The sequence below is a fragment of the Bradyrhizobium sp. CFUWI genome (genome assembly GCF_056429085.1).
Genome location: NZ_JBWJZE010000023.1, coordinates 1 through 54,720, shown reverse-complemented (window position 1 = coordinate 54,720; position 54,720 = coordinate 1). Strand labels below are relative to the sequence as shown.

Below are 54,720 nucleotides of genomic sequence, written 5' to 3'. Positions count from 1 at the left end.
GAAATACATCTACACCATTCCGACGGTGCAGAACCCAACCGGCAGCATCATGCCCGAGAGCCGCCGCGCCGAGCTGGTGCGGCTTGCGACCGAATACGGCGTGCCCATCTTCGAGGACGATTGCTATGCCGACCTGGTCTGGTCGGGGCAGCGGCCACCGGCGATCTACGCGATGAGCCCGAACGGCGGCGTGATCCATATCGGCTCGTTCTCGAAATCGATCGCGCCGGCGCTGCGCGTCGGCTTCATCGTCGCGCCCTGGGAGGTGATGTCGCGGATGCTGGCGCTGAAGACGGACGCGGGCTCCGGTGCGCTGGAGCAGATGGTGCTCGCCACCTATTGCAAGCCGCATTTTTCGACCCACGTGCCGGCTTTGACGAAGGCGCTGCGCACCAAGCTCGACACGCTGATGGAGGCGCTGAACGAGCAGTTCGGCACAGCGGCCGAATTCGAGGAGCCCAAGGGCGGAATCTTCCTCTGGGTGAAGCTACCCGAGCAGGTCGATACGTTGAAGCTGTATCAGGCCGCGCTTGCCGCCGGGGTGTCGATCAATCCGGGACCGGAATGGTCGACCAACAAGGCCCATTCCAGCTCGCGGCTCAGGCTCTGCTTTGCGAGTCCGACGCATCAGCAGATCCGCGATGGCGTCGCCGTGCTGGCCGAGGTCTGCCGCAAGGAGTTCGGCGTGCCGGCCCGCAGCGCCAATGTGGAGAAACGGGGCTGAGGCCGCCGCCTTACGCCTCGACGTGAAACTCCACGTTGACCTGACCGGAGCCGGAGGACGGGAAATAGTCGCAAAGCTGCTCGGCGGCGCCGCGATAGTCGTACCAGCCGAGCGCGGCGAACAGCATGATGGTGTCGGCCATGCCGCCTTCACCGTTGCACTTGGTGGCGTAGTCCGGAAGCATGTCGAGGAATTCGCGGTAGCGGCGGCTCTGCCACAGCTCGAGCACGCGCAAATCGACCTGGCGGTTGAACTCGCTGGCGACCGAGGTCCACGCCTCCGGGCCGAGCTTCTTGTTCGGCCAGAGCCGGTGCGAGAGCGAGCCGCTGGCGAGGACGGCGACCCGCTCGCCGGATGCATCGATCGCCCGGCGGGTCGCTTCGCCGAGGACCCGGCTCTCCTCGAACGACGTGAAGAGCGGCGAGGCGACCGAGACGACCTTCGCAAAGCCGTCCGGGTTCATGTAGTGCATCGGCACGATCGTGCCGTATTCGAGCCCGAGGCTCGCCACCTGATGGGCGATCACGTTCAGGCCCGCCTCTCCGGCCCTATCAGCGATGGCCTCCGCCAGGGGCGTATCACCCGGCAGATCGTAGCGCAGATCCTGGATCATCTGCGGCGCCTCGTGGCTCGTGAACGAGCCGTGATGCCTCGCATTGGCATTGATGTGGTAGCCGAAATTGGAGAGCCAGTGGGTGTCGAACACCACGAAGCAGGTGACGCCGCGCTCTTTCGCCCGCCGGCCGAGTTCGCGCAGGGACCTGACCGCCGGCTCGCGCGCGGCACGCAGCGGGCTGCCGGGTTGCTCCGACAGCATCAACGATGGAACGTGGGTGACCTTGGCGGCGAGTACGAGCTGCCCCATGGCGGTCCCCTCGAAGCGTCAGGCCGCCTGGGGCTGACTGCCGTGGATTGCGGAGGCAAGCCGCAGCAAAAGCACGATCGAGACGTTGCCCTTGCCGGCCTCGATCTGGGCGATATAGCGCTCGGAAATCCCGGAACGGCGGGCCAGCTCGCGGCGCGACAGGTCGCAGCGCATGCGCGAGGACCGCAGGCGATCGCCCAGCTCGGTCAGAAACTCGGTCTCGGAATAAGGCGGCACGGCACAGCTCCCCGGCAGCACTTCGCCCGCAAAATCCATGACTTGATTCAGCATTGGTGTATCCAGGTTGGCCTTCGAGAAACGCCATCCTACCCCGGAAAAGACCGGGCTCATTGACGCGGATCAAATTCGCGAGTGATTGGCGGCCGCCATGGACGGAAGCGGGCGGGATGCTACACTTTGGAATTCTTCGAGGCGGGGTTCTTTAAGGACATGACGCGTTGTTTGAGCCGCTGGATCGCGGCTGCGCTGCTGTTGGCGGCGATCGCACCTGCGGCCAGTGCCGAGACGCTGGCCGTGACGATCGAGCAATGGGGCCTGCTCGGCTCATGGGCGGTCGACTGCGCAGCGAAGCCCGACCGCGACAAGGGCGCGCTGCTGACCTACGAGATCCGGAAGGACGGCCGGGTGATGTACCGGCGCAATTTCGGCGGCGCCAAGGACGAGAACGAGGTGGTGTCGGCCACGGTCAGCGCCGAGGGCCTGCTCAATGTGATGGTGTACTTCCCCTCGCTGCACCAGGCGCGTGAGTTCGGGCTGGTGCTCCTGAAGGACGGCAGCCTGCGCGCGATCTACAATCGTAGCGAGCGCGGCGAGTACACGATCCGGGACGGCAAATACGTCGCGACGGGCGCACCGACGCCGACGCAACAACGTTGCGATTAGCCACCTGAACAGCCGTTCAGAATTCTCCTGTGATTCTCCCGGAACGTTCGCGCGAATGCCCGGTTTAAATCGGCATTCGATTGGAGGAGGACATCATGAAGAAGCTTGGTTATGTGGTTGCGGCCGTGGGTGCGCTCGTGATCGCGGCGCCGACGCTGGCAAGCGCCGAGACGGTGGTGATCAAGCGCGGCTATCACCATCATCATCACGGCCCGTACGGCGCCCGTGCCGAATATCGCACGCACCATCACGATCGCGGCTGGCATCGCCACCATCGCGGAGACCGAGTGGTCGTGATCAAGCGCAGCCACCGCCACCATCACTGGGACTAATGCGCAACGCGAATGAAAATGGCCCCTCACGGGGCCATTTCTATTGCCCAGGCACGCGAGCTAATCCCACGCCGGCGCGAAGCCCGGATTGACGCAGCGGCGATCCTTCGGCAACGCGGCGATCTTCTTGCGGTCGGCATCGTCGAGCGTGATCTTCAGCGCATCGAGGTTGGCCTGCTGGCTCTCGCGGCGCGAGGCCTTCGGGATCGCGGCGACACCGTCCTGGTCGAGCAGCCATTTCAGCGCGACCTGCGCGGCGGTCGCGTTGTGCCTGGCGCCGATCTCGGCCAGCACCGGATCCGAGGCAACCCGCCCCTGCGCCAGCGGACAATACGCGACGAGCCGGATCGACTTCGCCGCGAGATAGGCCAGCACCTTCGATTGATCGAGCATGGCGTGATATTCGACCTGGTTGCAGGCGATCGGCGCCTTGACGTCCTCGACCGCGATCTTGAGCAGCGCCGTGGTGAAATTGGCGACGCCGATGGCGCGCGTGCGGCCCTCCTCCTTGAGTTTGATCAAGGTTTCGAACACCGCGCCCCAATCCGCAGCCTTCGACGGCCAGTGCACGAGATAAAGGTCGACATGGTCGAGCCTGAGCTTGTTCAGGCTGGTGTCGAAGGCGCGCCGGATCGCGTCCGGCGTGAGGTTTTCGTGCCAGACCTTGGTCGTGACGTGAAGCTCGCCACGCGGCAGGCGGGACGCGGCGATGGCCGATCCGATCGGCTCCTCATTGGCGTACATCTCGGCGGTGTCGATGTGGCGATAGCCGATCGACAGCGCGCTCTCGACCGCGGCGCGGCAGGCATCGCCCTGCATGCGAAAAGTGCCGAGGCCGAGCTTGGGCATGCTGATGCCCTGTGTCTTCAGATTGTCCATGGACAGGCTCCTGAGGTATTGCATCCCGCCGGACGCGCGGCGAGGCCGCGTGAGCAGATCTTTCGGTGATGGAAAAGAGACGGCGGGAGCAAGCAGCATAGCCCGACGAGGGCGGCGCGGCCAATCAAGATCGGGTTAGCGACCTACGAATGCTGCGCCACCATGGCCGGTCGCGGATGCGGCTGCGGCGCGATGTCGACCGACCAGAGGCTGCGGTTATCGACGTCCTTCAAAGTCACCGTCATGACGCCGCTGCGGCCGTCGATATCGACACGGCCAAAGAATTGCATGCCGAAACAAGGCGCCAGATTTTCACCCTGCGCCGCGCTGCAGCCGTTCTGGTACATCGCGATCGGCCCAAAGGTGTTATCGAGCTCGGCCGGGCCCCAGGTCCCGGCATGCAGCGGGCCGGAGACGAACTCCCAGAACGGCTCAAACTCCTGGAATTGCGCCCTGTTCGGATCATAATGATGCGCGGCGGTGTAGTGCATGTCGGCGGTGAGCCAGACGATGTTGCGCACACCGGCGCGCTTGACGGAGCTGAGAAGATCGGCGATCTCGTGCTCGCGTCGATCGGGCGGCCCGTCGCCGAGCGCGACGGCATCCAGGCTGATCAGACCGATCGGCAGGTCGGCCGCGATCACCTTCCAGGTCGCGCGCGAGGCGGCAAGCTCGCGCTTCAGCCAGGCGAGCTGTTCGGCACCAAAGATCCAGCCGCGCCGGTCGCTGCCCCTGTTCCAGCTATCGTCGCGATAGCTGCGCATGTCGATCATGAAGATGTCGAGCAGCGGGGCATAGGCGATCTTTCGATAAACCCGTCCCTGCTGCGCGCCGATATCGCGGATCGGCATGAAGTCGAAGAAGGCACGGCGGGCGCGGGCGACCAGGCGCGGGGTGCCGTCATCCTCAAAGCCTGCGTGATCGTAGCTGCCGGTCGGCGACCAGTCGTTGGTGACCTCGTGGTCGTCCCATTGCGCGAGCATCGGCACTTCCGCGTGGAAGGCGCGAAAGTTCTCGTCGAGATGGTTGTATTTGTAATTGCCGCGAAACTGCGCCAGCGTGTGCGCGACTTCGGACTTTTCCTCGATCACGAGGTTGCGCCAGGTCTCGCCGTTCGGCAGCTTCTGCTCTGACGGAATCGTGCAGTCGGCGTAGATGTGATCGCCGGAATGGATGAAGAAATCGGGGCGGTTGTCCAGCATGGTGCGATAGCCGCGATAGCCGCCGCGCGCGATGTCGATGCCCCAGCCCTGCCCCGCGACGTCGCCGGACCACACGAACGAGATCGACCGGCCGGCGGCCGGCGCGGTGCGGAAATGGCCGATGCGGCTCTCGCCGCGAAGGCCGGTTGCGATATCGTCGAAGCGGACGCGGTAAAAGACGTCCTGTCCCGGCGACAGATCGTTCAGCAGCAGCTTTGCGGTGAAATCGCCATCCGCCAGCGCATCGCGCGAAGCCGACGCAATGATGGTCTTGAAACTCTCGATGGTCGAGCACTCCACATGCATCCGTGCGGCCCGGTCCGCGCGCGCCCAGACCACGGCGGAGCCATCGCAGACGTCGCCGGACTGAATCCCGCCGGCGACCTGCGGACGGTCGGCGGCGCGGCTGAGATACGGGGTTGCGAGCGTGCCGAGTGAGGCAACCGCCAAGCTTGAAGTCGAACGGACCAGGAATTGCCGCCGGGTCCATGCGCGCGAAGCGCGGAGCGTTGCCATTCAGAAACCTTCGTCGAATCACGACGGAAGGTGCCTGCGCTCCTTAACCTCCAGCTTACGGTTTGTTGACTCCCCGCCGACGATTTTGCGACGCGAAGATGACGGGCGAGGTGAAGCGGCCGCAGCGTCACTGCCTAGCGCGGAATGGGTTTAGGTTAAATCGACTGCCGCAGGTCGTTCACCTCTCCCGCAAGCGGGAGAGGGAGCGCACCTGCCTTGGAGCAATCAAATCTGATCCCATCCCGCCTAGCGCTTCCAGTTGCAGATGCCGCCGGTGCGGCAGGGCCAGGTCTGGATGCGGGTGTCCATCGCCTGTGCGTCGAGCGGGTTGCCGTGACGATGCGCCAGCTTCGCGCGGGCTGCGCCGCGCGGCTGCGCGCTCTTCGCATGCGCGGCCTTCGGCTCGGCCACACGGACGCGCTCGGCGGCCACCTTCTTCGGCACGTCGACGGGCTCCGCGCGCGCCTGCGCCTCGTTGCCGCCGCGCGCCTCGAGGGCGACCGGTGCGAACCGCGTCTCGGGCCCGAGCCGCTTCGGCGACAGCACGGCCCTGGAGAGATCGAGACCGAGATATTCGTCTGGCTTGTAGTCGTCAGCGCGAGCGATGCCGCCCCATGCGATGACGAGGGCAACGGCAATTGCAAAAGAACCGCTTTTCAGGACCACGGTCGCCTCCTGAAATTCCAATATGAAAGGGGTAATTTACCCCTATTTAGGACGCATCGCGCGTAATTCCAGCGGCCAGGTGCCGCCGTGGTTAAGAAGTTTGGCGGTGTCAGGCGACCTTTCGCGTCGCCCCCGTCCCGTCCAGGAAACCCATCAAGCGGCTGCGAATGATCTGTTCCGCCTCTTCCATGATCCGATCGATGAGTTCCTTGCAGGAGGGGATGTCATGGATCAACCCTGCGACCATGCCGCAACTCCAGGCGCCGGCGTCCATCTGGCCTTCCAGCATGATCTTGGGGTAGACGCCCGCAACCTGGTCGTGGATGTCGTCGATCTTCAGCTTGTCGCCCTTCTCGCGCTCGATCTCGATGAGACGATCGACGTTGGCATTTCTGAGCACGCGCTCGGTATTGCGCAAGCTGCGCATGATCAGGCGGGTATCGAGCTCGGTTGCCGCGACCAGCGCGTTCTTCACGTTCTGATGCACCGGCGCCTCCTTGGTGGCGATGAAGCGCGTGCCCATGTTCATGCCGGCTGCGCCCAGCGACAATGCCGCGACCAGGCTGCGCCCGTCTGCCATGCCGCCGGAGGCGACGAACGGGATCTTCAATTCCTCCGCTGCGCGCGGCAGCAGGATCATGTTGGGAATGTCGTCCTCGCCGGGATGACCGCCGCACTCGAAGCCGTCGACGCTGACGGCGTCGCAGCCGATGCGCTCGGCCTTCAGCGAGTGGCGCACCGAGGTGCATTTGTGGATGACCTTGATGCCGGCGGCCTTCAGCGCCGGCATGTAGGCTTCCGGGCTGCGGCCAGCGGTCTCCACCGCCTTGATGCCGCCCTCGACGATGGCGGCGATGTATTCCGGATAAGGCGGCGCCGAGAAGGCCGGCAGGAAGGTAAGGTTCACGCCGAACGGCTTGTCGGTCATGTCGCGGCAGCGCGCGATCTCCTTGGCGAGCAGCTCCGGCGTCTTCTGGGTGAGACCGGTGATGATGCCGAGCCCGCCGGCATTGGAGACAGCGGCGGCCAGCTCGGCAAAGCCGACGAAATGCATGCCGCCCTGGATGATGGGATGTTCAATGCCGAACAGCTCGGTGATCGCTGTCTTCACTTGGTTTCTCCTCCCGGAATTCGCTTCTGTTGGGGTCAGTCTAGCCGGACTTTTGCGACGCGGTCACCATTTCTCTCCCAATGGGCGGATCTCCATTTCAAAGGTCCAGGCGCTCTTCGGCTGCTGGTAGAGCTGTCAATAGGCGTCCGCGACCGAGGACGGCGGCATCAAGAGATCGGGATTATCAAGCGCATCGGGCTCGAGGATCTCACCGCCGGCGGCCTCGATATCCTTCACCAGCGGCGCCAGCTTATCGCCGTTGCGGCGGCCGGTGCTGCTCTCATACCTCATTCCGAGGAGCCCTTGCGACGAAGCAATCCAGAATTCTTCTCCGCCGAGGGAATCTGGATTGCTTCGCTGCGCTGGCAATGACGCAAGCGGCGGCGGGCATGCCTCAATGCCCCCGCACTGGCGCACCCAGCTTGATCGGCCGCAGTACCGCCGCCGTGCTCGAGCAGGCGGAACATGGTTCCGGCCATGTCAACGCGCCGTCATTCGTAGTCGCCCTGCCAAAAAGGAAGCGCGGCATCACGCCGCGCTCGTCTCGATAGTCTGAGAGGAGCAGCTGTCTCAGTGCGTCTTCGTCCGATGCCATTTCTCGAGATCGGGCTTCACCTCGTCCGATCCCTGCTCCTTTTCCGGGTTGCCCTTCCAGGGCTTGTCCGTCTGTCTGTGCGAACCCCAATCATTCTGATCACGGGGATCGTCGGTAGGGCGTTCCTTGCTCATCGGTTGATCCTTCCGCTACACGAACGGGGCGCCGTAATAGGCATTGATACCGCGCACGGCCGCCTCATCGCGCCAGTTCCATTCGGTCTTCTCGCCGTATCTCGGAGCACCTTCCAGATCCTTGGCCGTGATCGCGGTAATGTAGCCGCCAAGTTCGGTGTCGTACTTGAGGGATTGCCAGGGCAACGGATAATGATCATTGCCGAGGCCGAGGAATCCACCGAAACCAAGCACCGCGTAGGAGACCTTGCCGCTGATCTTGTCGATCATCACCCGTTCGATCGAACCGATCTTGTTCCGATCGGCGCCGAAGACCGATGTTCCCTCGACCTTGTCGCTTCCGATCAGCCGGCCCATTTCGTCGCGGTCCAGTTCGCCCTGATTCAGCATCGTCATTCTCCACTCAGTCATATGTGAATCAATCGCGAGGGGGCCGCGATCGTTCCGGACGTGTTCCCGGAGCGCGCCAGGAACATCGCAGGAAAGGAGCCGTTCTCTGAGCTCACACACTCAGCCAGGGTTTCGCACGATGTCCCAGACCGTCTCCGACTTCATCGTCCAGCGTCTGCATCAATGGGGCGTGCGCCACGTCTTTGGCTATCCCGGCGACGGCATCAACGGCGTGTTCGGCGCGATGAACCGGGCCGAAGGCAAGATCGGCTTCATCCAGGCCCGGCACGAGGAGATGTCGGCCTTCATGGCCACCGCTTACGCGAAATTCTCTGGGGAACTCGGCGTCTGCATTGCGACCTCGGGCCCCGGCGCCTCGCATCTCATCACCGGGCTCTACGATGCGTTGCTCGATCACCAGCCGGTGCTGGCGATCGTCGGCCAGCAGGCCCGCAATGCCCTCGGCGGGCACTACCAGCAGGAGCTCGACCTGCTCTCGATGTTCAAGGACGTCGCCGGAGCCTACGTCATGCAGGCATCCTCGCCTGCACAAGTGCGGCACCTGATTGATCGCGCGGTTCGGATCGCGCTGGCGCGGCGGACCCCCACCGTGATCATCCTGCCCAACGACCTGCAGGAGGAGCCTTACGAAAGCCCGCCGCGCGCCCACGGCACGCTGCATTCCGGCATCGGCTACAGCGCACCCAGCATCACGCCGCGCGAGGCCGATCTCGATCGCGCCGCGGAGGTCCTCAATGCCGGCAAGAAGGTTGCGATGCTGGTCGGCGCCGGCGCGCTTGGCGCCACCGACGAGGTGATCGCCGTCGCCGACCGGCTGTCGGCCGGCTGCGCCAAGGCACTGCTCGGCAAGGCGGCGCTGCCCGACGATCTGCCGTGGGTCACCGGCGCGATCGGCCTGCTCGGCACCGAGCCCAGCTACAACATGATGATGGAATGCGACACGCTGCTGATGGTCGGCTCGGCCTTTCCCTATGCCGAATTCCTGCCGAAGGAAGGCGCCGCACGCGGCGTGCAGATCGACATCGACGCCAGCATGCTGTCGATCCGCTTTCCCATGGAGGTCGGCCTCGTCGGCGATGCCGCGGAGACACTGCGCGCATTGTTGCCGCGACTGAAAGCCAAGGCCGACGGCGCCTGGCGCCAGCGGATCGCAGATGACGTCGCCAAATGGTGGAAGACGCTGGATGGCCGCGCACATCAGCCGGCGGCGCCGGTCAATCCGCAGCTCGTCGCCTGGGAATTGTCCCCGCGCCTGCCCGAGCGCGCGATCGTCACCAGCGATTCCGGCTCCTGCGCAAACTGGTTCGCACGCGACCTGAAGATGCGGCGCGGCATGATTGCCTCGCTCTCCGGCGGCCTCGCCTCGATGGGTGCCGCCGTGCCCTATGCGCTCGCCGCGAAGTACGCCCATCCGGATCGGCCAGTGATCGCCCTCGTCGGCGACGGCGCGATGCAGATGAACAACATGGCCGAATTGATCACCGCGGCGAAGTACTGGCGCAACTGGAAGGATCCGCGCTTCATCGTCTGCGTCTTCAACAACGAGGACCTCAACCAGGTGACCTGGGAGCAGCGTGTCATCAATGGCGATCCCAAGTTCGAGGCCTCGCAGCGCATACCGGACGTCCGCTATTCCCGGTTCGCAGAGATGATCGGCCTGCACGGCATCTTCGTCGACAGCCCGGAGCAGCTCGGCTCGGCCTGGGAGCAGGCATTGGCGAGCGCGATGCCCGTGGTGCTGGAGGTGAAGACCGATCCCGAAGTGCCGCCGCTGCCGCCGCATATCACGCTGCAGCAGGCCAAGAACTTCTCCCTCGCCCTGCTGAAGGGCGATCCGAACGAAGCTGGGATGATCAAGGGAGCGGCGCGGCAGGTGCTCGAAACGATCCTGCCCGGAAAGGAATGAGGTGAACCATGAGCGACTTCCGCGATATCCAGCACGGCGTCAACGATCCCGTCGATGGCGTCGACGTAAAACGCCACTTCAACGACAACACGACGCCGCACCAACGCGCGCAGCGCCATGCCGACGTGCGTGCCGACGCCACGGCCGACGCCGCCGAGCCCTTTCTGCCCGAGCGGCTTCGGCGCAAACCGACCGACCCCATCAATCCGCGCACCGGGCGGCATCCCGCAGATTAGCCGTTAGGAACCACGGCCCCTGCGACGTGTTGATCGGCGCCAACATCGCGCGGCATGAGGCCGCGCATCCGAAAGGAGGGACCGAACATGAAACGTGCCGTCATCGTCCTCGCCTGCGTACTCTTCGCTGGTCCTGCGCTCGCCCAATCGCTGGGCGAGAAGACCGGCGTCAATTCGGCGCTCGGCGTCGCACCTTCCACCCCCGACTTCGTCAAGCAGGTCGCGATCAGCGACATGTTCGAGATCGAGTCGAGCAAGCTTGCCCAGCAGAAGGGCAACGCGCAGGAGAAGAGCTTTGCGCAGCAGATGATCACCGATCACACAAAGACCAGCACCGAGCTCAAGGGCCTGGTCGGCGACAAGAAGATCCAGGCCACGCTTCCGACGGAGCTCGACAGCTCACACCAGAGCAAGCTCGACAAGCTCAAGAGCGCGACCGGCAGGGACTTCAGCTCGGACTACAATTCCTATCAGGTCAGCGCTCATGAAGACGCCGTGTCGCTGTTCGAGCGTTACGCCAAGGGCGGCGACAATGCCGAGCTCAAGAATTGGGCCGGCAAGACGCTCCCCGCCCTGAAGCACCATCTCGACATGGCCAAGGAGCTCGGCAAGGCGCCGAGCGTCGGCCAGTCCAAGTAACGGGGTTCACCGGGGAGGCCGCCGCGCGGCGTCCTCCTCGTCCCGCAACGATGTCCGCCAACGGGTGATACGCGACACGGCACGTCACAGGAACATTCATTGTCATACAGAATTTACACGACGGTCACGAAAAATATCTCGCCAGACCGATGGCACTTGTAAAAGTAAAACCCACTCGGATCGATCAGGCGATCGCAAGCGAAATTGCGCGCGACACCAATTCAGGCATAGAGCAAGCCGCCCAGACTCTGACCTGGGCTGCGGACGAGCACGTGCTGCTCGCGCTCGCTGCGGCTGGATGGCTCTACGCCCAGATCCGGCGGCCCGAAGCGCGCCCTGCGGCAAATCATGTGTTGGCAGTCTCGTTGGCAACTGCGGTGCTGCCGCACCTGCTCAAGTCCCTGTTTGACCAGATCAGGCCCGACCGACTGACGCTGCTGGGTCATGCACACGGCGTTCCCATCTCGGGGCGGTCCCGCGATGCGTTCCCTTCCGGCCATGCCTTGCACATGGGCGCGCTGGCCTCGGCGGCCGGGCTGCTGAACTCCGTCCCACGCCGGCTGGTGCGCTCAACTGCCGTGGCCCTGTCATTGACGCGCGTCGTCGTGCTCGCGCACTGGACCAGCGACGTGGTGGCAGGCTTCGCGCTTGGCGTGATCGTCGAGCGGCTGTTGAGGCCGTTCACGCTGGCGAAGCGGCCGCCTCAAGCCTCGTGGATACGGCCATGACCGAATATCTCGTGCGCTTCATCGCCGGCGGTCTGATCGTCTCCGCTTTCGCGATCTTGGGCGACATGCTGCGGCCGAAGAGTTTTGCCGGGCTGCTTGGCGCGGCGCCGTCGGTTGCGCTGGCCACGCTCAGCATTGCCATCGTCCAGCACGGCCCGCAATATGCCGCCGCCGAGAGCTGGACGATGATCTACGGCGCCATCGCGCTCGCCTGTTACAGCCTCGCCGTCTGCCATCTCCTGATAAGGTTTCATCTCGCCGCATTGCCGGCCACCGTCGTCGCTTTTGCGGTATGGCTCGTCGTCGCCTTCGGTCTGCTCGCTGGCTTCGGAGGTGCGGCGTAATGCTAGTCAAGCTGTCTTCATCGGCGCTCAAACAGACGCGATGGTACGAGTATGGTGTTCGCTTTCTGCTCGGCGGGCTGGCAACGGTCGTTACGGGGGTCGTGAGCTCACGTTTCGGCGTCTCCGTCGGCGGGCTCTTCCTCGCGCTTCCCGCCATCTTCTGCGCCAGCGCCACGCTGATCGAAAGCCATGAACGCCGCGCCAAGGAGAAGGCCGGCCTCAGTGGAGGCAGGCGCGGGCAGCAGGCCGCCGCGCTCGATGCTGCGGGTGCCGGCCTCGGAAGCATCGGTCTCGCAGCATTCGCCGCGGTCTTCTACGTCGTGGTGTCGACGACCGCGATCGGGGCATTCGTCGCCGCCATTCTGGTATGGGCGGCGGTTGCGGTCTCGGCGTGGTGGTTGAGGCGAAAGCTTCGCATCACCTCCCGGGCCGCGCAGACCGAGCGCACCGCGCATTCAGCGAGGCGCCGCGGCACCGTCCCGTAGCATCAACGTCTCGGCTCAGACCGTCTTCGCATCCTCCGTCCGCGGGGGTTGCAGCCCCGGGCTGTTGGCCCAGTGCTCGACTTGCTCGATGACCTTCTGGTGGCTTGGACGAACCGGTTTGGAGGCTTCCGGCTCTTCGGAAAGCTTGCGGGGCAAGCATCTGGAGACCTTTTCGCCCTCTCATGGAACCCGCGCCGGGTTAGTTCGTTGAGTAACCTACTCAACCTACTCAATTTGTGTGAACGACCATGAACGAGCTTCGCGCTGAGCGCCTTCAGGTCATGCTCTCACCGGAAGAATTGGCCGCCGTCGACGATTTCCGGTTCAAACACCGCATGCCGACGCGGGCGGCAGCGGTCCGCGACCTTCTCAGGTTCGGACTGGCCGCCGCGGGCGTCGAGGCGGGGGCTGGTGTGAAGTCCAGCAGCTTCGGCGTATTCGGCCGAGGACCGGACGGACACACCCACGGAGATCCAGAGGGCGGCAACGGGACTGAGCCGTAGACGCCGGCCACAAGCAAACGACCCCGGCACGGTGGGTGCCAGGGCCGTCCTTGGAGATTGCTTCCGGCGCACCGGGGGCATGCCAACCGGAAGCAACCTGTCGACTCCACGCCCGAGGATTCGTTCCCCGCGCGAAAGCTGGAGTTCGGTCTGAAGCGCGATGCGATCAGGATGAATCATCATCGCGCTTTAGGTTGTTGTTTAAGCATGATCTTTTCGGAAAACCGCTGCGCACTTTTCCGGATCATGCTTTAGCCGCTCGGCGCGCCGCCGGAATCATCCGGCGTCATGCCGGAGCCGGGCGTCTTGCTGTTATCGTTCAGCTTCGGATCGCGCGTCGCTTCCCGCGAGGGGGAACCTTTCGGATCCGCCTTGTGCACGGACTGTGCACGCTGCTTGTCGCGAGGCTGCTCCTCAGCGCGCTTGTCCTTGACGATGCCGTGGTCGGAATGGGCCATGATGTGCCTTCGCCTCTCGTGATGTCTCGAAGCGCTTACGCACTGCGGCGTCGAATGTTCCGGCTTGGTCCTAAAGCATGATCCGGAAAAGTGCGCAGCGGTTTTCCGAAAAGATCATGCTTAAACAACAACCTAAAGCGCGATGACGATTCTTCCTGATCGCATCGCGCTTTAGCTGTGCGTCGCATGGACCGCGGCCGATGCACTCCCCAGATGCACCTGGCGCACCGTCGTCACCGTCGCAAACGCGACCGAGACGCCAAAGGCGAAAATCAGGGAAAGCAGAACCAGACGTGGAGCCATCGCAAACCTCCTTCTGGAATCGAAAACCGACGCAATTGACTATTTCCCGATCATCCTGGATTGGTCGCTTGCATTCCGTGAGCGGTCTCACACGCGAATCACCAACCGGAGAACGCTCACGCGTCCCGCTGTTGAGGGAAGCGACCCGGAACGGGCGGGACCTCGCCATCCAGCCAATCCTGCTCGTGAGCGAGGGCGGTCCAGGCGTCCGCCATACGCGAATAGCGCTTGTGCGCGGGTTGTCCTTCGGCGCGCTCGGCGAGCTGAAGGCAATTGTCGGCATTGTCTCTGAAGATGTCAGACTGTTTCATGGAAAAGACGTGGGGACGGAACTCCCGGGTCGCAATGGCCCTTACCGCATCGTAACGTTCAGGGAACTTCGCCCGCCATCCGCAGTTGATATCGATGCGAGTTCTCGTCGCCATCATGATGGCATTCATCAGCACTGTTGCGCTTGCCGACAGCACCGGTGCACGAAAGCCTCTCGACCGCCCGCCGAGCGCAACCGACGTCATCAGCGGCCTCTACAATTTCAGCCGCTTTCAGCAGGGTCTGCTGGAGAGCACCGATCTGAAGGGCAACGCCGAGGTCAAGCACCTCGCCGCCTTGCGCGCCGAGGAAGCGGCCAAACGCGACAAGGCGCTGAAGCAGATTCAGGAGACGATCGGCGCCGAGCCCCGCGTCGGCAAGACGACGCCCGTCGCCGCCAGCCTGATCGAGCCCGAAACTTCGGACGGACCGAGCTACGTCCGAAGCTTCTATGCCTCGCAGATTCCCGAATATGAATCGGCCATCAAGCTGCTCGAAAGCTATCTGAAGGCGCCCGACAACATTGCGCTCGCGGCCTTCGCGCGCGAGCTGCTGCCGGTGCTGCGCGCGCAGGTCAAGGATGCCGAGCGGACCATGGCGGACAAGTAGTCCCCCTATTTGTCGTTCGGATGATGCTGCTGGCTCTCCGGCCGCACGGTGCGGTTGCTCTCCGGCATCCTGTCCCGGCCCGCATCGCCATTGTCGTCCTTGCCGCCCGAAGATGAGGTCCCGCTTCCGCTAGGGTTGGAGCGGGCTGCCCTCCCCGTGGTCGGGGAATCCGCCTTGGGGTTGGCCGAGCTGGCGGCGGGGTCGCCGGTCACCGCCCCGCGACCGCTGGGGGCGCCGCCCTGGGCCAAGGCCGCCCCGGCAAACAGCACGACGATCATCGCGGCAAGTCCTGCTTTCATGTCCATTCTCCCTCTGCGCGCGGGCTAACCGCGAGGCGCGGCGCTCCGTTCCGAAGGGGGACCGGTGACACCGCAGGCCGCCGGCATCGTCTGTTTTTCGAAGCCGTGTGGAACCAAATCAGGGGTTTGCGGTTAATGGCGTTGGGCTGAGCAAGACAGGTTCCATTTCCTCGCGCCGCAACCTTGGCGCTTGATTTCGAATTTGGCTGACGCTCTATTTTGACCAATTGCGTCTTGCCTTGGATTCGGGCGACGCCTGCGGGGGAAAATAAGTATGAGCGACCTCGATCCCGGAACTGCATCACGCTCCGGTCGTCGCGTCCCAAAGCCAAAAACCAATGGTTTGTCTGATCCGGATTCCCGGGCCGAATTGCTGCTGGCCCTGCAGGCCATGCGCAGCGGCGATTTCTCGGTGCGCATGAGCGGCGACTATCTCGGCATCGACGGCAAGATCGCCGACACTTTTAACGAAATCATCGCCGCCAACCAGCGCATGGCGCAGCAACTCGAGCTGGTGGGCCAGGTGGTCGGCCGCGAAGGCAAGACCCGGCAGCGCGTGAAATTCGGCCTCGCCTCGGGCTCCTGGGCCGACATGGAAGGCTCCGTCAACACGCTGATCGACGATTTGCTGTGGCCGACGCGCGAGGTGACGCGCGCGGTCGCGGCCGTCGCGCAGGGTGACCTGCTCCAGACCGTCAAGCTCGACGTCGACGGCCGTCCGCTGCGCGGCGAGTTCCTGCAGTCGGCGACCATCGTCAACACCATGATCAAGCAGCTCGGCGTGTTCACCTCCGAGGTGACGCGCGTGGCGCGCGAGGTCGGCACCGAAGGCAAGCTCGGCGGCCAGGCCCAGGTGCCTGAGGTGACCGGCGTCTGGAAGGACCTCACCGAGAGCGTCAACTCGATGGCGAACAACCTGACCAACCAGGTTCGCAACATCGCCGAGGTGACGATCGCGGTCGCCAACGGCGACCTCTCCAAGAAGATCACGGTCGACGTCCGCGGCGAGATCCTGCAACTCAAGGAAGCCATCAACACGATGGTGGACCAGCTCCGCTCCTTCGCCTCCGAAGTGACGCGCGTGGCGCGCGAGGTCGGCACCGACGGCAAGCTCGGCGGCCAGGCCATCGTGCCCGGCGTCGCCGGCACCTGGAAGGACCTGACCGACTCCGTCAACGCGATGTGCGGCAACCTGACCGCACAAGTGCGCAACATCGCCAACGTCACCACCGCCGTGGCGCGCGGCGACCTGTCGCGCAAGATCACGGTGGACGTGCGCGGCGAGATCCTGGAGCTGAAGGACACCATCAACACCATGGTGGACCAGCTCAACTCCTTCGCTTCGGAAGTGACGCGCGTGGCGCGCGAGGTCGGCACCGAAGGCAAGCTCGGCGGCCAGGCCCAGGTGCCCGGTGTCGCCGGCACCTGGAAGGACCTCACCGACAACGTCAACTTCATGGCCTCGAACCTCACCGCGCAGGTCCGCAACATCGCCGACGTCGCAACCGCCATCGCGAGCGGCGACCTCTCGAAGAAGATCACGGTGAACGTCTCGGGCGAAATCCTTCAGCTGAAGGAGACGCTCAACACCATGGTCGACCAGCTCAACGCCTTCGCCGGCGAAGTCACGCGCGTCGCCCGCGAGGTCGGCACCGAGGGCCGGCTCGGCGGACAGGCCAACGTGCTCGGCGTCGCCGGCACCTGGAAGGACCTCACCGAGAGCGTCAACTCGATGGCGTCGAACCTCACCGCGCAGGTCCGCAACATCGCCGAGGTGACGACCGCGGTCGCCGGCGGCGACCTGTCGAAGAAGATCACGGTCGACGTGCGCGGCGAGATCCTGGAGCTGAAGGACACCATCAACACCATGGTGGACCAGCTCAACGCCTTCGCCGGCGAAGTCACGCGCGTTGCCCGCGAAGTCGGCACCGAAGGCAAGCTCGGTGGCCAGGCCGTCGTGCGCGGCGTCGGCGGAACCTGGAAGGATCTCACCGACAGCGTCAACTCGATGGCCTCGAACCTGACCGGCCAGGTCCGCAACATCGCCGAGGTCGCGACCGCGGTCGCCAAGGGCGATTTGTCGAAGAAGATCACGGTGAACGTCTCGGGCGAAATCCTTCAGCTGAAGGAAACCCTGAACACCATGGTGGACCAGCTCAACGCTTTCGCCGGCGAAGTGACGCGCGTCGCCCGCGAGGTCGGCACCGACGGCAAGCTCGGCGGTCAGGCCGGCGTGCCCGGCGTCGCCGGCACCTGGAAGGACTTGACCGACAGCGTCAACTCGATGGCGGGCAACCTCACCGCCCAGGTCCGCAACATCGCCGAAGTCGCGACCGCGATCGCCGGCGGCGACCTGTCGCGCAAGATCACCGTGGACGTGCGCGGCGAGATCCTTCAGCTCAAGGACACGCTGAACACGATGGTCGACCAGCTCAACCGCTTCGCGGGCGAGGTGACGCGCGTGGCGCGCGAGGTCGGCACCGAAGGCCGCCTCGGCGGTCAGGCCAACGTGCCCGGCGTCGCCGGCACCTGGAAGGATCTCACCGACAGCGTGAACTCGATGGCGGGCAACCTCACCGCCCAGGTCCGCAACATCGCCGAAGTGACCACCGCCGTGGCGCGCGGCGACTTGTCGCGCAAGATCACCGTCGACGTGAAGGGCGAAATTCTCGAGCTCAAGAACACCATCAACACCATGGTGGACCAGCTCAATGGCTTTGCCGGCGAGGTGACCCGCGTGGCGCGCGAGGTCGGCACCGAAGGCAAGCTCGGCGGCCAGGCCGAGGTGCCCGGCGTCGCCGGCACCTGGAAGGACCTCACCGACAACGTCAACTTCATGGCCTCGAACTTGACCGCCCAGGTCCGCAACATCGCCGAGGTCGCGACCGCGATCGCAGGCGGCGACCTGTCGAAGAAGATCACGGTGGACGTGCGCGGCGAGATCCTGCTGCTCAAGGACACCTTGAACACGATGGTCGAGCAGCTCCGCTCCTTCGCCGCCGAAGTGACGCGCGTCGCCCGCGAGGTCGGCACCGAGGGCCGCCTTGGCGGTCAGGCCGTCGTCCCCGGCGTCGGCGGCACCTGGAAGGACCTCACCGACAACGTCAACCTCCTGGCGGCGAACCTCACCACACAGGTCCGCAACATCGCCGAGGTGACCACGGCGGTCGCGCGCGGCGACCTCTCCCGCAAGATCACCGTCGACGTCAAGGGCGAAATCCTCGAGCTGAAGAACACCATCAACACCATGGTGGACCAGCTCAACGCCTTCGCCGGCGAAGTGACGCGCGTGGCGCGCGAGGTCGGCACCGAAGGCAAGCTCGGCGGCCAGGCTCAGGTGCCCGGCGTCGCCGGCACCTGGAAGGACCTCACCGACACCGTGAACTTCATGGCGGCCAACCTCACCGAGCAGGTGCGCGGCATCGTCAAGGTCGTCACGGCCGTCGCCAACGGCGATCTGAAGCAGAATCTCACCGTCAAATCGAAGGGCGAGGTCGCGGCCCTCGCCGACACCATCAACAACATGACCGAGACGCTCGCGACCTTCGCCGACCAGGTGACATCGGTGGCGCGCGAAGTCGGCGTCGAAGGCCGGCTCGGCGGTCAGGCCAACGTGCCGGGCGCCGCCGGCACCTGGAAGGACCTCACCGGCAACGTCAACCTGCTCGCCGCCAACCTTACCTCGCAGGTGCGCGCGATCGCCGAGGTCGCGACCGCCGTCACCAAGGGCGACCTGACGCGGTCGATCCAGGTCGACGCCCGCGGCGAGGTGGCCGAGCTGAAAGACAACATCAACACGATGATCACGAATCTCCGTCTCACCACGGACGTGAACACCGAACAGGACTGGCTGAAGACCAATCTGGCGAAATTCACCAACATGCTGCAGGGCCAGCGCGATCTCGCCACCGTCGGCCGGCTGCTTCTCACCGAGCTGTCGCCGCTGGTGAACGCGCATACCGGCGTGATCTACCAGGTCGAGAGCGAGGACAATCCGCAGCTCCTGCTGCTGGCTTCCTACGCCAGCGACGGCGTCTATCCGTATCCCCGCGTGTTGCAGTTCGGCGAAGGCCTGATCGGCCAGTGCGCGCTTGACAAGCGGCCGCGCGTCGTCGGCGAGATTCCATCCGACGTGGTGCCGATCAACTCGGCGCTGTTCCGCGTCGCGCCGAAGAACCTCGTCGTGCTGCCGGTGCTGTTCGAAGGCCAGGTCAAGGCTGTGATCGAGCTCGCCTCGCTCGTCTCCTTCACGACCTCGCAGATGACGTTCCTGGAGCAGCTCACCGACTCCATCGGCATCGTGCTCAATTCGATCGAAGCGACGATGCAGACCGAAGGCCTGCTCAAGCAGTCGCAGCAGCTCGCCGGCGAGCTCCAGACCCAGCAGCGCGAATTGCAGCAGACCAACGACCAGCTCGAGCAGAAGGCGCAGCAGCTTGCCGAGCGCAACGTCGAGGTCGAACGCAAGAACCAGGAGATCGAGCAGGCCCGCCGCGCCCTGGAGGAGAAGGCGACCGAGCTCGCCCTGACCTCGAAGTACAAGTCCGAATTCCTCGCCAATATGAGCCACGAGCTGCGCACGCCGCTGAACTCGATCCTGATCCTGGGACAGCAGCTCACCGACAATCCGGACGGCAACCTCACGGCCAAGCAGGTCGAATTCGCCCGCACCATCCACGGCGCCGGCACCGACCTGCTCAATCTCATCAGCGACATTCTGGATCTGTCCAAGATCGAATCCGGCACGGTGACGGTCGACGCCGAGGAAATCCTGACCGCCAACCTGCTCGAGACCGTCGGACGGCCGTTCCGGCACGAGGCGGACAACCGCAATCTGTCGTTCAAGATCGACGTCGATCCGACCCTTCCGCGCAGCATCGTCACCGACTCCAAGCGGCTGCAACAGGTGCTGAAGAACCTGCTCTCCAACGCTTTCAAGTTCACCGCCGAAGGCGAGGTGCGCCTGAAGGTCACCGCCGCGGTCGGCGGCTGGGGAACGGATCACCCGGTGCTGAACTCCGCACCGGCCGTGATCGCGTTCGAAGTGTCCGATACCGGCATCGGCATTCCCCTGGAGAAGCAGAAGCTGATCTTCGAGGCGTTCCAGCAGGCCGACGCCGGCACCAGCCGCAAATACGGCGGCACCGGTCTCGGACTTGCGATCAGCCGCGAACTCGCCAGCCTGCTCGGCGGCGAGATCCATCTGCGCAGCTCGCCGGGCAAGGGCTCGTCGTTCACGCTTTATCTGCCGCTCAAATATTCCGGTCCGACGCTCGCGCCGCGCGCGGCGCCTGCGCCGCAGCAACACGGCCAGCCGCCGGCGCTACAGACGGCCGCGCCCGACCAGCAGCGCGTCATCGAGCAGCTTCCCGACGACCGGCTCAACATCGAGCCCGGTGACACCATCCTCCTGATCGTCGAGGACGATCCGCACTACGCCCGCGTGCTGGTCGATCTGGCCCGCGACAAGGGCTTCAAGGTGCTTGTCGCCGCCCGCGGCGCGGAGGCGCTCGAACTCGCCAAGCAATACCAGCCGAGAGCCGTCTCGCTCGACATTTTCCTGCCTGACATGCTCGGGTGGACCGTATTGAGCCAGCTCAAGCACAATCCGCTGACCCGCCACATCCCCGTGCAGATCATCACGCTGGACGAGGACCGCCAGCATGCGCTGGCGCGTGGCGCGTTCTCCTTCGTCAACAAGCCGACGACGACCGAAGGCGTTTCCGCGGCGCTGACCCAGATCAAGGAATATGCCCGGCCGCGGCGCAAGCGGCTGTTGATCGTCGAGGACAACGAGGCCGAGCAGCTCTCGATCCGCGAGCTGCTGCATCACGACGACATCGAGATCGTCACGACGGACACCGGCGCCGGTGCGCTCTCGACGTTGCGCCAGACGCCCTGCGACTGCGTGGTGCTGGACCTCCGCCTGCCCGACATGAGCGGCTTCGAGGTGCTGGATCAGATCCGCAACGACGAGGCGCTGTCGAACGTTCCGGTCGTCGTCTTCACCGGCCGCGAGCTTTCGGCCGAGGAGGACGCGGAACTCCACACCATGGCGCGCAGCATCGTGGTCAAGGGCGTGGAATCGCCAGAACGGCTGCTCGACGAGACCGCACTGTTCCTGCACCGCGTGATCACCGAGCTTCCGGTCGAGAAGCAGCGCATGCTGGAGAAGCTGAACAGTTCCGACGAGGACCTGATCGGCAAGACGGCCCTGCTCGTGGACGACGACGCCCGCAACATCTTCGCGCTGTCGAGCGTGCTGGAACGGCGCGGCATGAAGGTGCTGACGGCCACGACCGGCAGCGAGGCGGTGACGCTGGTCGAATCCAATCCGGAAATCGCCATCGTGCTGATGGACATCATGATGCCGCAGATGGATGGATATCAGACCATCGGCGTCATTCGCGAAAACCCGGCTTTCGCCCGCCTTCCGATCATCGCGCTGACCGCCAAGGCGATGAAGGGTGATCGTGAGAAGTGTCTGGAGGCCGGCGCGTCCGACTATCTCGCCAAACCCGTCAACACCGATCAATTGCTGCTTGCGATCCGCATGTGGCTGCACCGCTGAGTTGGATCCGCATATGGACCACGAAAAGGTCAACATCCTCCTCGTCGACGACCAGCCCGCCAAGCTGCTCGCCTATGAGGTGATCTTGAAGGATCTCGGCGAGAACCTCGTGATCGCCTCGTCGGGGCGCGAGGCGCTGGAAGTGCTGCTCAAGACCGAGATCGCAGTGATCCTGGTCGACGTCTGCATGCCCGAGCTCGACGGCTTCGAGCTCGCCGCGATGATCCGCGAGCATCCACGCTTCCAGAAGACCGCGATGATCTTCATCTCCGCCATCCAGGTCAGCGACATCGACCGGTTACGCGGCTACGAGATGGGCGCGGTCGACTACGTGCCGGTACCGGTCGTGCCGGAAGTCCTGCGCGCCAAGATCAAGGTGTTTGCCGAGCTCTACCGCAAGACCCGCGAGCTCGAACGGCTGAACCAGGAGCTTGAGGATCGCGTCCGCGCACGCACGGCGGAACTGGAGAACTCCACCGCGAAGCTGCGCGAGAGCGAACAACGGCGCAGCATGGCGATCGCGGCCGGCAAGATGGGATCCTGGGATTGGGACTGGATCAGCGGCGATTGGATGTGGGACGAAGGGCAGTATCGCATCTTCGGCGTCAGCCCCGAGAGCTTCGAGGTCAACCCGGCCAACGTTCAAGCGCTGTTGCATCCCGACGACGTCGATCAATTGCGCAAGGCGATCGCCGAGTTCAACAGGGGCACGCGGGCCTACGAGACCGAGTTCCGCATCATGCGGCCCGACGGAGAAGTGCGCTGGTGCGTCGGCACGGCGGCGGCGACGGTGGACGATAGCGGTCGCGTCGTCCGCGTCAGCGGCGTCACCGTGGACATCACCGAACGCAAGCGTGCCGAGGAACGGCAGAATCTGCTGGCGCGGGAAGTCGATCATCGCGCCAAGAACGCGCTGGCGCTGGCGCAGTCGATCGTGCGTCTCACCCGGGCCGACGAGGTCAAGGCCTATGTCAACGCCGTCGAGGGCCGCATCAACGCGCTGGCGCGCGTGCACACCATCCTGTCGCTGTCGAGCTGGCAGGGTGCCGAGCTCTCCAGGCTGATCGACGAGGAGCTGGCGCCCTATTCGCTCGGCGGCCAGATCATATTGGCAGGTCCGCAGGTCCAGTTGCTGCCGGCCACGGCCCAGACGCTGGCGCTCGCCCTGCACGAGCTCTTCACCAACTCGGCAAAGTACGGTGCCCTCTCGACCAGGTCGGGGCGGCTCACGATCGGCTGGCAGGTCGAGGACCAATTGCTGACGCTGAGCTGGGAGGAATCGGGCGGTCCGCTCGTCATGACGCCGAAATCGCGCGGCTTCGGCACGCGGAGCCTGCTGGCGAGCGTGGAGTCCCAGCTCGGCGGACAAGCGCGGTTCGATTGGCGAGCCGAGGGCCTGTTGTGTCGCTTGGAAGTGCCGTTGACCCGCAAGCCGGCGGCGACGCCCCTATCCGAGAAGTTCGAGGACACCGGCTCGGCCGAATTGCAGCGCGCATCCGGCTAGCTAGCCGGACGCGGCGCTCGTCATGCGTCGCGGCGTCCGCAGTTCGCGCGCAACCCGTCCCTCGAGCCAGGCTTCCGTCTGGGCGAGATCGCGTAATGCCCTGGCGTAGCGGCGCGCCGCGCATCGCTCCGCCCCGCGCGGCAGCTTGCGGGCCTTGCGAAGAATGTCCGCGGCCGCGTTGCGATAGGCCAGCGAGCGGTAAAGAAAGACCACCTTACCCATATCGATGCTCCCCGTGTTGCCGGACCTCATCCTGGCAAACCCGGCATGAACGTCGGATGAAGCCGGCGATGAAATTCCTTCATTCATCTGGAACCAGCGAATTGTCGCCCGCGTTTGCATGCCAAATCGGGATGCAGTTCCCATGCGCACAAAGAAGTCGTCAGACCTGATCTCTGCGACCGGCCTCATCAAGCTGATGACGCATACATTGATGGGTGCCGCCCTCGGCCTCGCCTTCAGTCTCGCGCTGATCCTGTGTAATCCCGCCGTCGCCAGCCTGCTGAATAACGGCGGAAGCCAGGCCGCGATCGTCTTCGCTCTCACATTGGTGACGACCTTCGCGATCGGCGCGACGCTCACCGGCGTCGTGTTCATCCTCACCGAGGACAAGCAATCTTGAAACGGTGCTGAGGCGCGGAGCGAACCTTTGCTGGGAACTCCTGCCTGAGTGGCGGTTGGCTGCCTGCGTCAATTTAACTCACCGGTTTCAGTGCTGAGCCCGCGGCCCGCGGAATTCGTCTTCACGAGACGCTCGAGCTCGGCACGCTTGCGTCCGATCAGAAGTTGGGCCGTAGCATCGTCGAGACCCGCGCGCTGCAATTGCCGGATGGCAGAGCCCAGTTCGAGAATCTCGGCGCGTAACCTCAAGATCCGGTAAGTGTCCGGGCCCTCATCCACGGCGCCCCCTCGAAGATTTCAGCGGCGCGTGGCCGCGCGCCCGGGAATACCGACTGTCTTCACGAGACGAAGGCGCACCCGGTCGTGGACGTCGGGCAGGACATCGCCGCCGCCGGCCGCCTTCCATTCGCCGATCAGCAAGTTGATCTTTCGGCGCAGATCCATCTGCGCCAGAGCCTGTTCGGTGCAATCGCGATCCCCGTTGATGCGATCACGCACGGAAGCCTCGACGTCGGCCATCTCCAGCCTCAAGGCGCTGATTTTACGTCGAATTTCATTAATTCTGTTGTCCATGGCTTGTTAGAACAAAATAAGAACATATAGTCAAGCCACGATTTGAAGACGGAGACGACGGATGCAGGTTCAGGGTAAATACGACGCCAGGATCTTTCTCGCCGCGCAAATGACCCGGGCGCAGGGGCTGAGGCTGAAACGGTTGAGCGAAGAGGCCTATCAGCCCGCACAATATGCGCGCGATCTGTCCTTCACCGAGGCCGCGCGGCGCATCCAGGTGCTGGAGGCGGAGATCGAGCTGGCGAACTCCTTCTAGGCTTTCGCCTGGAACGTCGTGCGCTGCTTCGGAACCATGCCTGTGTCGAACGGTTCTCCCCGGCCAAGGGAGAACATGCATGGCACGCAAGGCAAAGAAACGCCGCTACTCGCGCAGCTCCGGCAGCGACGTCGAAAGCGAGATGCGTCGTTACAAGAAGGGCACGGCCAAGAGCGGTCGCAAAGGCCGCGGCGGACGCGTGAAGAGTCGCAAGCAGGCGATCGCGATCGGGCTGTCGAAGGCGCGCAAGAAAGGCAAGAAGGTCCCGAAGAAAGCTGCGAAGAAGAAGTCCTCCAAGAAGCGGACGACCAAGAAGGCGGCCAAGAAGGCGGCCAAGAAATCGTCGAAGCGCAAATCCAGCAAGCGTTGACGCTGACCCGGCTCAGATCATGCTGCCCGGCATGAAGCAGCGGATCGAGACCCCGAAAGCGGTCTTCACCGGCCACACCATGGTGCGGCCGGCGCGGTTCGGCTCGGTGATTACGGCTTCGTCCGGCACCTCGATCCACTCGCCGTCGAGACGCACGCGATAACGTCCGTTGTGCGATTCCCAGTCGGGATCGGCGACGGCAAAACCGTCGGCGTCCGAGCAGCACGGACCGAGGTGGCTGCGCAGGCTGTCGAACCACGGCTTGAGCGGCGAGTTCGCGTAGCGGCCGTCGTCACGACCGAGCGCGGTTCCACCCCAGAGCACCAACGGCGCCGCAAGCAGCGCACCCCTCAGCGAGAGCTTCAATCGATCCATGTCGGCACCGATCAAATCCGAACCACCGGCCAGTTCCACAAAGCGGCGGCAGGTTCGGAGTTCCACGCTTGCAACCCGTTCACGGCGTCATTGCCGCGGCGGACCTTGACCAAGTTCGAAGTGTTATGGGCGAACACGGCTTTTTCATATGAACCGGGTCACCATCCCTGCCGTTAACGAGAATGTTATCGATTGGCGTCGCAATTCTGTCGGTGAACGGAAAAGGCGGCCCGGAGGGCCGCCTTTTTGGTTTCTGCCGATAGATGTTCGCCTCAGGCGAGTGGCACCGCGACGAACCTCGTCGCCTCGGCGCTTCTGACCTGCAACAGCACGCTGCGCTTGCCGGACGCTTTGGCCTCCGCCAGCTCCGAGCGGACGTCGCCGACATTGGCAACGGCCTTGCCGCCGACATTGAGGATGACGTCGCCGGTCTGGATGCCGCGCTGCGCCGCCGGTCCTTGCGGATCGACCTCGGTGACGACAACGCCCTTCTGGCCAGCGCCCTGGACCTCGCCGGCCGGAGCAAGGCCGAGCCCGAGACGTGGCGCGCCGGCGCCCGGCTGCTCTCGGCCCTGGTCGGCACCGCCATTTGCTTTGGCCTGCCGCTCGTTCGGCAACTCGCCGAGGGCGAGCGTCAGCGTCTTGGTCGTGCCGTTGCGGAAGACGTCGAGCTTCACCGAGCTACCCGGGGCCAGGGTGGCGATGGTACGGGCGAGTTCGCGGGAATCCTTGATCGCGGTGCCGTTGACGGCGGTGATGACGTCGCCCGCCGCGATGCCGGCCTTCGCCGCGGGGCTGCCGTCCTGCGGATTGTCGACGATGGCGCCGCGCGCCTCCTTCAGGCCCAGGCTGTCGGCGATGTCGGCCGTCACCGGCTGCACCTGCACGCCGAGCCAGCCGCGGGTCACCGCGCCCTTGTCCTTCAGCTGCGCGACGACGAGCTTTGCGGTCGAGGCCGGAATGTCGAAGCCGATGCCAACCGAGCCGCCGGAGGGCGAGAAGATCGCGGTGTTCACGCCGATCACGTTGCCGCTCATGTCGAAGGCCGGGCCCCCGGAATTGCCCTTGTTGATGGGCGCGTCGATCTGGATGAAGTCGTCGTAGGGACCGTTGCCGATGTCGCGGCCGCTGGCCGAGACGATGCCGGCGGTCACGGTGCCGCCGAGACCGAAGGGATTGCCGACCGCGACCACCCAGTCGCCGATGCGCGGCTTCTGGTCGGAGAATTTGACGAACGGAAAGTCCGTCTTGCCGTCGACCTTGATCAGCGCGAGATCGGTCTTCGGGTCGGTGCCGACGACCCTCGCGGTGTAGCTCGTGCCGTCATCCATCGTCACCTGCACTGACGCGGCCTGGTCGACGACGTGGTTGTTGGTCACGGCATAGCCGTCGGCGGAGATGAAGAAGCCGGAGCCTTCGCCGGTGATCATCTGATGGCGCTGGCGCGGCATGCCATTCGGGCCGCCGGGGAAGCGGAAGCCGAACTGCCGCGAGAACTGGTCGAACGGCGTCTCGCCGTCCTGATCCATCCGGTTCTGTTGCAGCATGGCGCTCTTGTCGTTGTCCTGGTCGATCCTGACCCGCACCGAGATGACGGCGGGCTTGACCTTGCTGACCAGGTCACCGAAGCCCGGCGGCGTCGCGGCGGATTCGGCGGCCTGGGCCGGCGCGATGAAGGAGCTCGGACCGAACTTTGAAGAGCCGGGAGAAGCCGCCAGCACGGCGACGCCGAGCGCGGCCACGGTGCCGAGCAGCGCGAGCCGGCGCGGCCTCAATATCTTGCGGGATGTCGGGGTGTCGGAATTGGCGCGATCGTTCATGTCTTAATGTCCATGTTGGGTAATTGTCGCCTTGGGTCCAACATGGACATCGTCACCTTACGGCGTCCCGTCCGTCCGATTAAATCTTGGCAAAGAACAAGCGATGGCTGCGGCAAGGTCGTCCCTCGCATTTGATGCAGCTCAACGCGGGTCTGCCCGGCAGTGAAAGACTGCGGCCACCGGATGATGGCCATCGGAGGCGCCCCATGTACAAAGACATTCTCGTCCACATCCCCACCGAACGTCCCATGCGTCCCGTGATCGACGGCTCGATTTCGCTCGCGGCGCAGTTCAACGCCCATCTCGACGCGGTCGCGGTCGGCTATGTCGCGACCAGTGCAGCCTACGTGATGGAGGGCGGCGCCGCGGTGGCGGCCGTGTTCGAACTGGAACGCGAGCGCGCCGCGGAGCGGGCCGAGGCCGCGCTCTCAGTCTTCGAAATCGAAGCGGCGAACGCCGGCATCGCCTACGCCTGCCGCCCGCTCGGCGCGATCCCGGTGGACGCAGCCGGCTCGCTCGGCGAGATGGCGCGGCTGCACGACCTCAGCGTCGTGCTTCAGCCCGATCCGGCGCAAGGCTCGTTCGACAACGACGTGCCGGGCGAGATCCTGTTCCAGTCGGGCGGCCCGGTGCTGTTCCTGCCTTACACTTTCCACGGAGCGTTCAAGGCGGAGCGGGTCGGCATCTGCTGGGACGGCAGCCGCGTCGCCGCCCGCGCCGTGCACGACGCAGCACCGTTCCTGGCGCGCGCCGATGAGATCGTGATCATCACCATCAACGAGTCGAACGCGGTCTCCGACGAAGCTTCAGCGAACAGTCTGGCAAGACATCTCGGCCGGCGTGGACTGTCGACCCGCACGGTCGCCCTGTCGGCGACGCGCGCCGACATCCAGCCGACCATCCTGTCGCTGGCGGCCGACGAGGGGCTCGATCTCCTGGTGATGGGCGGCTACGGCCATTCGCGACTGCAGGAACGCGTTCTCGGCGGCGTCACGCGCGCCATGCTGGAAGCCATGACGGTCCCGACGCTGATGTCGCACTGAGACCAACAGGCGCCGTCACGCCGCAACCGGGGTCTCCCATGTCGGGGACGTTGCGGCGCCCTCGTCATGTTGCACGTTGCACGCGTCGAAATGCGCCTTGAGCTCGACCTCGGCGAGATATTCGAAATGTTCGGCCTGGCCGAGGAGTTCCCAGTTCTGAAGCGGCCGGTAGGCTGCCTGCTGACGACAGAGGGACGCCAGCGCCCGGTAGCGACGTACGTTCTCCATGAGACCCTCCCTCGCATTTGCAGAGCTTATTGCCCTTATTTGCGTCAGGCCGATGGCGGCTATGCAAAAGATTTGCTGCGCCCACCGCGCGCCTGGCCTTGCTGGTAGGAAATATATGTCCGGGCCAAAGTTCCAAACGGTGCCGGCTGACGCCCGGAACCGCGTCGCCGGACCTGAGAACTAAAGCACGATCCGGAAACGTGCGCAGCGGTTTTCCGAGAAGATCATGCTGAACAACACCCTAAAGCGCGATGACGATTCATCCTGATCGCATCACGCTTTAGGCATAGTGCCGGCGCTCCACGGTCATTCCGACCAGGTCGAGATAGCGCTCGATCAGGTCGGGTCGGCCGACCAGATAGCCCTGCATCTCCTCGCAGGCCTCGCGCGCCAGGAAGGCACGCTGCGCTTCCGTCTCCACCCCTTCGGCAATGACCGGGATATTCAGGGCGTGCGCGAGGCTCAGGACCGCACGGACGATCTCGGCCGATTGCAGCGAGGCCTCCAGATTAGAGATGAAACCGCGATCGATCTTGATCTTGTCGAACGGGAACGACTGGAGATAGGACAGCGAGGAATAGCCGGTGCCGAAATCGTCCATCGCAATGCGGATGCCGAGCGCCTTCAGCCGCCGCAGCAGATGGAGCGCGCCGGTGAAATCGCCGATCAGCACACCCTCGGTGATCTCGACTTCGAGCCGCGTCGGCGTCAGCCCCGTCTCGAGCAGGATCTGGTGAATCGAACGTTCGAGATCGCCGGCCTGAAACTGGACCGGCGACAGATTGACCGCGACCTGCAGCGGCCGCGGCCATGATGCCGCCTCGCGGCACGCTTCGCGCAAGACCCATTCGCCGATCTCGACGATCAGGCCGTTCTCCTCGGCAAGCGGAACGAAACGGTCCGGCGGCACGAAGCCACGCGTCGGATGATTCCAGCGCAGCAGAGCCTCGAAGCCGATGACCTCGCCATCGATCCGCGCCTGCGGCTGGAAGTAGACCACGAACTGGTTCTGCTCCAGCGCCTGTCGCAGATCGTGCTGCAGCAGCCTGCGGTCGCGCAGCTCCTTGTCCATCTCGGATTCGAAGAAGCGGACCCGCCCCCTGCCCTCGCGCTTGGCACGATAGAGGGCTGAATCGGCGTTGGCGAGCAGCGTGGCGGCATTGACGCCGTCGTCCGGATAAAACGCAATGCCGACGCTGAGGCCGACATGGAGGAGATAATCGTCGACCTCGAGCTCCTTGCCGATCGTCTCGATTAGGCGTTCGGCGAGCGCCTGAACGTCCTCCCGGCTGACGTGGTCGGGCATCAGGATCATGAACTCGTCGCCGCCGATACGGGCGACGAAGGCGTCGTCGGCTTCCGCGGCGAGCCGGTCCGCCACCGCCCGCATCAGCATGTCGCCGACGGGATGGCCGAACACGTCGTTGACCTCCTTGAAGCGGTCGAGATCGAGGCTCAGCACGGCAAAACTGGTCGCCATCTCCTGGGCCAGCTCCAATCGCTCGCCGAGCGCGGCGTTGAAGGCGCTGCGGTTAGGCAGATCGGTCAACGCATCATGATGCGCAAGATGGCTGATCCGCGCCTCGTTCGTGATCCTCTCGGTGACGTCCTCGATCACGCCGACCAGATATTGCGGCGCACCGGCACCGTCCCTGATCAGCAGCTTGCGCGAATTGACGAGACGATCGCGGCCCTTGCCGCCGACATCGAGCGGATGCCCCTCCAGGAACAGCGGCGTGCCGCTCTCGACGACGCCGCGATCCTGCTCGTTGACGAGGCGGGCGATATTCTCCGGAAAGATCTCCGCCGGAGTCTTGCCCAACATCGCCTCGCGCGGCATTCCGTAGTATTCTTCGCCGGCGCGGTTGAGCAGAACGTAGCGGGAGTCCTTCGCATCCTTGGCGAATACCGCGATCGGGATATTCTCGATGATGCTGTCGAGAAATTCGCGCGCCCGCAGCAGATCCTGTTCGGCGCGTTTATGCGTCTGCTCGAGCTCCTCGATCATCAGCTTGATCGCACGGTCGGTGCGGCGGCGATCGCGATCGCTCTCCTCATAGGCCGCGCTGACGAGTTCACCGAGCCTGGTCAGATCGACCTGTCCGGATTCGTCCGTCGCCTGGCGGATCTGTCTTGCGAGCAGCCGATGCGTGGTCAAGCTGCCGCCTCCCCGATGACGGTGACCGTCATGGTCTGGTTATGCAGTTCGCAGCGGCCGGACGCCGCCGGCGGGGCGAACTCGCCGTAGGAGTAGAATCCGATCCGGACGAAATCCTCGCCGAGTTCGGCGGCAACGGCATCCAGCTCGTCCTGCGTGCGCTGCCCCATCACCCTGCGGCGGCCGGTACAGCTCACCAGGATCGCCAGCTTGTCGCCGTCGACCCCGTCCGAGAGTGCGCTGCGCGCCTGCCTGCCGGCCTCGCCTGCACCGGCGGCGAGACTGTCGAAATTGGCGCGCATCAATTGCGCGGTGCATCCTTCCGGAATGTCGGCGGCGAACGTCAGGGTGCGGGCATTGCGGTCCACCGCGAACACCGAGCGCACGATCTGCCGGTTCGGCTCAGCCTCGTCGTGAATGCGCAAGGGGAATGCCAGACCCGAACCCGGCATCGCCTCGGCCTCCTCCTCGCCGAGATAGCGGGTGTAGAGGTCCAGCGGCGGCTCGCCGTCGAGCTCCCCGACCACCGATCCCAGCGCCTTCGTGACCTTGCGGCGGGGCCCGAATACATCCCAGCCGCCGGCGCAGCCGTGCGCAAATCGGAACCAAGCACCGTAGAATGCAATCGCGGCGACGCGGTTCGGCGACGGCTCCGCGTCGGCTCCGACGATTGTCTGTTCAAATCGGATTCCATCGCCGGCGAGCCCGCCGGTGACGGGCAAATCCGGCCCCAGGACTTCAGTGAGTCCGGCAAGCAGTTCGCCCCCGTTCACCGCCAATCCATCCGACAGGACGAACAGGCCGGCCAGATCCGCCGCTAGTACCTGCCGGGCAAGACGCGCGCCGCAGGCCCGCGACGCATCGCGCGTTTCGACGACTTCCTGCACCAGCCGGACTTGCGTGTGGGCGAAGCGCAAGGCGACCGCGACCACTTCATCATCGCGGATGTCGTCGCCATGGATTTGTCCGCCGGTGCTGCAACCGACGATATGGCTATCGGGATAGAGGCCGCGCAGCTCGCGATAACGTTGGCCGTCCAGCAGCTGCTCACGGCTTCCGAAATAGAGCACGAGCTGGGGAGGCTCGCGCAGGGCGTCCGCTCGGCGCCAGCCATGGGCAGCATTCCAGTGAAGGTATTGAATCTGCATCCCACGCCCTCTGCAGTCCTTGAACCACAGATTGTGAGACGGCGCATTGCGTCGCCGTTAATCGCGCGCGGAGTTCGACACCGTTGGTTACCCCGGCATGAAGGTATTGCCGAGTCGTGCCAACATTCTCCGTAAGACTCCGGGAAGTTCCCGCGCCGAGCCGTCGACTTCTGTGCCGGCCCGTAATCTACCGGGTGCGCGCGCCTTCGCCGAGGCGCATCGGCTGCACAGCATTATCTTGACGCTTTGGAACCCGTCCCGTCTCGGCGGCGGTGCGGATGGCCTGGATATTTGCGGCATAGTCGGCAGCGCTGTTGCCGCGAAACACTGCAGAACCCGCTACCAGCGTATCGGCGCCCGCCGCCGCCGCGGCAGCGGCATTGTCGCGCGTGATACCGCCGTCGACCTCGAGCCGGATCGGCCGGTCGCCGATCATGGCCTTGATCCGCTCGATCTTCTCGAGCTGGGATTCGAGGAACGACTGGCCGCCAAACCCCGGATTGACCGTCATCACCAGCACGAGATCGATCCGATCGAGCACGTAGGCGATGGCGCTCTCGGGCGTGGCGGGACACAGGCTGACTCCGGCCTTCTTGCCAAGCGCACGGATCGCCTGGAGTGAGCGGTCGAGATGCGGGCCGGCTTCGGCGTGCACCGTGATGACGTCGGCTCCGGCCTTTGCAAACGCTTCGAGATAAGGATCGACAGGCGCGATCATGAGATGCACGTCGAAGATCTTCTTCGTCGTCGGCCGGATCGCCTTGATGACATCGGCGCCAAAGCTGATGTTCGGCACGAAGTGCCCATCCATGACGTCGCAATGGATCCAATCGGCGCCGGCGGTGTCGATTGCCGCGACCTCCTGGCCGAGACGTGCGAAATCCGCAGCCAGGATCGAGGGCGCAATGACGATCTCTCCGGTCATGGCTTTGCACTCCGCGCTTCAGTGCCGCCGCTGAAGACGCGGCTCGCCAGGATGTCCGCGGGATCGATGGTTTCGAGGTCGGCGACATCGAGCATGCGGTCGAGATCGGACACCAGGCGATCGGCCTGCCGCAACCGGATGCGGTCGACGGCGTTGCGGATCGAGCGTGCATTGGAGAAGAACGGCTGGCTCCGGCGCAGCGCGATGTAGGTCTCGAACGCCTCGCGCGCCGCCGCCGAGAAGCGATAACCCCGCTCCTTCAGCATCAGCTCGGCAATGACGAGCAGCTCGGCCTCGGCATAGTCGGGAAATTCGATGTGGTGGGCGATGCGCGAGCGGAAGCCGGGATTCGAGGCGAAGAAGTTCGTCATGCGCTCGCCATAGCCGGCCAGGATCACGACGAGGTCCTCGCGCTGGTTCTCCATCACCTGGAGCAGGATCTCGATGGCTTCCTGACCGTAGTCGCGCTCGTTGTCGGGCCGATGCAGGTAATAGGCTTCGTCGATGAACAGCACGCCGCCCATCGCCTTCTTCAGGATCTCCTTGGTCTTCGGCGCCGTGTGGCCGATATATTGGCCGACGAGATCGTCGCGCGTCACGGAGATCACCTGCCCGCGCCGCACGAAGCCGAGACCGTGCAGGATCTTGGCCATGCGCAGCGCCACCGTAGTCTTGCCGGTGCCGGGATTGCCGGTAAACGACATGTGCAGCGTCGGTGGCGCGGACGCCAGCCCCGCACGCTGCCGGATCCGCTCGATCAGCAGCAATGACGCGATCTGGCGCACACGGTTCTTCACCGGCCTCAATCCGACCAGCTCCCGCTCGAGCTGCTGCAGCGTCTCGGTGATCCCCGCCGCTTCGGCCTCCTTGCGGAGATCGAAATGTGTCTCGCCGGGCTCGGTCGTGGCTGCGTGGGGAATATCCAGCATAGCTACCCTCGAAGAAAGGAGCTTCGCCGCGGGGGAGCGGCGAAGCAGTGGTCCGCCAAGGATACGGAGCAGGGAGAGCTCCGTGCGGAGGAGATTGGTTATTGAGTGGCGTGGGCAGCCGGCTTGCGCACCGTGGTGTAACGGATCGCGCGGCCGCCGACTTCCTGCCGCACCAGCTCGAACTCCGCCTCTTGCGGCGGCCGGTTGACGAGGAAGGAGATCCGCACCGATTCCCAGCCATGGCTGGAATCGAAGCCGCTGATGCGGATGTAGCGGTCGCCGTACACCCTGCGGCATTCGGCGAGCTCCATCATCACTCCGGCGGCGTCCTGAAGGTCGAACATCGGCAGGCCCCACATCTCCCAATAGGTATTGCGGGGATGCGGATCGTCGGTGAACTCGATATTCACCGCCCAGCCCTTGGTCAGACAATATTGCACCTGCTTGGTGATCTGATCGTCGGTGAGATCGGGCAGGAACGAGAAGCAGCCTTGAGTCAGCTTCATGTCAAATCTCCTCAAACGGTTTCGAGCGCGGTCGGCACGAAGTCCGGCGTGTCGGTGGATTGATAATTGAAGGTCACGTCCTTCCAGACTTCGAGCGCCGCCTTCAGCGGCGTGCAGGTCTCGGCCGCCCTGGCCAGGATCTCCGGGCCCTCGTGGACGTAGTCGCGGCCCTCGTTGCGAGCGAGGATCATCGCTTCCAGCGCCACGCGGTTGGCGATCGCGCCGGCGGCAATGCCCATGGGATGGCCGATGGTGCCGCCGCCGAATTGCAGCACGACGTCTTCGCCCAGGAGGTCGAGCAGCTGATGCATCTGGCCGGCATGGATGCCGCCGGACGCAACCGGCATCATCTTATTGAGGCTCGCCCAGGACTGGTCGAAGAACAGGCCGTGCTCGAGCTTGGCCGGGTTGAAATCCTCGCGGCAGACGTCGTAATAGCCGCGCGTGGTGTTGGGGTCGCCTTCGAGCTTGCCGACCACCGTGCCGGCATGGATGTGGTCGACGCCGGCAAGCCGCATCCACTTCGCGATGACGCGGAACGACACGCCGTGGCTCTTCTGCCGCGTATAGGTCGAGTGACCGGCGCGGTGCAGATGCAGGATCATGTCGTTGCGGCGCGCCCACTTCGCCATCGACTGGATAGCGGTGTAGCCGATCACGAGGTCGATCATGACGATGCACGACCCGAGTTCCTTCGCGAACTCTGCGCGCTCGTACATGTCCTCCATCGTGCCCGCGGTGATGTTCAGGTACGTGCCCTTCACCTCGCCGGAAGCGGCCTGCGCCCGGTTCACCGCCTCCATGCAGTAGAGGAAGCGGTCGCGCCAGTGCATGAAGGGCTGCGAGTTGATGTTCTCGTCGTCCTTGGTGAAGTCGAGCCCGCCCTTCAACGCCTCGTAGACCACGCGGCCATAGTTGCGCCCGGATAGACCGAGCTTCGGCTTCACCGTTGCGCCCAGCAGCGGCCGACCGAACTTGTCGAGGCGTTCGCGCTCGACCACGATGCCGGTCGCCGGCCCCTGGAACGTCTTCACATAGGCGACGGGGAAGCGCATGTCTTCCAGGCGCAGCGCCTTCAGCGGCTTAAAGCCGAACACATTGCCGATGATCGAGGCCGACAGGTTTGCGATCGAGCCCGGCTCGAACAGGTCGAGGTCATAGGCGATATAAGCGAAATACGAGCCGGGCGAGCCCGGGACCGGATCGACGCGGTAGCATTTCGCGCGATACTTCTCGGCGGCCGTGAGGCGATCGGTCCACACCACGGTCCAGGTCGCGGTCGAGGATTCGCCGGCCACCGCCGCAGAGGCCTCGATCGGATCGACCCCTTCCTGCGGCGTCACGCGGAACAGCGCGATGACGTCGGTGTCCTTCGGCGTGTAGTCGGGCTCCCAATAGCCCATGCGCTTGTATTCCATCACACCCGAGCGATAACGCTCTTTGCCGCGGACGGTGCCTGCATGTGCGTTCATGTCTCTCTCCTGCTCTTTTCTCTGCTCTTTGCGATTGACTAGGCTGCCACGGACTCGCGGGCGTCGACGCGCGGATCGAGCTCGCCGGCGCGGTAACGCCGCGCCATCTCGCTCATCGGGACCGCCTTGATCCTGCTGGCATGGCCTGCGGTGCCGAACTGCTCGAAGCGCTCGCGGCAGAGCTCGCGCATCGCGTCCATCGCGGGCTTGAGGAATTTGCGTGGATCGAACTCATTGCGGTTTTGGGCCGCAACCTTGCGGAATATCGCGGTCATCGCCAGCCGGCAGTCGGTGTCGATATTGACCTTGCGCACGCCGCTCTTGATGCCGCGGACGATCTCCTCGACCGGCACGCCCCAAGTCTGCGGCATCTCGCCGCCGAACTGGTTGAACATGTCCTGCAGCGGCTGCGGCACCGAGGAGGAGCCGTGCATGACGAGATGCGTGTTCGGCAGCCGGCGATGAATCTCCTCGACCACGCGCATCGCCAGGATATCGCCGTCCGGCTTGCGGCTGAACTTGTAGGCTCCGTGCGAGGTACCCATCGCGATGGCGAGCGCATCGACCTTGGTGGCACGGACGAAGTCGACAGCCTGATCAGGATCGGTCAACAGCTGGTCGTGGCTGACCTTGCCCTCGACGCCGTGGCCGTCTTCCTGCTCGCCGCCCCCGTGCTCCAGCGAGCCGAGCACGCCGAGCTCGCCTTCGACGGAGGCGCCGACCCAATGGGCGAGATCGACGACACGGCGGGTGATCGCGACATTGTAGTCGTAATCGGCCGCCGTCTTGGCATCGGCCTTGAGCGAGCCGTCCATCATGACGGAGGTGAAGCCATGGGCGATCGCGGACGCGCAGGTCGCTTCGTCATTGCCGTGATCCTGGTGCATGCAGAGCGGGATGTCCGGATAAGTCCGCTCCAGCGCGTCGATCATGTGCGAGAGCATGAGATCGCCGGCATAGCTGCGCGCGCCGCGCGAGGCCTGGATGATCACGGGCGCGTCGACCTCAGCCGCCGCCTGCATGATCGCGATGCCCTGCTCCATATTGTTGATGTTGAATGCCGGCACCGCGTAGCCGTGGCTGGCCGCGTGATCGAGCAGTTGGCGAAGGGTGATACGAGCCACGATTGGTCCTCCTATTGACGCTTGCGGGCGATCGCCCGGCGGGCCGCTTCCGCAATGCTTTGCGGCGTGATGCCGAATTCCCGGTACAGCACCGGTGCCGGCGCCGAGGCGCCGAAGCCGCGCATACCGACGAATTCGCCGTCCGGGCCGATCCAGCGATGCCAGTCGCCGGCGACGGCTGCCTCGACACCGACGCGCGGCGCGGTGCCGAGCACGGTGGCGCGGTAGTCGTCCGGCTGCTCCTCGAACAGGGCGAAGCAGGGCGCGGAGACCACGGCTGCACGGACGTGCTCGGTCGCAAGCAGGCGAGCGGCTTCCAAGGCGATCGACACTTCCGATCCGGTTGCGATCAGCGTCACGTCGCGCCCGCCGTCCGGCGAGACGACGAGATAGGCGCCGTGCGCAACACGGTTTCTCCCGCGCGCATCGCTGCGAAAGGTCGGCAGCGCCTGCCGCGACAGGCACAGCACGGACGGACGGTTCTCGGAGCTGAGTGCGCAGTCCCAGGCCTCCAGCGTCTCCACCGCGTCGGCGGGACGGAACACCAGGAGGTTCGGGATCACCCGCAGCGCGGCAAGGTGTTCGACGGGCTGGTGCGTCGGACCATCCTCCCCGAGGCCGATGGAGTCGTGCGTCATCACGTGAATGGCGCGCAACCGCATCAGCGCCGCAAGGCGGATCGCCGGCCGGCTGTAGTCGGAGAACGCCAGGAACGTGCCACCATAGGGAATGAAGCCGCCATGAAGCGCGAGGCCGTTCATCGCGGCGGCCATGCCGTGCTCGCGAATGCCGTAGTGGATGTAGTCGCCGGCGAACGCCCCGCGCCTGACGGGAGCCTGCGCCTTGGCATGCGTGAGATTCGAATGCGTGAGGTCCGCGGAGCCGCCGACCAGGCCGGGGATGGTCCCGGCGATACCGTCGAGCACCTGTTGCGAGGCCTGCCGCGTCGCGAGCTTCGGACGCTCGCTGGCAAAGCGCTCGCGCAATTTCGCCGCGGCCAGCGCATAGGCGGCAGGCAGAGCGACGGCCTTGCCCTCGACGAACAGATCGCGCTGCTCCGGCGTCGCGCGTTCATAGCGATCGAGCCAGGCGAGCCGGTCGACCTGCCCGCGCTGCCCGATCATCCGCCAGGCCTTGAGCACCGGCATGGGCACCACGAAGGGTTGATAGTCCCAACCGAGCGCCCGCCGCGCTGCGGCCGTCTGCTCAGTGCCGAGCGGCGCGCCATGCGCCTTCTCCGTGCCTTGCCGATCCGGCGCGCCGTAGCCGATGATAGTGCGGCAGGCGATCAGCGACGGTTTTGCAGTCTCCCGCTCCTCGGCGATCGCCTGCGCAATCGCTTCGGGATCGTGCCCGTCGATGCTGCGCACCGACCAGCCAGAGGCGGCGAAACGCGCGAGCTGATCGTCGGACGTGGCCAGCGAGGTCGGTCCGTCGATCGAGATACCATTGTCGTCGAACAGCACGATCAATCGGCCGAGCCCGAGATGGCCGGCGAGCGAGATCGCCTCCTGGCTGAGGCCTTCCATCAGGCAGCCGTCGCCCGCGATCACATAGGTGAAGTGATCGACGAGGCCGTCGCCGTGCCGCGCATTGGCCATCCGTTCGGCGAGCGCCATGCCGACCGCGGTCGCGATCCCCTGCCCCAGCGGCCCCGTCGTGGTCTCCACGCCCGGCGTATGGCCGTATTCCGGATGGCCCGGCGTCTTCGAGCCCCATTGCCGGAAGGCCTTGATGTCGTCGAGGCTGACGTCGCCGCCGGTCAGATGCAGCAATGCATAGAGCAGCATCGAGCCGTGCCCGGCCGACAGCACGAAGCGATCGCGGTCCGGCCAATTGGGATGCGCCGAGTCGAATTTCAGGAAGCGCGAGAACAGCACGGTTGCGACATCCGCCATGCCCATGGGCAGCCCGGGATGGCCGGACTGCGAGGTCTCGATGGCGTCCACCGCGAGGAAGCGGACAGCGTTGGCGAGATCGTGGTGCGTGACCGCCGTGAGGTCGGCTTCGGCGTGGACGGAGATGTTCATCGGATTCTCTCCTCGTTCACTTCAGGTTCCGCTTGCGCTCGATGAGCTGCATGATCAGCGGCGTCAGGATCAGCTGCATCGCCAGATCGAGCTTCGCGCCGGGGCAGACGATGGAATTGGCGCGCGACATCCAGCTCTGCGGCAGCATCGACAGCAGATAAGGGAAGTCGATGCCGCGCGGGTTCTTGAAGCGGATCACCACCATCGATTCGTCCGGCGTCGGGATCCAGCGCGCGACGAAGGGATTGGAGGTGTCCACCGTCGGCACGCGCTGGAAGTTGATGTCGGTCTCGGTGAATTGCGGGCAGATGTAGTGGATGTAGTCGGGCATCCGCCGCAGGATGGTGTCGGTGACCGCCTCGGTCGAATAGCCGCGCGCGCTGCGATCGCGATGCAGCTTCTGGATCCATTCGAGATTGATGACCGGGACGACGCCGATCTTGAGGTCGGCATAGCGCGCGACATTGACCTTGTCGGTGACCACGGCGCCGTGCAGGCCCTCGTAGAACAGCAGGTCCGAGTTCTCCGGCAGCTTCTCCCAATCGGTGAAGGTGCCGGGTGCCGCGCCGTGCAGCGCCGATTCCTCGGCGTCGTGGACGTAGTGCCGCGTCACCGCCGTGCCGGTCTCGCCGTAGTCGCGGAAGGCACGCTCCAGCTCCTCGAACAGGTTGGTCTCGGGGCTGAAATGGCTGAAATGCTTGTTGCCGCGATCGGCTTCCCTGGCCATCTGCGCGCGCATCTCGGCGCGGTCGTAGCGATGAAACGCGTCGCCTTCGATATAGGCGGCGTTGACCTTCTCGCGGAAAAATATCTGCTCGAACGTCTTCTTCACCGAGGTGGTGCCGGCGCCGGAGGAGCCGGTGATGGAGATGATCGGGTGCTTCCTGGACATGGGACGCCTCGCTCAGAGCCGGAAGAATCCGCGCCGCGCGAACAGCGGCGCGGAGACGCTGGCGACCAGCAGGGGATCGCAATGCAGCTCCTCGACGCGGCGCACCTCGTTGCTCGAGCCCATGATCAGCGGCGCGCGCTGATGCAGGCTCTGCGCCGAAAGGTCGAGGATGCGCTCGCGTCCCGTCGTGGCGGAGCCGCCGGCCTGCTCGATGATCATGGCCATCGGGTGCGCCTCGTAAACGAGGCGCAGGCGGCCGTCGCCGTAACCGGGACGCGCGTCGGACGGGTAGAGGAAGACGCCGCCGCGGGTGAGGATGCGATAGGCCTCGGCGACCAGCGAGCCGACCCAGCGCATGTTGAAGTCGTGATTGGCGGGCCCTTCGACGCCGGCGAGACATTCGTCGATGAAGGCGCGCACCGGCGGATCCCAGTGCCGGCGGTTCGACGCGTTGATCGCGAATTCCTCGCCGGTCTCGGCGATCTGCGCGCCGGCGCGCGCGAGGCGGAAGCAGCCCGCCTTGCGGTCGAGCGTGAAGATGTCGACGCCCTCGCCGAGCGTCAGCACCAGGGAGGTCTGCGGACCGTAGGTGACGAAGCCCGCCGCAAGCTGCGCCGAGCCGCGCTGATGGAAGGCGAGCGAGAGATCATCGGGCGCCGGCAGGATCGAAAAGATCGTGCCCACCGTCATGTTGATGTCGATGTTGGAGGAGCCGTCGAGCGGATCGATCGCGACGCAGATGCGGCCCTCGCGGTCGCCGATCTGGGCCTCGCGCATCTCTTCCGAGGCGAGCGCTGCGATCGGCAGCTGGCTGAGGCAACGGCGCAGGATCGCATCCGCCTGCACGTCGAGATCGCGCTGGAGGTCGCCGTCGCTGTTGCGGCCGGTGGTCAGGCCGGAGGCGTCGGCGAGATCGCCGGTGGCGATGAGATCGGCGATCTCGATGGCCGCCGCCGCGATGGCATCGACCGCGGCCGCCACGGCCAGCGCGTGCGGCGCGGTCTCGGAATACCGTTGAAGGTGATCGTCCAGCCTGAGTTGCCCGGTCATCTGCGTCCATCCCCTTTGCCGGCGCCGCCTCCGATTGCCTCCCCGCTGGAGGTCGGTGCGGTCAGTCCCGGCATCAGGAGATTGACAGGGGCAGCTTAATAAGGAAAATTTCTATTCATAATGAGCCTCAAAGAATTTTCTTATAATGGCCCCAGCCATGCGGCGGCTCAGCTCCGGCATCTGACGATCCGGCAGCTGCGCTCTCTTGCGGCGCTCTCGGCCAAGGGCAGCGTGACGGCGGCGTCCGGCCATCTCGGGCTGACCCAGCCGGCCGTGACCCAGCAGCTGCGGCAGCTTCAGGACCTCGCCGGCCTGCCGCTGGTGCAGCGGACCGGCGACGGCATGCTGCTGACGGAGGCGGGCAAGGAGGTGCTGACGCTGGCCGAGCGGGTCGAGGCCGCCATCATGGACTGCCAGGGCGCGCTCGACCTGCTGGCGGGGCGGACCGGCGGCAGCGTGCATCTCGGCGCGGTCTCGACCGCGAAATATTTCGTGCCGCATGCGATCGCGGCATTCTCCAAGCGCTATCCCAAGATCGAGATCAAGCTGACCATCGGCAATCGCGAGGAGATCCGCGGGGCCATGCACGGCTACGACCTCGATTTCGCGGTGATGGGTCGGCCGCCGGCCGACGTCTCCGTCGACGTCCGTCAGCTCGGGCGCAATCCGCACATCATCGTCGCGCGCAAGGGGCACTGGCTCGAGCAGGATTCCGGCCTCAGCCTGACCGATCTCGTGCACGAGACCTTCCTCACCCGCGAGCCCGGCTCGGGCACGCGGACGCTGATGGAGGGCATGTTTCAGAAGTCCGATCTCGAGCCGATCATCGGCATGGAGATGAGCAGCAACGAGACCATCAAGCAGGCGGTGATCGCCGGGCTCGGCATCGCCTTCATCTCGGCCCACACGGTGGCGCATGAGCTCGCCGAGGGCCGGCTCGTCGTGCTCGACGTCGCGGGCCTGCCGATCGTGCGGCAATGGTACGTGATCCGCCGCAGCGACAAGGTGCTGCTGCCGCCGGCGCAGGCGATGTTCGATTTTCTGGGCTCGGAAGGGTCGAACTACCTGCCCGACCTGCCCGAGCTGGAAGGACGCTGAGCCGCCGGCGCTCAGCTCATCAGCTTCATGGCAACGGTGGCCGCCAGGATCGCGATGATCTGGAGCAGGCGCTGCGTCGTGAAGATGCGGTTGAAGGTGGTCATTGCTTGCCCCGGCCGGCGTGGAGGAGATTTCGATCGGCCCGTTGCTAGCACAGGCGGGCGGCGAGACAACTCCGTAATTGCCACGAGCGCGATCGCGCCTGCGGCGGGCCGGTTCACGGCCGCGCCGGTCGCCAGCGATCAGGCCGCGAGCGGCGCGGCGTGGTCCATGCGCGTTGCGAAATAGGCTTCCAGCTCCGACAGCGCCCGCGCTTCCCACTCCCTTGCCTGCTCCAGCAGCGACCAGCTCTGGCCCGGGCGGAATGCAGCGGTCTGGCGATAGAGCGATGCGATGCCGCGATAGCGTCGCACGTTCTCCAAGATGGCGTGACCGTTCATGTCCGAAAACTCCCTCGTCATTCCCGGGGGAGAAATTGCGGCCAAATCTTTTTCGAAAAGTTAGCGGCGCGCGGCAAGCTCGCGGATGGTTGCCGGATTGTTGCGCGCAGGCAACGCGCCACGTGGTGCCGGGACGAGGTCGAGAGCGATTTATTGCGGATTCGTTGCCGCGCTCTCGCCCGGGGGCTTCAGCCCGCCGCGACTGACGATCTTCATGGTCTCGCGGCAGAGATCGGCAAGGCCGATCAGCAGCACCGCCAGCAGGCAGAACAGGTTGATGGAATCGGCATTCGCGCTGGATAACGCGTTGAACTGGAAGACGGGCGGAATGAACGCCCACCACACCAGCGGAATGGTGAACAGCGCAGCGAACCCCGCCGCCGGCGTGCCCGCGATGAGGCCGAGCACGAACAGGCTGGGCAGGAACGCCGCAAAATAGAATTTCGCGCCGAGCGCGACGCAGATGCCCTGAAGCACAGCCGACACTGCGATAGTGATGCAAGCGAGCAGAAACGCCTGCCACGACCATGGCCGCACCCAGGGTACGCCAAGCAGCCCCACGCGCCTCATCAGCCTCCCCCTGCCGCCCGTTAACCGGGCTTGAGACGAAAGTACTACAGCCGCAAGCAGACCGCGAGATGGAAATTGCAGCGCGACGGGATTGGTAAACGAGCCGCAAAGCACCGCGCGGGGTAGGCTTGCAGGCCGACTGGGATGCGCGTGTCCCGGACAAGCTGCAACGCGCAAGCGTTGCGGCGCAGAGCCGGGACCCAGGGCGACACGGCACGATGCGGATGGATGGGCCCCGGCTCTGCAGCGCACCGTCGAAGGGACGCTGCGCGGCGTCCGGGGCGCGAGAGCGGAGTGTGGCGCACATGCTCTCTCCCCGTCATTGCGAGGAGCCCTTGCGACGAAGCAATCCAGCGTGTTTCCGCGGAGGGATTCTGGATTGCTTCCGCCTTCGCCAAGGCTTCGGCGGACAAGTCGCTTGGCTCGCAATGACGGAGGATGAGGCGATAGCTGGTCCTCCAAGCAACACTGTCATTCCCCGCGAAGGCGGGGAATCCAGTACGCCGCGGCTTCTCGGATTGATCGCTGGCGTCTCTGGAATACTGGATCGCCCGGTTGAACCGGGCGATGACACCGCGTGTGTGGCGACGGGCATACGTTCTCGCTCTCGCGGCTTAGTTCGCCCGAGCTTTGCTTGCGTCTTCGCCCCTCTCAAAGCCAAGAGGGCGCAGGGAAGGCCGGGTGCCGGCTCGCACCCGCGGTCCGCTGCGCGAAATGCACACGCAGGAAGAACCGCACAGCAGCATACAGGTGTGGCCAATCACTCGGCCTTCCCTGCGCGGTGGTCGGACGGCTTATGCCGTGCTCTCCCGGGAGCCGAACTTTCCTTCTGGCCTCCCTCGCTCCCGCGAATTGGATGATGCAGTCTGCCCGGTTGGGCTCGCTCGCACCTTCGCGGAAGCTTGACCGTAGCAACGACGGCCAGGACCACACGGTTTTGCCGTACGCACGGCCCGCCATGTCGCCGCAGTTTTTCCAGCCCTGTCGACGAAGCCGGAAACTTACAGGCGAGACGAAGCCTAACAGCGCCGCTCGTCGCACGCGGGTCTCGAGCTCACAGGGACTACCCGCCCTGCCCGTCCCTCTCGTGCCGACGCTGCCGCGTCCACCGCAAGCCCGGCTCGCGAAATTGACGACCGCAAGATCGCCCCTCCTGGATGAGCCGGGATGGCCCGACACATACGCCAAAACCGAATTTCGGTAAAGTGGAATATTTTCAGGTGAAGGGATTGACCGACACCGACACAGGGGAACTCCATCACCTCACCCTGAGGTGCTCGCCTCTTCGGCGAGCCTCGAAGGGCGACGGCCCGGCTGCATCGGGGCCGTTCATCCTTCGAGGCTCCCCATGCGCCGCGCTGCGTCGCATGTCTCGCGCCTCAGGATGACGGAACTGGCGAGGGTCGCTTTCATTGTTCGACGAAGCAAGGTGGCCAGGAGCGCCTCACCCCTTTCGCAACACCGGCGCGCCATCCGCCATTGTCGTCACGCCCTTCCGCTCGACGATCATCCCATAGGCATGCGGCTGGCGGTGGACGTCGAAATTGAAAGTGGTGCGCTTGTAGGAATTGCAGAGATCGAGATCGCAGCGGGCGAGCGCCAGCTCGTCGCCCTTGGTCGTGCATCGCGCGACGATCTCGCCCGAGGGCGCGATGATGCAGCTGCCGCCGATGTGGTCGACGCCCTCCTCGACGCCGGCCTTGGCGACGCCGACCACGAAGGTGCCGTTCTGATAGGCGCCGGACTGCATCACGAGATGATTGTGAAACAGCGAGAGATCGTCATGCTCGGGCGCGGGCGGATTATGCACCGGCGTGTTGTAGCCGATCATCACCATCTCGACGCCCTGCAGGCCCATCACACGATAGGTCTCGCTCCAGCGGCGGTCGTTGCAGATCGCCATGCCCATCACGCCGCCGAAGGCGCTGGCGACGCCGAAGCCGCTGCCGGGCTCGAAATAGCGCTTCTCCAGATGCTGAAATTTCCGCCAAGGCTCGTGCTCGGCATGGCCGGGCAGATGGACCTTGCGATATTTCGAGACGATCGCGCCGCTCTTGTCGACGAGAATGGACGTGTTGTAGCGCCTGACAAGTCCGGCCTCGACCGTCAGCTCGGCATAGCCGAGGTAGAAGCCGATACTGGACTCGCGGGCAAGATCGAACAGGCCTCGCGTCTCCGGACCCGGCATCTCGCGCTCGAAGAAGCTGTCGATCTCGGCTTGATCCTCGAAATACCAGCGCGGGAAAAACGTCGTCAGCGCGAGCTCGGGATAGACGATCAGGTCGCAGCCGCAAGCCTTCGCCTCGCGCATCAAGGCCATCAGCCGGGCCACAACCTGGGTCCTGCTCTCTGTCCGGGCGATCGGGCCAAGCTGGCCGGCCGCAACATTCACAAATCTCGCCACGCGTCATTCCTTCGTTGTCCGGAGTGCCTCGAGCCCGAGCCTATCGAGCGGCGCACCGCGCGCACAGGTCGGCTCGCCCGATCGTGGTGACGGGACACAATCAAATTCCATGCCTGCGGGTATCATCGTGCGGAGCCGGCCGATCATTCGCGAAGAATCGGGAACTTAGTTGCGGATATGCAACGGTTCCCCGCGATCTGAAGCCGGACAAAACAAACTCCCATTCCGGCCACGAACCGCTCTCACAAGACCGTGAGACGATCAGGGGAACGACGATGCGTGCACAACGCGTTTGGAAAGTGAATGGGGATGCCAGCATCGGGCGCCTCCAATCGAGACTGGACGAACTGAACAAGCGCCTGGGTCAGCTTGAAAGCCAGCATCCGGACAGCTGGAAGATCGAAGAGCTGAAAGCGAGCGCGCTCAGCCTGTCGCGCGAGATCGACGACATCCGCTGCGCCGAGGCGACGGCGGCCTTGAGCGAGCTGCTGCGGAAGTAATCAGGCCTTTCGCGATTCGCGTCCTCGCAAGGGAACCAAGCTCCACCGCCGCCATTTCCCTGACAGCATGGAGCACGATCATGGCCAGGCACCTGACGCGAGCCCGTCTCGCGCGAGGTGGCCGGCGCGGTATCCACGCTGGTCCTGTGCGCGACGGCGGCGCTCGCCCCCGCACGCCACTTTGCACCGTGAGGTTTCAGCGCCGTGAGGGATTTCGCATGACGACCGAGCCCGAGGAGCAGGTGCGGCTGCAAGGTTTTGGCGAGATGACGTTGCGCACGGCGGTCGCGACCCTGATGCAGCTCGCACCGCGCGAGCGCGCGGACGCCGCGATCTTCCGCGTCCGCGACGGCGTGCGACTGGCGGAAAGCGAAGTCGCCGAACTCGCATCACACTGGGGCATCGAATCGGCGCCGAAGGTGCGATCGCCACGACTGGTCCCGGAGCAGCACTGGCCCGACATGGTCCGCGGCATGGTGCGCGAGGCGCCGCTGCCGGCGCTGATGGTGGCGTTCCTGGTGGGGGTGTTGGTGGCGAGAAGGTGATCGCCGCAAGTTGCATGTCACCAGACAAGCACCCTTCTGCCGGCGTTGACGAGAGGTTATTTTGTAGATACAAAATAACCCGTGAAGATCATCTGGGACGAATCGAAGCGCTTGGCCAATCTCGACAAGCACGGGATGGATTTCGCTGATCTCAACGACCGGTTCTTCGATACAGCCTTGGTTCTTCAAGCCGCGCAACCGCTATCGGGCTATCGGTGTAAATATCCGCGGCGTCATTTCCGTGATCTTCGCCATCTATGGCAATGAGGCCGTCAGCATCATCAGCATGCGCCCTGCCAGCAAGAAGGAAAGACAACTCTATGAAGCGAACCGCCGCTAAGAAGCGCTACACCGCGAGCGATATGCGCGCGGTGAGCGACAATCCAGAGTGGACCGAGATCGATATGGCGAAGGCCAAACCGTTCGACGAAGTCTTCCCTGGGATGCGCAGGGGCCGTGGCCCCAACAAGGCACCGACAAAAAAGCTGGTGTCGCTGCGATTGAGCCCCGTCGTGCTGGAGCATTTCAAGGCTTCCGGGCGCGGATGGCAGAGCCGGATCGACGAGACGCTGCTTAAGGCCGTCAAGAAGGCGCAGAAGTCGGTCTAGCGGCCGGCGCTGAGCTTCGAGTCCAGCTATGGCGTCCACGGCCGGATCAAGACCAAGCGGGTCGCGGTCCCGTTTGAGACCGGTCCGCCGAGCCATCCTAAAGTTGACAAGCGATGCCGCGCGCTCACGCCGCCCTGCCCGGCCAAATCGGCCGTGGACCCGATCCCGAAATCGTTGCAGAAAGGCGTTCCGAGGCGCTGGCGGCCGGTCTGCCAAGCCTCTGGAGAACGTCAACTTTTGGAAGAATGGTCGGAGTGGCAGGATTCGAACCTGCGACCCCTGCGTCCCGAACGCAGTGCTCTACCGGGCTGAGCCACACTCCGACAAGAAGGCGGCTTATAGCGTCGGGTTTGACGCACCGCAAGCGGCCGAGATGAGGAATTTTGTCCCTGTGAAAACGGGCCTTGAAACGCTGATTTTACCGGCCGGCGCGGCCGGCGCGGAGGCTGCCGCTCGGGCCTTGGCCGCCGGCGGGCTGGTCGCGTTTCCGACCGAGACGGTCTACGGGCTCGGAGCGGACGCCGCCAACGCCACCGCGATCGCCCACCTCTACGCCGCCAAGGGGCGGCCGGCGTTCAATCCGCTGATCGCGCATCTCGCCGATATCCCGGCTGCGCGGCGGATCGGGCGGTTCGACGCGCGCGCGTTGAAGCTGGCGGAGGCGTTCTGGCCGGGGCCGCTGACGCTGGTGGTGCCGAAGATCGAGGGCTGCCCGGTGGCGGATCTCGCCACCGCCGGCCTCGACACCGTCGCGATTCGCATCCCCGCCCACCCCGTCGCGCAGGCGATCCTGCGCGCCTTCGGCGGAGCCGTGGTGGCGCCGTCCGCCAACATCTCCGGCCATGTCTCGCCGACGCTGGCTGCCCATGTCGAGAGCGACCTGGCGGGGCGGATCGACCTGATCATCGACGGCGGGCCTGTGTCGGTCGGCGTCGAATCGACCATCGTCGGCTGCTTCGAGACGGCGATGCTGCTGCGGCCCGGCGGATTGTCGCGCGAGCGGATCGAGGCGGTGCTCGGGGCACCGCTGGCGCGGCCGTCGCTGGAAGCCGAAAGCGACGACAGCCAGCCGCTGGCGCCGGGCATGCTGGCTTCGCATTACGCGCCGCGCGCTCCTGTGCGGCTCGATGCGCGCGAGGTGACACCGGGCGAGGCGCTGCTGGCGTTCGGCTCCGCGCGCCTGCCTGGCGTCGATACCGCGTCGGCCGTCATGAATTTGTCGCCCAGCGGTGATCTCGATGAAGCCGCCGCCAATCTGTTCGGCTATCTTCGCAGCCTGGATGCGAAGGGCCCGCGGGCGATTGCGGTGATGGCAATTCCCGAGCAAGAGCTTGGCGAGGCGATCAACGACCGGCTGCGGCGCGCGGCCGTGGCGCGATAAGAAGCTTGAGAAGAGACACGAGAATGAACGTCAATACACCCGCCGTCCCGCCGCTTGCGCCCGAGCTGATCGAGCAATTCCGCAACATCGTCGGCGAGCGTCACGCCATCACCGATGCGAACGACATCGCGCCCTACGTCACCGAGGAGCGCAACCTGTTCCACGGCCGCTCGCCGCTGGTGCTGCGGCCGGGCTCGACGGCCGAGGTCTCTGAAATCTGCAAGCTCGCCTCCGCGCACAGAATCGCACTGGTGCCGCAGGGCGGCAACACCGGGCTCGTGGGCGGCCAGACGCCGCACAATGGCGAGGTCGTGGTGTCGCTGCGGCGCCTCGACAAGATCCGCGAGGTCGACACCGCCTCCAACACCATGACGGTCGAAGCCGGCGTGGTGCTGCAGGTGGCGCAAGCGAAGGCCGCCGAGGTGGATCGGCTGTTTCCGCTGTCGCTGGGCGCCGAAGGCAGCTGCACCATCGGCGGCAATCTCTCCACGAATGCCGGCGGCACCGCCGCGCTCGCCTATGGCGTCGCGCGCGAGATGGCGCTGGGGCTCGAGGTGGTGCTCGCCGACGGGCGCGTGCTCAACGTGCTGTCGAAGCTGAAGAAGGACAACACCGGCTACAATCTGCACAATCTCTTCATCGGCGCCGAAGGCACGCTCGGCATCATCACGGCGGCGACGCTCAAACTGTTTCCGAAGCCGCGGGCGGTCGAGACCGCCTATGTCGGGCTGAAATCGCCGGACGCGGCCTTGAAGCTGCTGACGATCGCGCAGAGCGAAGCCGCCAACGCGCTGACGAGCTTCGAGCTGCTGTCGCAGATGGCGGTGGACTTCTCGGTCCGCCACGGCATCGACGTGCGCGATCCGCTCGCAGAAAAACATCCCTGGTACGTGCTGATGGAATTGTCCGCAGCCAGCGACGACGCCCGCACGCCGCTGGAGACGATCCTCGGCCGTGCCATGGAGGAGGAGATCGTCGACGACGCCGTGATCGCGTCGAGCCTTGCCCAGCGCAACAATTTCTGGAAGCTGCGCGAGGAGATGTCGGCGGCGCAGAAGCCGGAGGGCGGCTCGATCAAGCACGATATCTCCGTTCCCGTCGCCGCCGTGCCCGCCTTCATCGCCGAGGCCGACGCCGCGGTGGTGAAGCTGATCCCCGGCGCGCGGCCGGTGCCGTTCGGCCATCTCGGCGACGGCAATCTGCACTACAATGTCAGCCAGCCGATCGGCGCCAACACGGCTGATTACCTCGCGCGCTGGCATGAGGTGAACGCGGTGGTGTTCGAGATCGTGCTGCGCATGGGCGGCTCGATCTCCGCTGAGCACGGCATCGGCGTGCTCAAGCGCGACGAGCTGCCCGACGTCAAGGACAAGACCGCGATCGAGCTGATGCGCGCGATCAAGGCGATGCTCGACCCGCTCGGCATCATGAACCCGGGGAAGGTGCTGTGAGCGTCCTTACGATCGACGCCATCACCGATGCCGATGTCGAGCCGGTCGTCGCGCTGTGGCAGCGCTGCGGCCTGACGCGGCCCTGGAACGATCCCCATGCCGACATCGCCTTAGCGCGGCGGCGCGACAATTCCACCGTGCTGATCGGCCGCGACAATGGCGCGATCGTCGCCAGCGTCATGGTCGGCCATGACGGCCATCGCGGCTGGGTCTATTACGTCGCGGTCGATCCAGACTGCCAGAAGCGCGGCTTCGGCCGCGTCATCATGGCCGCGGCCGAGGACTGGCTGCGCGCGGCCGGCATCTCGAAGCTGCAGCTCCTGGTCCGGCGCGAGAATGCCGAGGCCCACGCGTTCTACGGCTCGCTCGGCTTCGAGCTATCGACCTCCGTGATGTTCCAGAAGTGGCTCGACGGCCGCGCCACGACGCCAAGCAACTGAGATCCCGCAATGACCATTTCCGACCGCGTCCGCATCAAGGACGTCCGCGTGCTCTCGGACGGCTGGACCACGCTGAAGACCACGACGTTCGAGTACCGGCGCGCCAGCGGCGAATGGCAGACGCAGCATCGCGAGACCTATGAGCGCGACAACGCCGCCGCCGTGCTGCCGTATAATCGCGCACGGCGGACGGTGATCCTGGTGAAGCAATTCCGCCTGCCGGCCTTCATCCGCGGCTACGACGACCTCCTGATCGAGGCGGCCGCCGGCGTCTTGGACAATGCCGAGCCCGAGGAGCGGATCCGCGCCGAGGCCGAGGAGGAAACCGGCTATCGCCTGCACCACGTCCACAAGGTGTTCGAGGCCTACATGAGCCCGGGCGCCATCACCGAGAAGCTGCATTTCTTCGTTGCCGAGTACGAGCCTGAGATGCGGGTGAGCGACGGCGGCGGCCTCGCGCACGAGGGCGAGGACATCGAGGTGCTGGAGCTTTCCATCGACGAGGCCCTGGCGATGATCGCCGACGGCCGCATCATCGACGCCAAGGCGATCATGCTGCTGCAATACGCGGCGCTGCATGTGTTCAGGTAGGTGATTTCTTCGCCTCTCCCCGTGTGCGGGGAGAGGCCGGAATTTGCAAAGCAAATTCCGGGTGAGGGGGAGCCTCCGCGAGTCTCACTGTCAGCGCCCTCGCCGAGACTCCCCCTCACCCCAACCCTCTCCCCGCAAGCGGGGCGAGGGAGCGCACCCGTCGCGCGGCGAGCCATCGTGGCTGCAATCCTGTCCTGCGCCGCTCTGCCCCCCGTTGAGCAACCCCGAAACTAGCTCTAGTCTGGTCCCAACCAAGAACCAGGAGACGCGCCCATGTCCGCTCCGCGCGACGACGAATTCGGCTTTGCGCCCGACTATGATTCTCCCGTCCCCTACATGCAGCGCACGCGGGATTATTACGCGGCGATCGGCTACACCACGCCGTATCGCTGGGCGCACTACACCTCGGCGCCGTTCCAGCCGCTGAAGAAGCCGCTGGCGAAGTCGCGCCTGACCATCATCACGACCGCCGCACCCTACGATCCCGCCAAGGGCGACCAGGGGCCGGGCGCGGCGTATAACGGCAGCGCGAAGTTCTACCAGGTCTATGACGGCGACACGTCGAAACAGCACGACCTGCGCATCTCGCACATCGGCTACGACCGCAAGCACACCTCGGCGACCGATAGCGGCACCTGGTTTCCGCTGCCGCAGCTGTTGAAGGCGTCCGCCGCCGGCCGGATCGGCGAAGTCGCCCCGCGCTTCTTCGGCGCGCCGACCAATCGCAGCCACCGCGTCACGCTCGACACCGACGCGCCGGAGATCCTGGAGCGCTGCCTCACTGATGCGGTCGACGCCGCGGTGCTGGTGCCGAACTGCCCGGTCTGCCACCAGACCACGGCGCTGGTGGCGCGGCATCTCGAAGCCGGCGGCATTCCGACCGTGATCATGGGCTGCGCCAAGGACATCATCGAGCACGCCGCCGCGCCGCGCTTCCTGTTCTCCGACTTCCCGCTCGGCAATTCCGCCGGCAAGCCGCACGACGTCGCCTCGCAGGCGCAGACGCTGGAGCTGGCGCTCACGCTGCTGGAGACCGCGAGCGGCCCGCAGACGACGATGCAGTCGCCGCTGCGCTGGAGCGAGGATGCCTCCTGGAAGCTCGACTACAACAATGTCGCGCAACTCAGCCCTGAAGAGCTGGCGCGGCGCCGCGCCGAATTCGACAAGCAGAAGGAGATCGCGCGCGGCAACCGCGCCGCCTGACGTCCTCCGATAACCAAAACAAAAAGGGAGAGAGACGTGACGCGACCGTTCGAGGGCGTGAAGATCCTGGACTTCACGCAAGTGCTGGCCGGCCCCTATGCCAGCTACCAGCTCGCGCTGCTCGGCGCCGACGTCATCAAGGTCGAGCGGCGCGAGGGCGAGGACATGCGCCGCACGCCGCTCTCGCGGGAATGGGCCGACCGCGGGCTGGCGCCGGCGTTCCAGGCCGTCAACGGCAACAAGCGCAGCCTGACGCTCGATCTGCAGAAGCCGGAGGCGATCGCGATCGTGAAGAAGCTCGCAAGCCGCGTCGACGTCGTCATGGAGAATTTCCGCCCGGGCGTGATGGACAAGCTCGGCATCGGCTATGAAGCGCTCTCGGCGATCAACCCCAAGCTGATCTATTGCGCGGTGTCGGGTTTCGGCCAGACCGGCCCGGATCGCCTGCGGCCCGGCTATGACGGCAAGATGCAGGCGCTCTCGGGCATCATGGCGATATCAGGCCATCCCGAGACGGGACCGACGCGCGCCGGCTTTGCGGTCTGCGACGTGCTGTCGGGCGCCACGGCTGCTTTTGGTGTCTCGAGCGCGTTGTACCAGCGCGACCGCACCGGCGTGGGCCAGCTGATCGACGTCTCCATGCTGGAGGCGACGCTGGCGTTTCTGTCGGGCCAGATCGCGGACTGGTCGGTCGCCGGCCATCGCCAGACGTTGTCCGGCAACCAGGCGGTGAGCCGCAGGACCACGGCAAACCTGTTCAAATGCGGCGACGGCCATATCCTGCTCGCCGTCAACAACGAGAAGCAGTATCGCGCGCTGATGGCTGCGCTCGGCCGCGAGGACACGCTGTCTGACCCCCGCTTTGCCGACTGGTTTTCGCGCAACGAGAACGAGCCGGCGCTGCGCGCCATCATCGAGGCGGCGCTGGCGGCACGGCCGGCGCGCGAATGGGAGAGCATTCTGGAAGACGCGGGCGCACCTTGCGCCAGCATCTGGAAGGTCGAGGAAGTGATCGACCATCCGCAAATCAAGGCGCGCGGCGCGATCCAGGAGCTGGACACGCCCTACGGCCGGCTGCGCTTTGCCGGCAGCGGCTTCAAGCTCGCCCATGGCGGCGGCAAACTCGATCGGATGGCCCCGGAGCTGGGCGCGGATACGGACGCGGTGCTGGGCGAGCTCGGATTCGGTGCGGCGGAGATCGCGGCGTTGAGGGCGAAGGAGGTCGTCTGAACCTCCGCTGCCGTAGGGTGGGCAAAGCGAAGCGTGCCCACCATCGCGCGTTGAAGAGAAAGATCGTGGGCACGGCGCTTTGCGCCTTTACCCACCCTACGGCACCGCGGCTTAGAACAACGAGCCCTGCCCGTCATCCGATGACGCAGCAGCCCCCTTTCGCACCGCCTTCTTCGGCTTCGGCGCCTCCGCCTCCATCTCCTCCGCGCTGATCGGCAACAAGAGCTGCTCGTCGTCATTGGCGACGCGGTTGACACGGGTGGAGACCGGGTGCCAGGCGAATTCGCCGCTGCGCGGAGCGGTCATCAGCGGCAGGATCGCGTCGACCTCGTTGCCGCTGACGTCGAGCCAGCGCTCGAAATCGCGCTCGCTGATGGTGACGGGCACGCGGTCATGCAGCGCGGCGAGATCCTCGCCTGCCGCGGCCGTAACGATCGCGACGGTGTCGAGCTCCTCGCCGTTCGGCCCGACCCAGGTCTCGAACAATGCGGCGAAACCAAGCGGCGCACCGTCGGCGCGGTGGATGAAGAACGGTTGCTTTCGGCCGCCCTCCGTCTTCCACTCATAATAGCCGTCGGCCGGGATCAGACCGCGGCGGCGGCGAACAGCGTTCTTGAAGGCGGGCTTCTCCAGCACGGTTTCGGAGCGTGCGTTGATCAGCAGCGTAAAGCCGCGGGGATCCTTGACCCAGGTGGGCAACAGGCCCCAGCGCATCAAGCGGAAATGCCGCGCGCCGTTCTCGATCAGGACGACCGGAATCGGTTGTGTCGGCGCCACGTTGTACCGGGGCGGGAAATTCGGCTGCTCGACATAGCCGAACAATTGCCGCAAGGCCGCGGGGGCCGAAGTTATGACGAAGCGTCCACACATCCCAGGGTGTCTATATAGGGTCCGTTCAGGTCCTTTTAACCCCGAACGTTAACACTGCGGCGGATGAGCTCAACGGCCTCCAAACCCGCGCGGACGCATGTACAGACGGGCCCCGAGGCCGCCGCCTGGGCCGAGCGGCTGCGCGTGGCCAATATCAACCCGCGGACCGGGCTTGCCACCGACTATCTCAACCATTTCAATGAAGCGGTGATGCTGCTGGAAATGGTTCCGGACATGCCGGAATGCGCGGACGATTTCTTGACCTGGACGCCGCTGTCCTATGCCGAGCATTTCACGGCCTCGAACTTCAAGGCGCGCGACCTCGCCATCGAGGCCTATGAGAAGGCCGATCCCAACGTGCGTGCCCAGTTCGACCACATCACCGATACCATGACCTCGATCCTGACCGCGGTCGGCTCGGCCATGCGCGAGGTCGAGAAAGATACGACCCGAATCCGCCTCGCCGAGCAGGCCGCGCTTTGGGTCAAGCCGCTGATCGCGGCCTGCGGCGGCATCATCCATGGCGGCGCCGAGGCCGACGTCGACACCATCATGGCGAACTGAGCCAGATGCTTTAAGAACAAGGTCCTTTCCCAACAGGTCCTTCAGAAAATGGCTTCGCCCGTTCAGCCCGCCC

Annotated in this window: 61 protein-coding genes, 1 tRNA gene and 1 pseudogene (1 of these 63 only partly in view); 29 read left to right on the top strand and 34 right to left on the bottom strand. The window is 65.1% G+C overall.

Translation table 11 applies throughout. The features are described 5' to 3' along the window. On the top strand, positions 1-724 hold the 3' portion of the coding sequence (locus AC066S_RS32910) for an aminotransferase-like domain-containing protein (RefSeq protein ID WP_478271590.1). It extends 509 nt beyond the left edge of the window; only the last 724 of its 1,233 coding nucleotides appear in the window; its start codon lies beyond the left edge, outside the window; the stop codon is at positions 722-724. 10 nt (positions 725-734) lie between these two features. Here the strand turns inward: AC066S_RS32910 and hpaD are convergent, their stop codons facing one another. Next, entirely contained in the window at positions 735-1,589 is an 855-nt protein-coding gene (hpaD, locus tag AC066S_RS32905) for a 3,4-dihydroxyphenylacetate 2,3-dioxygenase (protein ID WP_478271589.1), read from the bottom strand. Between the two features lie 18 nt (positions 1,590-1,607). After that, positions 1,608-1,880 carry a helix-turn-helix domain-containing protein gene (locus tag AC066S_RS32900; RefSeq protein ID WP_128916759.1) on the bottom strand — a complete coding sequence of 91 codons (273 nt, stop codon included), beginning with the start codon at positions 1,878-1,880 and terminating at the stop codon, positions 1,608-1,610. A 159-nt stretch (positions 1,881-2,039) separates the two neighbouring features. Here AC066S_RS32900 and AC066S_RS32895 point away from each other — a divergent pair, with 159 nt between their 5' ends. Beyond that, positions 2,040-2,492 (top strand): hypothetical protein, encoded by a 453-nt coding sequence (locus AC066S_RS32895; RefSeq protein WP_135167840.1) that lies wholly within the window; start codon positions 2,040-2,042, stop codon positions 2,490-2,492. Positions 2,493-2,587: 95 nt separating this feature from the next. Further along, positions 2,588-2,824: a hypothetical protein gene (locus AC066S_RS32890; protein ID WP_478271588.1), complete on the top strand. Its 237-nt coding sequence runs from the start codon at positions 2,588-2,590 to the stop codon at positions 2,822-2,824. 60 nt (positions 2,825-2,884) lie between these two features. Here the strand turns inward: AC066S_RS32890 and AC066S_RS32885 are convergent, their stop codons facing one another. From AC066S_RS32885 to AC066S_RS32855, 7 genes and pseudogenes are all read right to left on the bottom strand, one after another. Beyond that, positions 2,885-3,703 (bottom strand): aldo/keto reductase, encoded by an 819-nt coding sequence (locus AC066S_RS32885; RefSeq protein ID WP_478271587.1) that lies wholly within the window; start codon positions 3,701-3,703, stop codon positions 2,885-2,887. A 143-nt stretch (positions 3,704-3,846) separates the two neighbouring features. Further along, a complete protein-coding gene (locus tag AC066S_RS32880; protein ID WP_478271586.1) occupies positions 3,847-5,421 on the bottom strand; it encodes an alkaline phosphatase D family protein in 1,575 nt (524 codons plus the stop codon). 246 nt (positions 5,422-5,667) lie between these two features. After that, a complete protein-coding gene (locus tag AC066S_RS32875; RefSeq protein ID WP_126256696.1) occupies positions 5,668-6,087 on the bottom strand; it encodes a hypothetical protein in 420 nt (139 codons plus the stop codon). Positions 6,088-6,196: 109 nt separating this feature from the next. Continuing rightward, positions 6,197-7,198, bottom strand: a complete 1,002-nt coding sequence (locus AC066S_RS32870; RefSeq protein WP_135167837.1) for an NAD(P)H-dependent flavin oxidoreductase — start codon at positions 7,196-7,198, stop codon at positions 6,197-6,199. Between the two features lie 63 nt (positions 7,199-7,261). Further along, a pseudogene (locus AC066S_RS32865) lies at positions 7,262-7,396 on the bottom strand (short-chain dehydrogenase); the annotation flags it as partial. A gap of 372 nt (positions 7,397-7,768) precedes the next feature. Next, positions 7,769-7,927: a hypothetical protein gene (locus tag AC066S_RS32860; RefSeq protein WP_164718484.1), complete on the bottom strand. Its 159-nt coding sequence runs from the start codon at positions 7,925-7,927 to the stop codon at positions 7,769-7,771. Between the two features lie 15 nt (positions 7,928-7,942). Further along, entirely contained in the window at positions 7,943-8,317 is a 375-nt protein-coding gene (locus AC066S_RS32855; protein ID WP_478271606.1) for a PRC-barrel domain-containing protein, read from the bottom strand. 139 nt (positions 8,318-8,456) lie between these two features. Here AC066S_RS32855 and AC066S_RS32850 point away from each other — a divergent pair, with 139 nt between their 5' ends. The 7 genes from AC066S_RS32850 (at position 8,457) to AC066S_RS32820 (ending at position 13,179) form a co-directional block, all read left to right on the top strand. Continuing rightward, complete coding sequence (locus tag AC066S_RS32850; RefSeq protein WP_478271585.1) at positions 8,457-10,244, top strand: thiamine pyrophosphate-requiring protein; 1,788 nt, start codon at positions 8,457-8,459, stop codon at positions 10,242-10,244. 8 nt (positions 10,245-10,252) lie between these two features. Further along, positions 10,253-10,480 (top strand): hypothetical protein, encoded by a 228-nt coding sequence (locus tag AC066S_RS32845; RefSeq protein ID WP_126256699.1) that lies wholly within the window; start codon positions 10,253-10,255, stop codon positions 10,478-10,480. A gap of 87 nt (positions 10,481-10,567) precedes the next feature. Continuing rightward, positions 10,568-11,119 (top strand): DUF4142 domain-containing protein, encoded by a 552-nt coding sequence (locus AC066S_RS32840; protein ID WP_126256700.1) that lies wholly within the window; start codon positions 10,568-10,570, stop codon positions 11,117-11,119. 149 nt (positions 11,120-11,268) lie between these two features. Continuing rightward, on the top strand, positions 11,269-11,847 hold the full coding sequence (locus AC066S_RS32835; protein WP_478271584.1) for a phosphatase PAP2 family protein: 579 nt from the start codon (positions 11,269-11,271) through the stop codon (positions 11,845-11,847). Continuing rightward, positions 11,844-12,191, top strand: coding sequence for a DUF3147 family protein (locus tag AC066S_RS32830; protein WP_478271583.1), 348 nt, complete (start codon positions 11,844-11,846; stop codon positions 12,189-12,191). Before AC066S_RS32835 ends, AC066S_RS32830 begins: the two co-directional genes overlap by 4 nt. Further along, entirely contained in the window at positions 12,191-12,676 is a 486-nt protein-coding gene (locus tag AC066S_RS32825; RefSeq protein ID WP_478271582.1) for a hypothetical protein, read from the top strand. Before AC066S_RS32830 ends, AC066S_RS32825 begins: the two co-directional genes overlap by 1 nt. Before the next feature lie 248 nt (positions 12,677-12,924). After that, positions 12,925-13,179: a hypothetical protein gene (locus AC066S_RS32820; protein ID WP_126256705.1), complete on the top strand. Its 255-nt coding sequence runs from the start codon at positions 12,925-12,927 to the stop codon at positions 13,177-13,179. Positions 13,180-13,430: 251 nt separating this feature from the next. Here the strand turns inward: AC066S_RS32820 and AC066S_RS32815 are convergent, their stop codons facing one another. The 3 genes from AC066S_RS32815 to AC066S_RS32805 all read right to left on the bottom strand — a co-directional run bounded on the left by AC066S_RS32815 (position 13,431) and on the right by AC066S_RS32805 (position 14,251). Next, on the bottom strand, positions 13,431-13,637 hold the full coding sequence (locus AC066S_RS32815; RefSeq protein ID WP_126256706.1) for a hypothetical protein: 207 nt from the start codon (positions 13,635-13,637) through the stop codon (positions 13,431-13,433). Between the two features lie 171 nt (positions 13,638-13,808). Continuing rightward, positions 13,809-13,940, bottom strand: coding sequence for a hypothetical protein (locus tag AC066S_RS32810; protein WP_283810151.1), 132 nt, complete (start codon positions 13,938-13,940; stop codon positions 13,809-13,811). Positions 13,941-14,056: 116 nt separating this feature from the next. Further along, positions 14,057-14,251 (bottom strand): hypothetical protein, encoded by a 195-nt coding sequence (locus AC066S_RS32805; protein ID WP_126256773.1) that lies wholly within the window; start codon positions 14,249-14,251, stop codon positions 14,057-14,059. 94 nt (positions 14,252-14,345) lie between these two features. Here AC066S_RS32805 and AC066S_RS32800 point away from each other — a divergent pair, with 94 nt between their 5' ends. Further along, positions 14,346-14,858 (top strand): DUF4142 domain-containing protein, encoded by a 513-nt coding sequence (locus AC066S_RS32800; protein ID WP_478271581.1) that lies wholly within the window; start codon positions 14,346-14,348, stop codon positions 14,856-14,858. 5 nt (positions 14,859-14,863) lie between these two features. Here AC066S_RS32800 and AC066S_RS32795 read toward each other — a convergent pair whose 3' ends face one another. Then, positions 14,864-15,157 (bottom strand): hypothetical protein, encoded by a 294-nt coding sequence (locus AC066S_RS32795; protein WP_478271580.1) that lies wholly within the window; start codon positions 15,155-15,157, stop codon positions 14,864-14,866. 274 nt (positions 15,158-15,431) lie between these two features. Here AC066S_RS32795 and AC066S_RS32790 point away from each other — a divergent pair, with 274 nt between their 5' ends. Further along, on the top strand, positions 15,432-21,728 hold the full coding sequence (locus AC066S_RS32790) for a HAMP domain-containing protein (RefSeq protein ID WP_478271579.1): 6,297 nt from the start codon (positions 15,432-15,434) through the stop codon (positions 21,726-21,728). A gap of 13 nt (positions 21,729-21,741) precedes the next feature. Then, positions 21,742-23,232 carry an HWE histidine kinase domain-containing protein gene (locus AC066S_RS32785; RefSeq protein WP_126256710.1) on the top strand — a complete coding sequence of 497 codons (1,491 nt, stop codon included), beginning with the start codon at positions 21,742-21,744 and terminating at the stop codon, positions 23,230-23,232. On the opposite strand, the gene AC066S_RS32780 is transcribed toward AC066S_RS32785, so the two are convergent. Next, on the bottom strand, positions 23,233-23,454 hold the full coding sequence (locus AC066S_RS32780; RefSeq protein WP_478271578.1) for a hypothetical protein: 222 nt from the start codon (positions 23,452-23,454) through the stop codon (positions 23,233-23,235). It lies immediately after the preceding gene. A gap of 142 nt (positions 23,455-23,596) precedes the next feature. Between AC066S_RS32780 and AC066S_RS32775 the strand changes: the two genes are divergently transcribed. After that, positions 23,597-23,854, top strand: coding sequence for a hypothetical protein (locus AC066S_RS32775; protein WP_126256712.1), 258 nt, complete (start codon positions 23,597-23,599; stop codon positions 23,852-23,854). 68 nt (positions 23,855-23,922) lie between these two features. On the opposite strand, the gene AC066S_RS32770 is transcribed toward AC066S_RS32775, so the two are convergent. Next, the gene (locus tag AC066S_RS32770; protein ID WP_478271577.1) at positions 23,923-24,132 is read right to left on the bottom strand and encodes a hypothetical protein; all 210 of its coding nucleotides are present in this window, start codon (positions 24,130-24,132) and stop codon (positions 23,923-23,925) included. An 18-nt stretch (positions 24,133-24,150) separates the two neighbouring features. Continuing rightward, entirely contained in the window at positions 24,151-24,372 is a 222-nt protein-coding gene (locus AC066S_RS32765; protein WP_126256713.1) for a hypothetical protein, read from the bottom strand. A 115-nt stretch (positions 24,373-24,487) separates the two neighbouring features. On the opposite strand from AC066S_RS32765, the gene AC066S_RS32760 reads away from it, so the two are divergent. Then, positions 24,488-24,682 carry a DUF3072 domain-containing protein gene (locus AC066S_RS32760; protein WP_126256714.1) on the top strand — a complete coding sequence of 65 codons (195 nt, stop codon included), beginning with the start codon at positions 24,488-24,490 and terminating at the stop codon, positions 24,680-24,682. 79 nt (positions 24,683-24,761) lie between these two features. Next, positions 24,762-25,052, top strand: a complete 291-nt coding sequence (locus AC066S_RS32755) for a DUF6496 domain-containing protein (RefSeq protein ID WP_478271576.1) — start codon at positions 24,762-24,764, stop codon at positions 25,050-25,052. Between the two features lie 12 nt (positions 25,053-25,064). Here the strand turns inward: AC066S_RS32755 and AC066S_RS32750 are convergent, their stop codons facing one another. Then, the gene (locus AC066S_RS32750; RefSeq protein ID WP_126256716.1) at positions 25,065-25,427 is read right to left on the bottom strand and encodes a hypothetical protein; all 363 of its coding nucleotides are present in this window, start codon (positions 25,425-25,427) and stop codon (positions 25,065-25,067) included. Positions 25,428-25,699: 272 nt separating this feature from the next. Beyond that, positions 25,700-27,247 carry a Do family serine endopeptidase gene (locus AC066S_RS32745; RefSeq protein WP_478271575.1) on the bottom strand — a complete coding sequence of 516 codons (1,548 nt, stop codon included), beginning with the start codon at positions 27,245-27,247 and terminating at the stop codon, positions 25,700-25,702. 206 nt (positions 27,248-27,453) lie between these two features. On the opposite strand from AC066S_RS32745, the gene AC066S_RS32740 reads away from it, so the two are divergent. Next, positions 27,454-28,290 carry a universal stress protein gene (locus AC066S_RS32740; RefSeq protein ID WP_478271574.1) on the top strand — a complete coding sequence of 279 codons (837 nt, stop codon included), beginning with the start codon at positions 27,454-27,456 and terminating at the stop codon, positions 28,288-28,290. 15 nt (positions 28,291-28,305) lie between these two features. Here AC066S_RS32740 and AC066S_RS32735 read toward each other — a convergent pair whose 3' ends face one another. The 11 genes from AC066S_RS32735 to AC066S_RS32685 all read right to left on the bottom strand — a co-directional run bounded on the left by AC066S_RS32735 (position 28,306) and on the right by AC066S_RS32685 (position 40,752). Then, complete coding sequence (locus AC066S_RS32735; protein WP_478271573.1) at positions 28,306-28,518, bottom strand: hypothetical protein; 213 nt, start codon at positions 28,516-28,518, stop codon at positions 28,306-28,308. Between the two features lie 280 nt (positions 28,519-28,798). Beyond that, entirely contained in the window at positions 28,799-30,676 is a 1,878-nt protein-coding gene (locus AC066S_RS32730; RefSeq protein WP_478271572.1) for a putative bifunctional diguanylate cyclase/phosphodiesterase, read from the bottom strand. Beyond that, positions 30,673-31,824, bottom strand: coding sequence for an FIST signal transduction protein (locus AC066S_RS32725; RefSeq protein WP_478271571.1), 1,152 nt, complete (start codon positions 31,822-31,824; stop codon positions 30,673-30,675). Before AC066S_RS32725 ends, AC066S_RS32730 begins: the two co-directional genes overlap by 4 nt. A gap of 187 nt (positions 31,825-32,011) precedes the next feature. After that, on the bottom strand, positions 32,012-32,749 hold the full coding sequence (gene rpe / locus AC066S_RS32720) for a ribulose-phosphate 3-epimerase (protein WP_478271570.1): 738 nt from the start codon (positions 32,747-32,749) through the stop codon (positions 32,012-32,014). After that, complete coding sequence (cbbX, locus tag AC066S_RS32715; protein ID WP_478271569.1) at positions 32,746-33,678, bottom strand: CbbX protein; 933 nt, start codon at positions 33,676-33,678, stop codon at positions 32,746-32,748. Before cbbX ends, rpe begins: the two co-directional genes overlap by 4 nt. A 98-nt stretch (positions 33,679-33,776) precedes the next feature. Continuing rightward, on the bottom strand, positions 33,777-34,184 hold the full coding sequence (locus AC066S_RS32710; RefSeq protein ID WP_126256724.1) for a ribulose bisphosphate carboxylase small subunit: 408 nt from the start codon (positions 34,182-34,184) through the stop codon (positions 33,777-33,779). An 11-nt stretch (positions 34,185-34,195) separates the two neighbouring features. Next, positions 34,196-35,656 carry a form I ribulose bisphosphate carboxylase large subunit gene (locus AC066S_RS32705; protein ID WP_126256725.1) on the bottom strand — a complete coding sequence of 487 codons (1,461 nt, stop codon included), beginning with the start codon at positions 35,654-35,656 and terminating at the stop codon, positions 34,196-34,198. Positions 35,657-35,694: 38 nt separating this feature from the next. Next, a complete protein-coding gene (gene fba, locus AC066S_RS32700; protein ID WP_126256726.1) occupies positions 35,695-36,780 on the bottom strand; it encodes a class II fructose-bisphosphate aldolase in 1,086 nt (361 codons plus the stop codon). 11 nt (positions 36,781-36,791) lie between these two features. Continuing rightward, the gene (gene tkt, locus AC066S_RS32695; RefSeq protein ID WP_478271568.1) at positions 36,792-38,810 is read right to left on the bottom strand and encodes a transketolase; all 2,019 of its coding nucleotides are present in this window, start codon (positions 38,808-38,810) and stop codon (positions 36,792-36,794) included. A gap of 16 nt (positions 38,811-38,826) precedes the next feature. Next, positions 38,827-39,702, bottom strand: a complete 876-nt coding sequence (locus AC066S_RS32690) for a phosphoribulokinase (RefSeq protein ID WP_478271567.1) — start codon at positions 39,700-39,702, stop codon at positions 38,827-38,829. Positions 39,703-39,714: 12 nt separating this feature from the next. Next, complete coding sequence (locus AC066S_RS32685; protein WP_478271566.1) at positions 39,715-40,752, bottom strand: class 1 fructose-bisphosphatase; 1,038 nt, start codon at positions 40,750-40,752, stop codon at positions 39,715-39,717. A gap of 120 nt (positions 40,753-40,872) precedes the next feature. Here AC066S_RS32685 and AC066S_RS32680 point away from each other — a divergent pair, with 120 nt between their 5' ends. Beyond that, complete coding sequence (locus AC066S_RS32680) at positions 40,873-41,850, top strand: LysR family transcriptional regulator (protein WP_478271565.1); 978 nt, start codon at positions 40,873-40,875, stop codon at positions 41,848-41,850. 242 nt (positions 41,851-42,092) lie between these two features. On the opposite strand, the gene AC066S_RS32675 is transcribed toward AC066S_RS32680, so the two are convergent. The 3 genes from AC066S_RS32675 to AC066S_RS32665 all read right to left on the bottom strand — a co-directional run bounded on the left by AC066S_RS32675 (position 42,093) and on the right by AC066S_RS32665 (position 45,264). Further along, on the bottom strand, positions 42,093-42,290 hold the full coding sequence (locus AC066S_RS32675; protein ID WP_135162083.1) for a hypothetical protein: 198 nt from the start codon (positions 42,288-42,290) through the stop codon (positions 42,093-42,095). Positions 42,291-42,440: 150 nt separating this feature from the next. Beyond that, a complete protein-coding gene (locus AC066S_RS32670) occupies positions 42,441-42,860 on the bottom strand; it encodes a DUF4118 domain-containing protein (RefSeq protein ID WP_478271564.1) in 420 nt (139 codons plus the stop codon). Positions 42,861-44,304: 1,444 nt separating this feature from the next. Next, a complete protein-coding gene (locus AC066S_RS32665; protein WP_478271563.1) occupies positions 44,305-45,264 on the bottom strand; it encodes an N-carbamoyl-D-amino-acid hydrolase in 960 nt (319 codons plus the stop codon). A gap of 275 nt (positions 45,265-45,539) precedes the next feature. Here AC066S_RS32665 and AC066S_RS32660 point away from each other — a divergent pair, with 275 nt between their 5' ends. From AC066S_RS32660 to AC066S_RS32645, 4 genes are all read left to right on the top strand, one after another. Beyond that, positions 45,540-45,764: a hypothetical protein gene (locus AC066S_RS32660; protein ID WP_126260388.1), complete on the top strand. Its 225-nt coding sequence runs from the start codon at positions 45,540-45,542 to the stop codon at positions 45,762-45,764. A 218-nt stretch (positions 45,765-45,982) separates the two neighbouring features. Further along, the gene (locus tag AC066S_RS32655; protein ID WP_478271562.1) at positions 45,983-46,309 is read left to right on the top strand and encodes a hypothetical protein; all 327 of its coding nucleotides are present in this window, start codon (positions 45,983-45,985) and stop codon (positions 46,307-46,309) included. An 81-nt stretch (positions 46,310-46,390) separates the two neighbouring features. Continuing rightward, positions 46,391-46,576 (top strand): BrnT family toxin, encoded by a 186-nt coding sequence (locus AC066S_RS32650; RefSeq protein ID WP_478271561.1) that lies wholly within the window; start codon positions 46,391-46,393, stop codon positions 46,574-46,576. Positions 46,577-46,629: 53 nt separating this feature from the next. Beyond that, positions 46,630-46,917 (top strand): BrnA antitoxin family protein, encoded by a 288-nt coding sequence (locus tag AC066S_RS32645; RefSeq protein ID WP_478271560.1) that lies wholly within the window; start codon positions 46,630-46,632, stop codon positions 46,915-46,917. A gap of 246 nt (positions 46,918-47,163) precedes the next feature. Here the strand turns inward: AC066S_RS32645 and AC066S_RS32640 are convergent. Beyond that, positions 47,164-47,240 (bottom strand) — tRNA-Pro (locus tag AC066S_RS32640). Between the two features lie 68 nt (positions 47,241-47,308). On the opposite strand from AC066S_RS32640, the gene AC066S_RS32635 reads away from it, so the two are divergent. From AC066S_RS32635 to AC066S_RS32610, 6 genes are all read left to right on the top strand, one after another. After that, positions 47,309-48,298 (top strand): L-threonylcarbamoyladenylate synthase, encoded by a 990-nt coding sequence (locus tag AC066S_RS32635; RefSeq protein ID WP_478271559.1) that lies wholly within the window; start codon positions 47,309-47,311, stop codon positions 48,296-48,298. A 23-nt stretch (positions 48,299-48,321) separates the two neighbouring features. Then, on the top strand, positions 48,322-49,749 hold the full coding sequence (locus AC066S_RS32630; protein WP_478271558.1) for an FAD-binding oxidoreductase: 1,428 nt from the start codon (positions 48,322-48,324) through the stop codon (positions 49,747-49,749). Next, positions 49,746-50,189, top strand: coding sequence for a GNAT family acetyltransferase (locus AC066S_RS32625; protein WP_478271557.1), 444 nt, complete (start codon positions 49,746-49,748; stop codon positions 50,187-50,189). The genes AC066S_RS32630 and AC066S_RS32625 overlap by 4 nt, the downstream gene beginning before the upstream one ends. A 9-nt stretch (positions 50,190-50,198) precedes the next feature. Beyond that, complete coding sequence (locus tag AC066S_RS32620; RefSeq protein ID WP_478271556.1) at positions 50,199-50,780, top strand: GDP-mannose pyrophosphatase; 582 nt, start codon at positions 50,199-50,201, stop codon at positions 50,778-50,780. Between the two features lie 273 nt (positions 50,781-51,053). After that, the gene (locus tag AC066S_RS32615) at positions 51,054-51,983 is read left to right on the top strand and encodes a glycine reductase (RefSeq protein ID WP_478271555.1); all 930 of its coding nucleotides are present in this window, start codon (positions 51,054-51,056) and stop codon (positions 51,981-51,983) included. Positions 51,984-52,019: 36 nt separating this feature from the next. Then, positions 52,020-53,213, top strand: a complete 1,194-nt coding sequence (locus AC066S_RS32610; RefSeq protein ID WP_478271554.1) for a CaiB/BaiF CoA transferase family protein — start codon at positions 52,020-52,022, stop codon at positions 53,211-53,213. 111 nt (positions 53,214-53,324) lie between these two features. Here AC066S_RS32610 and AC066S_RS32605 read toward each other — a convergent pair whose 3' ends face one another. Next, positions 53,325-54,083: an SOS response-associated peptidase gene (locus tag AC066S_RS32605; protein ID WP_478271553.1), complete on the bottom strand. Its 759-nt coding sequence runs from the start codon at positions 54,081-54,083 to the stop codon at positions 53,325-53,327. A 63-nt stretch (positions 54,084-54,146) separates the two neighbouring features. Here AC066S_RS32605 and AC066S_RS32600 point away from each other — a divergent pair, with 63 nt between their 5' ends. Next, a complete protein-coding gene (locus tag AC066S_RS32600) occupies positions 54,147-54,647 on the top strand; it encodes a hypothetical protein (protein ID WP_135167051.1) in 501 nt (166 codons plus the stop codon). The last annotated feature ends 73 nt before the right edge of the window (positions 54,648-54,720 follow it).

Excerpts from the sequence above, each read along its gene's own strand:
- AC066S_RS32900 (WP_128916759.1), bottom strand. The coding sequence starts at position 1,880 with ATGCTGAATCAAGTCATGGATTTTGCGGGCGAAGTGCTGCCGGGGAGC.
- AC066S_RS32760 (WP_126256714.1), top strand. The coding sequence starts at position 24,488 with ATGCAGGTTCAGGGTAAATACGACGCCAGGATCTTTCTCGCCGCGCAA.
- AC066S_RS32850 (WP_478271585.1), top strand. The coding sequence starts at position 8,457 with ATGTCCCAGACCGTCTCCGACTTCATCGTCCAGCGTCTGCATCAATGG.
- AC066S_RS32725 (WP_478271571.1), bottom strand. The coding sequence starts at position 31,824 with ATGCAGATTCAATACCTTCACTGGAATGCTGCCCATGGCTGGCGCCGA.
- tkt (WP_478271568.1), bottom strand. The coding sequence starts at position 38,810 with ATGAACATCTCCGTCCACGCCGAAGCCGACCTCACGGCGGTCACGCAC.
- AC066S_RS32710 (WP_126256724.1), bottom strand. The coding sequence starts at position 34,184 with ATGAAGCTGACTCAAGGCTGCTTCTCGTTCCTGCCCGATCTCACCGAC.
- rpe (WP_478271570.1), bottom strand. The coding sequence starts at position 32,749 with ATGACCGGAGAGATCGTCATTGCGCCCTCGATCCTGGCTGCGGATTTC.
- AC066S_RS32750 (WP_126256716.1), bottom strand. The coding sequence starts at position 25,427 with ATGGATCGATTGAAGCTCTCGCTGAGGGGTGCGCTGCTTGCGGCGCCG.
- AC066S_RS32830 (WP_478271583.1), top strand. The coding sequence starts at position 11,844 with ATGACCGAATATCTCGTGCGCTTCATCGCCGGCGGTCTGATCGTCTCC.
- AC066S_RS32660 (WP_126260388.1), top strand. The coding sequence starts at position 45,540 with ATGCGTGCACAACGCGTTTGGAAAGTGAATGGGGATGCCAGCATCGGG.
- AC066S_RS32860 (WP_164718484.1), bottom strand. The coding sequence starts at position 7,927 with ATGAGCAAGGAACGCCCTACCGACGATCCCCGTGATCAGAATGATTGG.
- AC066S_RS32745 (WP_478271575.1), bottom strand. The coding sequence starts at position 27,247 with ATGAACGATCGCGCCAATTCCGACACCCCGACATCCCGCAAGATATTG.
- AC066S_RS32810 (WP_283810151.1), bottom strand. The coding sequence starts at position 13,940 with ATGGCTCCACGTCTGGTTCTGCTTTCCCTGATTTTCGCCTTTGGCGTC.
- AC066S_RS32835 (WP_478271584.1), top strand. The coding sequence starts at position 11,269 with ATGGCACTTGTAAAAGTAAAACCCACTCGGATCGATCAGGCGATCGCA.
- AC066S_RS32765 (WP_126256713.1), bottom strand. The coding sequence starts at position 24,372 with ATGGCCGACGTCGAGGCTTCCGTGCGTGATCGCATCAACGGGGATCGC.
- AC066S_RS32825 (WP_478271582.1), top strand. The coding sequence starts at position 12,191 with ATGCTAGTCAAGCTGTCTTCATCGGCGCTCAAACAGACGCGATGGTAC.
- AC066S_RS32680 (WP_478271565.1), top strand. The coding sequence starts at position 40,873 with ATGAGCCTCAAAGAATTTTCTTATAATGGCCCCAGCCATGCGGCGGCT.
- AC066S_RS32615 (WP_478271555.1), top strand. The coding sequence starts at position 51,054 with ATGTCCGCTCCGCGCGACGACGAATTCGGCTTTGCGCCCGACTATGAT.
- AC066S_RS32685 (WP_478271566.1), bottom strand. The coding sequence starts at position 40,752 with ATGACCGGGCAACTCAGGCTGGACGATCACCTTCAACGGTATTCCGAG.
- AC066S_RS32740 (WP_478271574.1), top strand. The coding sequence starts at position 27,454 with ATGTACAAAGACATTCTCGTCCACATCCCCACCGAACGTCCCATGCGT.
- AC066S_RS32885 (WP_478271587.1), bottom strand. The coding sequence starts at position 3,703 with ATGGACAATCTGAAGACACAGGGCATCAGCATGCCCAAGCTCGGCCTC.
- AC066S_RS32655 (WP_478271562.1), top strand. The coding sequence starts at position 45,983 with ATGACGACCGAGCCCGAGGAGCAGGTGCGGCTGCAAGGTTTTGGCGAG.
- AC066S_RS32775 (WP_126256712.1), top strand. The coding sequence starts at position 23,597 with ATGCGCACAAAGAAGTCGTCAGACCTGATCTCTGCGACCGGCCTCATC.
- AC066S_RS32790 (WP_478271579.1), top strand. The coding sequence starts at position 15,432 with ATGAGCGACCTCGATCCCGGAACTGCATCACGCTCCGGTCGTCGCGTC.
- AC066S_RS32620 (WP_478271556.1), top strand. The coding sequence starts at position 50,199 with ATGACCATTTCCGACCGCGTCCGCATCAAGGACGTCCGCGTGCTCTCG.
- AC066S_RS32845 (WP_126256699.1), top strand. The coding sequence starts at position 10,253 with ATGAGCGACTTCCGCGATATCCAGCACGGCGTCAACGATCCCGTCGAT.
- AC066S_RS32800 (WP_478271581.1), top strand. The coding sequence starts at position 14,346 with ATGCGAGTTCTCGTCGCCATCATGATGGCATTCATCAGCACTGTTGCG.
- AC066S_RS32705 (WP_126256725.1), bottom strand. The coding sequence starts at position 35,656 with ATGAACGCACATGCAGGCACCGTCCGCGGCAAAGAGCGTTATCGCTCG.
- AC066S_RS32755 (WP_478271576.1), top strand. The coding sequence starts at position 24,762 with ATGGCACGCAAGGCAAAGAAACGCCGCTACTCGCGCAGCTCCGGCAGC.
- AC066S_RS32820 (WP_126256705.1), top strand. The coding sequence starts at position 12,925 with ATGAACGAGCTTCGCGCTGAGCGCCTTCAGGTCATGCTCTCACCGGAA.
- AC066S_RS32780 (WP_478271578.1), bottom strand. The coding sequence starts at position 23,454 with ATGGGTAAGGTGGTCTTTCTTTACCGCTCGCTGGCCTATCGCAACGCG.
- hpaD (WP_478271589.1), bottom strand. The coding sequence starts at position 1,589 with ATGGGGCAGCTCGTACTCGCCGCCAAGGTCACCCACGTTCCATCGTTG.
- cbbX (WP_478271569.1), bottom strand. The coding sequence starts at position 33,678 with ATGCTGGATATTCCCCACGCAGCCACGACCGAGCCCGGCGAGACACAT.
- AC066S_RS32785 (WP_126256710.1), top strand. The coding sequence starts at position 21,742 with ATGGACCACGAAAAGGTCAACATCCTCCTCGTCGACGACCAGCCCGCC.
- AC066S_RS32645 (WP_478271560.1), top strand. The coding sequence starts at position 46,630 with ATGAAGCGAACCGCCGCTAAGAAGCGCTACACCGCGAGCGATATGCGC.
- AC066S_RS32630 (WP_478271558.1), top strand. The coding sequence starts at position 48,322 with ATGAACGTCAATACACCCGCCGTCCCGCCGCTTGCGCCCGAGCTGATC.
- AC066S_RS32840 (WP_126256700.1), top strand. The coding sequence starts at position 10,568 with ATGAAACGTGCCGTCATCGTCCTCGCCTGCGTACTCTTCGCTGGTCCT.
- AC066S_RS32675 (WP_135162083.1), bottom strand. The coding sequence starts at position 42,290 with ATGAACGGTCACGCCATCTTGGAGAACGTGCGACGCTATCGCGGCATC.
- AC066S_RS32605 (WP_478271553.1), bottom strand. The coding sequence starts at position 54,083 with ATGTGTGGACGCTTCGTCATAACTTCGGCCCCCGCGGCCTTGCGGCAA.
- AC066S_RS32880 (WP_478271586.1), bottom strand. The coding sequence starts at position 5,421 with ATGGCAACGCTCCGCGCTTCGCGCGCATGGACCCGGCGGCAATTCCTG.
- AC066S_RS32795 (WP_478271580.1), bottom strand. The coding sequence starts at position 15,157 with ATGAAAGCAGGACTTGCCGCGATGATCGTCGTGCTGTTTGCCGGGGCG.
- AC066S_RS32815 (WP_126256706.1), bottom strand. The coding sequence starts at position 13,637 with ATGGCCCATTCCGACCACGGCATCGTCAAGGACAAGCGCGCTGAGGAG.
- AC066S_RS32690 (WP_478271567.1), bottom strand. The coding sequence starts at position 39,702 with ATGTCCAGGAAGCACCCGATCATCTCCATCACCGGCTCCTCCGGCGCC.
- AC066S_RS32895 (WP_135167840.1), top strand. The coding sequence starts at position 2,040 with ATGACGCGTTGTTTGAGCCGCTGGATCGCGGCTGCGCTGCTGTTGGCG.
- AC066S_RS32805 (WP_126256773.1), bottom strand. The coding sequence starts at position 14,251 with ATGAAACAGTCTGACATCTTCAGAGACAATGCCGACAATTGCCTTCAG.
- AC066S_RS32890 (WP_478271588.1), top strand. The coding sequence starts at position 2,588 with ATGAAGAAGCTTGGTTATGTGGTTGCGGCCGTGGGTGCGCTCGTGATC.
- AC066S_RS32670 (WP_478271564.1), bottom strand. The coding sequence starts at position 42,860 with ATGAGGCGCGTGGGGCTGCTTGGCGTACCCTGGGTGCGGCCATGGTCG.
- AC066S_RS32855 (WP_478271606.1), bottom strand. The coding sequence starts at position 8,317 with ATGCTGAATCAGGGCGAACTGGACCGCGACGAAATGGGCCGGCTGATC.
- AC066S_RS32600 (WP_135167051.1), top strand. The coding sequence starts at position 54,147 with ATGAGCTCAACGGCCTCCAAACCCGCGCGGACGCATGTACAGACGGGC.
- AC066S_RS32735 (WP_478271573.1), bottom strand. The coding sequence starts at position 28,518 with ATGGAGAACGTACGTCGCTACCGGGCGCTGGCGTCCCTCTGTCGTCAG.